Here is a 56,266-nt window from a genome sequence, read left to right as displayed (position 1 = left end):
TCTCGCCGAGATCGGCGTCTCCCATCTGCACCTGTCCCCCGTCCTGGAGGCCGTACCCGGATCGGGGCACGGATACGACGTCGTCGACCACCACACGGTGCGCGCCGAGTTCGGGGGCGAGGAGGGCCTGCGGTCACTGGCCCGTACGGCGCACGCCCATGGTCTCGGGCTGATCCTGGACATCGTCCCCAACCACATGGCCGCGGCTCCACGCCACAACCACCCGCTGTGGGAGGTCCTGCGCGAGGGCCCCGCGTCCCCGTACGCCCGCTGGTTCGACATCGACTGGGCGGCGGGGGGCGGGAAGGTGCTGCTGCCCGTCCTGGCCGGGCGCGCCGGTGAGAAGAGCACCCGCATCGAGACCGGTGCCCGCGACGACGGCACTCCGGTCCTCCGCCACGGCGACCTGGAGTTCCCGCTGCGGGAGGGCACCGCAGGCCTGCCCCTGCCGGAGCTCCTCGCCGCCCAGTACTACCGGCTGGCTTGGTGGCGGCTGGCCAGGACGGAGCTGAACTACCGCCGGTTCTTCACGATCTCCGACCTGATCGCCGTCCGGGTGGAGCATCCCGAGGTGTTCGCCGGTACGCACGGCAAGATCCTCGAGCTGGTGCGTGACGGGGTGGTCGACGGGCTGCGCATCGACCACCCGGACGGGCTGGCGGACCCGGGCGCGTATCTCGGCCGGCTGAGCGAGGCCACGGACGGTAGGTGGACCGTGGTGGAGAAGATCCTCACCGGTCCCGAGGTGCTGCCCGCCGACTGGGCGGTCGCGGGGACTACCGGCTACGACGCGCTGCACCGGATCGACGGCCTGTTCACCGACCCGGTGGGCGCCGCGGACCTGCTGGACCGCTACCGCGACTTCGCGGGTCCTCCGGGGGACCGGGGCGGCTACTGGACGGCGACGGTCCGCCGTGCCGCGTACCGGGTCGTCACCCATGAGCTGGCCGCCGAGACGGAGTGGCTGACCCGTCTGGCGACCGAGGTCTGCGCGGGGGACCCGGCCCTGCACGACCACGCTCCGTGGGCGCTGCACACCGCGGTGCGCGAGCTGCTGGTCCGGGTGCCGGTCTACCGGCCGTACGTCACGGCGGGCGGTCCGCTCACGGAGATCGCCGAGGCGGCACTGCCCGCCGAGGCGGTCCGGGACGCCAAGGCGGTGTTCTCGGTACCGCAGGAGGCCGAGGCCGTCGACGTGGTGCGGGATCTGGCGCTGGGGCGCCTCGGCGACGGGCCGGCGCACTCGGCGTTCTGCGCCCGGTTCGCGCAGACGGCGTCCGCCCTGCACGCGAAGTCGGTCGAGGACACGGCGTTCTACCGGTACGTCCCGCTGATCTCCGCGACGGAGGTGGGCGGCGACCCCGGGCGTCCGGCGGTGAGCCCGGAGGAGTTCCACGCCTTCTGCGCCCGTATCGCCCGGGACTGGCCGGCCACCGGCACGGTGCTGACCACCCATGACACCAAGCGCAGCGGGGACGTGCGGGCGCGGATCGCGCTCCTGTCCGAGTGCCCCGAGCGCTGGTCGTCGCTGGTGGCGCAGCTGACCGGGGTGGTGTCCGTGCCGGCTCCGGACCCTCAGCTCGCCTGGCAGTCCTGGCAGTCGGCGTACGGCTGCGCGGGACTGCCGGCCGGTGAGCTGGCGGACCGGCTGGAACCCGCGCTGCTGAAGTCGGTTCGCGAGGCGGGTCTCTTCACCAGCTGGACCGAACCCGACCCGGTGTACGAGCGGGCTGTCTCCGGCTTCGTGGCAGCCGGTCCGGGCAGCGACACGGGTGAGGCACGGGCGATGCTGTCCGGTTTCGCGAAGACTCTCACCCCGTTCGTCCGGGCCAATGTGCTGGGCGCGGCGCTGGTGCACCTGACGATGCCCGGGATCCCCGATCTGTATCAGGGGACCGAGCGGGAGTTCATCGCTCTGGTCGACCCGGACAACCGCCGGCCGTTCGCCCGGCCGTCCGGGGGCGACGACGAGAAGGCGGCGCTGACGACGGCCGCGCTGCGGCTGCGCCGCGAACGTCCTGAGGTCTTCGGCGAGTCGGGCACCTACGCGCCGCTGGCCGCGGACGGACCGGCGGCGTCGCACTGCCTGGCCTTCTCCCGGTCCGGCGAGGTCGTCACGGCGGTGACCCGGCTGTCGCTGCGGCTGGAGGAGGAGGGCGGCTGGCGGGACACCGGGCTGGCCCTGCCCGACGACGGCCCCTGGACCGATCTCCTCTCTCCGGGGAAGGAGTTCAGCGGTGGCTCGGTCGCGGTGGCGGAGCTGTTCGCGGACCGGCCGGTGGCGCTCCTCGTCCGGTCCGGGGCCGTCCCGGTCGGGTGAGGGGCCGGCTCAGCGCCCCGCCGCGGGACCGTGGGTGCGGGGCGCGAGCGTGGCCAGCAGCGAGTTGACCACGAGGTCGGTGGAGGCGGCCATGTCCACGGCCTCCGGGGACAGGAGCCACTGCACCTGGAGGCCGTCCATCACGGCGATGATGGCGTTGGCCGCGGTCTCGGCCTGTTCCGCTCGCTCCGGGGGCAGGTCGCAGGCCTCGCGCAGGGCGTCGGCGACGAAGGTCCGCAGTCCGGTGTAGCGGTCGCGGAAGTAGTCCTGGGCGGGGTGGCTCTCGGTGACCGATTCGGCCGAGAGCACCGCGTACAGCCGGACGATGCCCTCCCGTTCGGCGTTGCGCAGGGCGGTGTCCACCAGGTGGCGGAGGAAATCGAGGCCCTGCGGGCGGTCGGTTCCCAGCTGCTCGATGTCCGTCTGGTCCCGGAGTTCCAGGACGCTGGTGAGCAGCAGCGCCTTGGAGCGGAAGTAGTGCAGGACGCCCGCCTGGGTGAGGCCCGCCTGCTCCGCGATCTCGGCGAGCGAGGCGTTGTTGTAGCCGCGGGCGCCGAAGGTGTCCATCGCGATGTGCAGAATGCGCTGCTGCTTCTCCTTGGCCTCCGCACTGCGCGGGGTACGGGGACGGGCCTTGTGACCGGATGTGCGTGCTGAAGGGTTGCTCACCCGCGCAGCCTAAGGGCTGCCCCGTACGCGAAGACCGGGCGCGGCGGCTGTGCTGCTGCCCGAGCGGTGATCGCGGTCCATCACGTCACCACCAATGTGACCTGCATCACTTACTAACCACTCAGTGAGTGTGCTTTCATATCGGCGCGCCACGCGAACTGCTATACCGACAGCGCAACTTGGCCGTCGGCAGGAACCAGCACAACGGCCCGACGCGAGACCGGCGAGCCACCGGCCCGTGCGCCCCACCCCTTCAGGTAAGCCACCGCCCCGCCCGCAGGAACACCGCCGCGGCGGATTCGGCGGCACACCCGCACCGGTACCAACCGAAGGAGCCGCACCATGTCATCACCCGGATCCGCCCACCGCGGACGGTCGAGAGTCACAGCCGCCGTCCTGGCCCTGGCCGCCGCCACCCTCGGCCTGTCCGGCGCGGGCGCCGCGCAGGCCGCCGACCCGACGGCACAGGTGTGGATCACCACACCTGACGGCAGCAGGAAGCTGGCCGCCGACGGCACCGTCCCGTTCACCGCCACACCGCAGCCCGTCGACATACGCATCGACAGCGGCAGCAAGGGCCAGAAGTTCACCGGGGCCGGCGCCTCGGTGACCGGGGCCTCGGCCCACCTTGTCCAGAGCCTTCCGCAGGCGAGGCGCGATGAGTTGATGCGGTCGCTCTTCTCCACCACGGACGGCATCGGTCTCAACTATCTGCGCCAGCCGCTCGGGGATTCCGACTTCAACGCCGCCGGTGGCTTCCACAGCTACGAGGACACCCGAGGGTCCTTCTCGATCGCCCGCGACAGGGCCGAGATCCTCCCGGTGCTGAAGCAGGCCACTGCGATCAACCCCGCCATCCGGTTCATGGGCTCCCCCTGGTCCCCGCCCGCCTGGATGAAGACGAACAACTCGTTGATCGGCGGCAGCCTGAAGCCGGAGAACCACCAGGACTACGCCGACTACCTGGTCAAGGCCATCCGGGCGTACGGGCAGGAGGGCATCGCTCTCACGGATCTCACCGTGCAGAACGAACCGGAGTTCGCGGCGAGCTACCCCTCGATGACCATGTCCTCCTCGCAGCAGGCGGAGTTCTTCAAGGTGCTCGACCGCACCCTCACCGCGGCCGGCCTGCCCACCGGCCTGCTGGCCTACGACCACAACTGGGACCATCCCAACTACCCGGTCGAGGTCTTCGGCGGGACTCAGGGCATCGCCCGGGTGATCGGCGCGGCCTTCCACTGCTACGGCGGCGCGCCCTCGGCCCAGCAGCAGGTGGTGAACGCGGGCAAGCGCGTCTTCTTCACCGAGTGCTCGGGCACCGACAGCGCGAATCCGGCCACGACCTTCGCCGACACCCTGCGGTGGCACGCGGAGAACCTGGTCGTGCAGAACATGCGCAACGGCGGCGAGACCGTCATCAACTGGAACCTGGCGCTGGACCAGAACGGCGGCCCCCACCAGGGCGGTTGCGGCACCCGGTGCAACGGGGTCGTCGAGATCGCGAACGGTACGGTCACCCGCAACGCCGAGTACTACGTCCTCGGCCACGTCACCAAGTTCGTCAAGGCCGGAGCCACCCGTATCGGCTCGACCAGCCAGGGGGCCGGCGGAGTGCAGAACGTGGCCTTCCAGAACCCGGACGGCAGCAGGGCGGCCTACGTGGTGAACACGGCCGCCTCCGCGCAGCGGTTCTCCCTGACGGACAACGGAAAGTCACTCGCCTACACCTTGCCCGCCGGCGCGGTCGCCACCTTCGTCTGGGACGGCACCGGCACCCAGCAGCCCTCAGGCCCCATCGACCCGGCCGCCTGGTACCAGGTGAGGAACGCAAACAGCGGCGCCTGCCTGGACGCCGCCGACTGGGGCACGGGCGACGGCACCGCGCTCCAGCAGTGGGCGTGCGGTACGGGAGCCAACCAGAGCTGGCAGTTCCGCCCCACCGACGGCGGCAACTACCAGGTCGTCAACCGGCACAACGGCAAGGTCTGGGATGTCGACGGTGGTGCCGGTGCGACCGGCGACGGCACCAAGGTCCACCTGTGGTCGTACACGGGCGGAAGCAACCAGCAGTGGAGGCCCGAGACGGTCGGAACCGGTGGACAGTACCGCTTCGCCGCCCGTCACAGCGGCAAGTGCCTGACGGTGAACGCCTCTTCCACGGCGAACGGCGCGCAGCTCTCGCAGCGGCCGTGCGACGGCTCCGCGGCCCAGGCGTTCACCCTCACCGGATGACGCCGTCCGCTTCTTCCTGAGGCTTCGTCAGGGAGGGGTTCCCCGGATCGCGCGTTCCCAGGGCCGCTGCGGAAGCGCCTGCTCCGGTGGTCCGGGCTCTGCCCGGGCCACCGGGCAGAGCCCGGACCAGCACCGGATCAGGGCGGGGGTGCGGGGAGCGAAGCGGTGAGCTGGAAGGCCACCCGGCCGAAGCTCACCTGGTCGCCGTCGCTGACGACGACCGCCCCGACGACCCGCTGACCGTTGACACACGTCCCGTTCGTCGAGCCGAGGTCACGCAGCACCCACCGGTTCCCGTGCGCGGTCAGTTCGGCGTGCATCCGGGACACCGTCTCGTGGCTGAGCCGCAGTCCGTTGCCGGGGTCGCGGCCGATCCGCAGCGGGTGCGGGCCGGGGAGCGGCAGCATCAGCTTCGGCAGGCGTTCGGACTGCCATGCCCTGCGGACGCGCGCCGGGAAGGCGGACACCCCGCCGACGGCGCGGATGAGTCCGCGGGACCACCGCCCCCCGCTCTCCAGGTCCGAGGTCAGCGCCTTGAGTTCGTCGGAACGCCGGGCGGCCAGGGCCAGCTCCATGCGGCGCAGAAAGGTGTCGTGCGAGAGCTTTCCCTGCGCGGCGCCGTCTCTGAGCACACCGAGGACGCGGTCGCGCTCGGCGTCCGAGAGCCGCGCGGGCTGCGTGTAGTGCTCGAAGGAGGACGTCACGCCACGATTGTCGGGTGGCGACGGCCGGGGTGTCCAGACAATGCGGCATTTCCGGCTCCCTGACCTGCGCGGCAGCGCCGAAAATGCCCCGCGCGGACCGCCGTCCCGTTGTTAGAGTCACGCCCGGCCGCCAGGGCCCACCCTTCAAGGAGACTGTGTGACCTTCGCACCGCCCGCAACGACCGTCCGCCCGCTCTCCGGACCGGATGAACTCCCCCTGTTCCAGCGCCTGCCGTACGTACTCGACCACGAGCTGGCCGACGACCTCGCCACCGGCAGGCGCCGTCCCGAGTGGATGTGGGTGGCCCTGCGCGGCGACCGTCTCCTCGGCCGTATCGCCTGGTGGACGGGGCAGCCCGGTTCCGCGCCTCAGGCTCTGGACTTCTTCGACCTGGACGACACCCTTCCGGTGGCGGAACGGGAGCGTGTCGGGCAGCAGTTGCTGGAGACCGCGGTCGCTTCCGTGGTTCCGGCCGGCTCGCCGAGGCCGGAGTACGGGCGATACGTCCCGCCGGACTGGCGGGAGGACCCGGCGGCGCGCGACGCGGTGGAGACGCGGATACGCGTGATGGAGGCGAGCGGCGCCCGGATGCTCGTCGAGCGGCTGCGCCTGGAGTGGCGCGAGGGGACGCCCGTACCCGCGGACGCCGGGCGGCTCCGCTTCCGCCCGGTCGCCGGCCGCGAGGATCTCCTCGCCCTGATGACCCCGGTGATGGAGGGCACGCTGGACGCCCACGGACAGGACGACCTGGCCTCCGGCCTCAGTGCGCGCGAGGCGGCCCAGAAGCACTACGACGAGGACTTCGCGGGCCTCTCCACACCGCGGGAGTGGTGGCGGATCGCCGAGCTTCCCGACGGCTCGCCGGTGGGCTTCGTCGTCCCCGCCCGCAACAACTACCACCCGATGATCTCCTACATCGGGGTCCTTCCCGAGCACCGCGGGCACGGCTACATCGACGACATCCTGGCCGAGGGCACCCGGGTCCTGGCGGCTCAGGGCGTCGACCGGATCCGGGCGGCGACCGATCTCGGCAACGTCCCGATGGCCCGGTCGTTCGAACGGCTGGGCTACGTGAACTTCGAGCGGGCGTTCAACATGGTGTGGGACCGGCCCTGAGCCCGGTCGTCACCTCACCCGGCGGCACGTCCTCGCGGTGCGAGCGCCTCCCCGTCCGCGCCGCCCGTGCGCTGGGCGCGGATCACGTCGCGGTACCAGGCGTAGGACTCCTTCGGGGTGCGCCGCAGCGTCTCGTAGTCGATGTGGACCAGCCCGAACCGCTTGCTGGCGCCCTCTGTCCACTCCACGTTGTCGGTGAGTGACCAGGTGAAGTAGCCCCTTACGTCGACGCCCGCGTCGATGGCCGTGCGGAGCGCCTCCAGGTGGCCCTCCAGGAACGCGATCCGGCGGCCGTCGGCGACGGGCTCGTCGACGGCGCAGCCGTTCTCGGTGATGTAGACCGGCGGAAGCCGGTCGCCGAAGCGGTCACGCAACTGGCCGAGGGTCTCGGCCAGTCCCTGCGGGACGACGGGCCAGCCGAAGTCGGTGGTGTCGTAGCCCTCGATCTCCCGGATGCCGAAGGGGAGCCCCGGAGGCATCGGGTAGCCGGAGAAGGATTCGAGGGCATCGGGCCTGGGCGCCCCGACGAGAGTCGGGTTGTAGTAGTTGACGCCGTACCAGTCGAGCGGCGCGGAGATGACCTTGAGGTCGTCCTCGACGGGCCCCGGCATCAGTGCGGCGAAGCCTTCGTCGGGGTAGCGGCCGGTGAGGACGGGGTCGGCGAACAGCCAGTTGGTCAGGGTGTCGTAGATCTCCGCTCCCGCCCGGTCCTCCTCGGTGTCCCCCGCGGTCCACACGGGCGAGTGGGAGAGCGCGAGACCGATGTTGCCGGCGCCGGCGGCGCGCAGCGCCCGTACGGCGAGCCCGTGGGCGAGGAGCTGGTGGTGGGCTGCCGGCAGGGCGTCGAACAGCAGGGCGCGGCCGGGGGCGTGCTGGCCGAGCGCGTAACCGAGCATCGTCACCTCGGCCGGTTCGTTGATGGTGATCCACATGGGGACCCGGTCAGCGAGGCGTTCGGCGACGATCCCCGCGTACTCGGCGAAGCGGTAGGCGGTGTCCCGGTTGAGCCAGCCGCCCGCCTCGTCCAGCGGAAGCGGGGTGTCCCAGTGGTAGAGCGTGGGGGCCGGGGTGATGCCGTGGGCGCAGAGCTCGTCGACCAGCCGGTCGTAGAAGTCCAGCCCCGCCGGGTTGAGCGAACCGCTGCCGCCGGGTACCACCCGGGGCCAGCTGATGGAGAAACGGAAGGCGTCCGCACCGAGTCCGGCGAGCAGCGCGACATCCTCACGGTAGTGCTCGTGGAAGCCGGTGCCGCGCGTGGTGTCCGTACCGTCCTTGATCCTGCCCGGCTGCGCGGCGAAGGCGTCCCAGCCGGAGGGCCCCTTGCCGTCGGCGTCGAAGGCGCCTTCGGTCTGGAAAGCGGAGGCGGAAGCCCCCCAGAGGAAGCCGGGTGGGAAGGGCGGCACGGTCATCTCGGCCTCCAGCAGCCGTAAGAGGGACCTTGTATGACTGCCCGGGTTCCATGCGAATGAGCAGAACCCGGCAGGGCAATGATCAGGACCAGACCCTAATCGCCACATGCGGGCTCGCTCCAGTGTCCTGGGGCCGTGCGTGCGAATTCCACCGATCATGGGGCCTCCGGTGAGGCGTCAGGTTCATGGACGAGGAGTGCTGGATGCAGTTCGAGGTGTGGGCCCCCGAGTCCGGTTCGGTCGTGCTGTGCACGGCGTCCGGGCGCCGGGAGATGGAGCGCGACGCCCTGCGCGCCGGCTGGTGGACCACGGAGGCCGAGGCGGTGGACGGCGACCTCTACGGCTTCTCGCTCGACGACGGCCCGGTGCTCCCCGACCCGCGCTCCCGCCGGCAGCCCGAGGGGCCGGACGGCCGCAGCGCGGTCGTCGACCACGAGGCGTACGTCTGGCGCACCCCGTGGGCGGGGCGGGGGCTGCCGGGCGCCGTCCTGTACGAACTGCACGTCGGCACCTTCACCCCGGAGGGCACCTTCGACGCCGCCGCCGAGCGCTTGGCCCACCTGGCCGACCTGGGGGTCACCCATGTGGAGCTGATGCCCGTCTGCCCCTTCCCCGGAACCCACGGGTGGGGGTACGAGGGGGTGTCGTTGTGGGCGGTGCACGAGCCCTACGGCGGCCCGGCAGGGCTGAAGCGTTTCGTCGACGCGGCACACGGCCTGGGTCTCGCGGTCCTGCTCGACGTGGTCCACAACCACCTCGGCCCCTCGGGCAATTACCTCCCCGCCTTCGGCCCGTACTTCACCGACACCCACCACACGCCCTGGGGCTCGGCCGTCAATCTCGACGCGCCCGGCTCCGACGAGGTGCGCGCCTACCTGCTGGACAGCGCGCTCGCGTGGCTGCGTGACTACCGGCTGGACGGTCTGCGTCTGGACGCCGTCCACGCGCTGGCGGACGGCAGGGCGCTGACCTTCCTGGAGGAGCTCTCCACCGCCGTGGACGCCCTGGCCTCGGAGCTCGGCCGGCCGCTGGGGCTCATCGCCGAGTCCGACCTGTGCGATCCGCGCACCACCACCCCGCGGACCGAGGGCGGCATCGGGCTGCACGCGCAGTGGAACGACGACTTCCACCATGCGCTGCACACCGTGCTCACCGGCGAGTCCCAGGGCTACTACGCCGACTTCGCCAAGGCCCCGCTGCGCGGCCTGGCCAAGACCGTGACCAAGGCGTTCTTCCACGACGGTACTTACTCCAGCTTCCGGGGCCGCACCCACGGGCGTCCCGTGGACCCCGCCCGGACTCCGGCGCACCGCTTCGTCGGCTACGCGCAGACCCACGACCAGATCGGTAACCGCGCTCAGGGCGACCGTCTCGCCGCCGGTCTCTCCCCCGGTCTCCAGGCCTGCGCCGCGGCCCTCGTGCTCACCGCTCCGTTCACCCCGATGCTCTTCATGGGCGAGGAGTGGGGCGCCGCCACCCCCTGGCAGTTCTTCACCGACCACACCGACCCGGATCTCGCGCGGGCCGTACGCGAGGGCAGGCGGCGGGAGTTCGGGGCGCACGGATGGGCCGAGGAGGACATCCCCGATCCTCAGGACCCGGCAACCCGGAACCGCTCCTGCCTCGACTGGGAGGAGTCCGGGCGCGCCCCGCACAGCAGGCTGCTGGCGTGGTACCGCGAGCTGATCGCCCTGCGCCACGCCCTGCCGGACCTGTCCGATCCGGATCTGGGCTCGGTGAAGGCCGCGTACGACGAGGAAGCGCGCTGGATCGCCTTCCGCAGGGGTGATCTGCGGGTCGCGGTCAACCTGTCCGAGAAGCCCGCGGCGATCCCCCTCGGTGCCGGCCGGCACCGAGGGGGCGGCGACCGCGTCCTCGCCGCCTGGGAGCCGGTCGAGGCCCCGGGATCGGACGGGGTGCTCCACCTCCCCGGTGAGTCATGCGTGGTCCTGGCGGACCAGTGAGCTCGACAACGGCTGTTCGTCCTGAGGTTCTGTTCACGGGACTGGACGGACGACCTGGGGCGAAGCGTCGGGTGTCGAGCATGTCTGTGCGGATCGCGGCTCCGACCTCCCGGTGAGGAGCCTGCCGCACCGCCCGTTGACGCCGACGACCGGGAGTCGTACCGTGCGGCGGGCAGATATGTGACCGACGTTCATGAACGAGGACTGGGGTGGGGTCGTGGGGCAGCGCAAGGTCGTGGTGTCGGGTGGCGGTACGGGGATCGGGCGGGCGGTGGCCGAGGTCTTCGCGGCGGACGGCGACCACGTCGTCCTCATCGGGCGGCGCGAGGAGCCCCTGGAGAAGGCCGCCGGAGAGCTCGACGCCGCCCATGGTGCGGGGACGGCATCCTGGGTCGCCGCCGATCTGAGCGATCCTGGCCAGGTCCGCAGAGCCGTGGAGTTCTGCACCGCGGGCGGCACGCAGGTCGACGTGGTCGTCGCCAACGCCGGCGGCAACGTCGCACCTGCCCACGACGGCACCCTCGAAGGCATCGCGGACAGCTTCCGCCGCAACTTCGAGGCCAACGTGCTCACCGCCGTGCTGCTCACCGAAGGGCTGCTGCCGCACATCACCCGGCCCGGCGGCCGCATCATCCAGATGTCGTCCATCGCCGCACTGCGCGGCCCCGGTTCGTACGGCGGCTCCAAGGCCACCGTCAACACCTACACCGTCGACCTGGCGCAGAAGCTCGGCCCGCAGGGCATCACCGTGAACGCGGTCGCCCCGGGCTTCGTCGCCGACACCGAGTTCTTCGGTGACCGGGCCACGCCCGAGTTCGTGGCCGCCCGTACCAAGCAGTCGCTGACCGGCCAGGCGGGCCTGCCCTCGGACATCGCCGCCGCGGTGCGCTATCTGGCATCACCTGAAGCGGCTTACACGACGGCCCAAATCGTGCACGTGAACGGGGGTGCGGCGCTGGGGCGTTGACGGCGTCATCGGGGCCGGCCGCCCGGCGGACAACCGGCCCCGCGATCCGCGAATCAAGATGGATGGTCCTCAATTCCCTTGTCTTCGTGTGCACTTCAACGCTTAAGGTCCGGACCAAGGACCAGCACACAGGGGGGACCCCATGAAGCAGCGATTCCTCGGCCGGTCGGGGCTGCGCGTCAGCGAGCTCTGCCTCGGCACCATGACCTTCGGCCAGGACACCGACGAGGCCGACGCGCACCGCGTCCTGGACACATTCACCGAGGCGGGCGGGACGTTCATCGACACCGCCGACGTCTACCAGCGCGGGGTCTCGGAGGAGATCATCGGCCGCTGGCTCAAGGGGCGTCGGCGCGACGAACTGGTCATCGCCACCAAGGTGTTCGGGACGATGGGCGAGGCTCCGAACGCCGGTGGCCTGAGCCGCAAGCACATCGTGCGGGCCGTCGAGGACAGCCTGCGGCGCCTCGGCACGGACCACATCGACCTGTACCAGACGCATGTGTGGGACGCGACCACCCCTCTGGAGGAGACCCTCGCCACGCTCGACACCCTGGTCAAGGCCGGCAAGGTGCGCTACCTCGGCGCGAGCAACCTCTCCGCCTCCCAGCTCCAGCGTGCCCAGGACCTGGCGCGCCGGGAGGGCTGGGAGCCCTATGTCAGCCTCCAGCCGCTCTACAACCTGCTGGCCCGCGAGGTGGAGTGGGAGCTTGCCCCGGTCAGCCTCGCGGAGGGCGTCGGCATCATCCCGTGGAGCCCGCTCCAGGGCGGCTGGCTGACCGGCAAGTACCGGCGTGGGATGACGGCGCCGGAGCCCGGCACCCGGGAGGCCCGCTACCAGGAGGAGCTGGGCCGCGAGGCATGGCGGGAGCGGGACAACGAGGAGACCTGGCGGGTCGTCGACGCCGTCGTGGCGGTCGCCGACGAGGCCGGCCGCACACCCGCACAGGTCGCCCTGCGCTGGCTGCTGGGCCGCCCCGGTGTCACGGCGCCGATCGTCGGCGCCCGTACACCGGAGCAACTGACGGACAGTCTGGGCGCCGCCGGCTGGGAGCTGACGGCGGAGCAGACCGCCCGGCTGGACACGGCGAGCGAGCGCCCGCTGCCTTACCCGTACGACGTGCTGCACCGGTTCCGCGACCGGGAGCCGCAGGGCTGAGGCGGGAGCCAGGTGGTGCGATCGGCGGCGATCGCGTCACCGTGTCCGTTGCCGCCCGGGTGGGAACGGGTTCGTCCGTTCCCACCCGGCGCCACTCGCGGCGCTCGTTCCCTTCCGTATCGATGAGTGGGCATCACGCTGCCGCATGATCCACGAGGCGTCTCAGTGGTTCACGACCATCACCACGTACACGCCCGCCACAACGGCCACGGCGCCCAGTACCAGCAGGGCGACCAGCGCGCAGCCGATTGCGGCTGTCACCCCCGTGATCGACGCCCAGCCGAACCGCGTCGCCCGCGCGGCCCGTTGACATGCTTCGACGTACTCACCGTCGTCGTCCCAACCGCGATCAGTCATGGTCACCCCGGCGGGAACCTATCACTCGGCCGCACGGGCGCGGCCGGGCCCGGTCCCGGCCTTGAGGAGCGTTTCCATGTGACCATGCCGATATGAGAACTGGTCGGATCATCTTCCTCAATGGCACCTCCAGTTCCGGGAAGTCGAGCATCGCCCGGGAGCTTCTGGACATCCTGGACGACGGCGTCTTCTCCCACCTGGCGGTCGACAGCTTCATCTCGATGCGCAGCAGGCGGGAGCTTGAGGCGGAGGAGCTCGACGCCGCGCTGCGGCGGACCAGGATGGGATTCCACCGCTCGATTGCGGCCATGGCCGAGGTGGGCAACGACATCGTGATCGACCATGTGCTGAGCGAACCGTGGCGACTGCTCGACTGCCTGACGGTACTGCCGCCCGAAGACGTACTGTTTGTCGGCGTCCGCTGCCCGCTGGACGAGCTGTCCCGCCGCGAGCTGGTCCGGGGCGACCGCCCGCCGGGCCTCGCGGCGCACCAATACGACCTGGTCCACGCCCATGGCGACTACGACATGGAGTGCGACACCGGCGCGGCAAGCCCACGCGAATGCGCACGGCGCATCATGGAACTCCTCGCGCACCGTCCCAGCCCCACCGCCTTCACCCGTCTCCGACAACGCTATCTGACGGACGGCCAAGAACCGTCGACGGCGAAACGCAGCCTCTTAGGCTAGAGCCGAACGCGCTCACGCCACGCTGGACTTCTGCAGAAGCCAGGTGCAGTAAGAATCCTGAGCCATGCCGGTCTCACCGCAACTGGCAAACCCGCAACTCAACGCGAGATCCACAGCAACTTCGCTCCGACAGGACAGTGCCACTGCCAGTTCCTTGCATTGTCTGCGACCATCGGCACGACGTTGTCCAACTCGCCGCCCCGGACCTCATCTTGAGACGATCAGTCATTCGACGACGGCCAGTTCGCGGGCGGTGTTGTTCAGCCTCCTGCCCCCGGACTCGGTGACCGTGACGATGTCCTCGATCCGGACGCCGAAGCGGCCGGGGAGATAGATGCCCGGCTCCACGGAGAAGCACATGCCGGGTGCGAGCGGCTGCTCCTCGCCCTCGATCATGTAGGGCGGCTCATGGGTGGTGACGCCGATTCCGTGGCCCGTGCGGTGGATGAAGCGTTCGCCGTAGCCGAATTCGGTGATGACCGCGCGGGCCGCCCGGTCGATGTCCTGGCAGGCCGCACCCGGCCGGACCGCGGCGCAGCCGGCCTCCTGCGCCTCCCGTACGACGTCGTGGACCCGCTGCTCCTCGGCGGTGGGTTCGCCGACGTGGACCGTGCGGGAGGTGTCGGAGCCGTAGCCGTGCATGAGGCCGCCGAAGTCCAGGACGACCATGTCGCCCCGCTCGATGGTGCGGTCGCCCGCCTCGTGGTGGGGGTTGGCTCCGTTCGGGCCCGACCCGACCACGGTGAAGTCGACCTGCGAGTGGCCGTGCGCGGTGAGGAGGGCGGCGAGGTCGGCTGCGACGTCGCTCTCCCTCCGGCCGGAGAAGCGGACCTTCAGGATCTCCTCGTACGTCGCGTCGGCCGCGGCACCGGCCGCGGCGAGCCTCTCCAGTTCGGCCGCATCCTTGACGGCGCGCAGCATCGGCAGGGCCTCGGTGAGCGAGGCGTAGGAGGTGCCGGGGAGGATCTTGTGGAGTGCCAGCAGGTGGAGCGCCCAGGCGTTGTCGCTGATCCCGAACCGGCCCTTGCCGTCGAGCAGCCCGGCGGTCAGGGCGTACGGGTCCGCCGCGTCGGTCCACTCGCACAGGGTGAGTGCGGGGGCGCCGGTCGCCCGTTCCGCGTCGGCGGCCTCCAGGGCGGGGACGACGAGGACGGGGGCGTGACCGGCCCGGAGGACGAGCAGGGTGAGCCGCTCCGTCTCCGCGGTCGGCCGGTAGCCGGTCAGATGGACCATGTCGGGCCCCGGCGCGACGAGCACGCCGGCCAGTCCTGCGGCATCGGCGGACCCGGCCGCGCGGGCCATCCGGGCGCGGTAGTCCTCGGCGGTGAACGGCACGGGCTGTGGGGCGCTCATGGGTACCTCCTGTTGCGGCTGCTCGGCACTGAGCATCCTGCCCGTCCGCGGGAACGGGGGCGAGCAGGATTCAGGGCGCGCGCGCCGGGGCCCGAGGTCGTCTCACGTACGACGCAATCTCGCGCCGGCGCGGGCCAGGGACGAGGTCCAGCGTCGGGGCGCAGACGGGCGGCCGGGTCGGCTTCTTCCGGCACACGGAGGGCTTCGCGGGTGACCACGCCCGGATACAGGCCGCCGGGGTGCACGTCTTGGAGAGCCGGGGCACGAGACGTACGGCTCGGTCGCGGTGTTCGAGGGCCTCTACGGAGACCGTTAGGACCTGCTCCAGCCCACGTGAGGCGGCATCCGGTCCCCTGCGGGCGTCCCCCCGGTTCCGCGCCCGTCGTGCGCGAGGGGGGCGGGGCCTGCCGGGAGCGGCGCGCCGGACAGGTGGGCGGTGGGCGCTGCCGCCCGGCCGGGGGCAGAACGGTCCGCGCCATGAAGGACCAGGGTCCACGCCAGGCAGGCGAAGGCAGCCGTGTGCAGCAGCGCGCGCACGATGTTCCAGGTGACCCAGGCCGACTCGAACCGTTCGCGCACGGCGGCCGGGTCCGGGAGGGAGTCCGGGTCGCCGGCCCGCTCCAACTGGTCGTTGAGCGGCACGTTGAAGGCGACGGTCACCCCGAACGCGATCAGGTAGAGCACGAGCGCGGCGACGAGCCAGGGCAACGCCGGCCGTCCGTGACCGCGCCACGCGAGGAACACCGCCAGGGCGATCAGCGGGATCGACCCCATGAACGGAAGCATGAACACCGGGTTCAGGATGGATCTGTTGATGCCTTGCATCGTCTCCACGAGCGTGTGGTCGGACGTACCCCGCAGCCCCGGCATCACGGCGTAGGCGAAGGCTGCGAAGAGCCCCGCCATCAGCCCGGACGCGATGACGGAGGCGAGCAGCGTGCCGGACTGGAGAGTTTTCACGAGGTGGCCTCCGGGGTCCAGACGCCGGTGGCCGCGGCCTCGGCGGCGTGGTCGGTGAAGTCGCGGGCCGGCCGGCCGAGGACCTGCCGGACGCCGTCGCCGAGATGTGCGTTACGGCCGTCGAGGACGTTCGTGAACAGGTAGGTCAGCAGCTCGGTGACATCGGCGGGGACGCCGTGCGCAGCCAGTTCGGCGGCGTAGGCGTCCGCGGGGACCGTGACGTAGCCGATCTCGCGGCCGGTCGCCGCGCCGATCGCCGCCGTGGCCTGCGCGAAGGTGAGCAGTCGGGGGCCGGTCAGATCGTAGGTGCGCCCCGTGTGCCCGCCCTCTGCGAGGACGGTGGCAGCGACCTCCGCGATGTCGTCGGCGTCGATGAACGGCTCCTCTACGTCCCCGACCGGCAGCGCGAGGCTTCCGTCGATGATCGGGGCGAGGAATTCTCCCTCGCTGAAGTTCTGAGCAAAGAACGAGGCACGCAGGACCGTCCACTCCGCGCCCGAGGCCGCCAATGCCTTCTCGCAGGCTTCGGCCTCCGGCTCGCCGCGCCCGGAGAGCAGCACCAGACGGTGTGCTCCGGTCCGTACCGCGAGCTCGGCGAAAGCACCGATCGCCTCGGGGGCGCCGGGGACGGCGAGGTCAGGCTGGTAGGAGACGTAGACGGCGTCCACGCCGTCCAGGGCGGGCCTCCACGTCGTGGCGTCGTTCCAGTCGAAGGGGATGCCGCCGGACCGTGAGCCGATGCGGACCTCGTGGCCGCGGCCGGTCAGCTGTCGTACGACGCGGCGTCCGGTCTTGCCGGTTCCGCCCAGGACCAGGGTGAGTGAAGGAGAGGACATGGTGTCGCCTCGGCTTTCATGGTTGGTGCTCCAGGGACCGCTTCCCTGCGGTGTTCACAGCCTCGGCCAGCTGAAGTTCGCCATCAACTGCCATTCCTGCAAGGATCGTTGACCTGTCGGTTATCGATAGGGGGAGTGGTGGAGCGACGTGAGATCGAGATCTTCCTGACGGTCGGTGAGGAACTGCACTTCGGGCGCAGCGCCGAGCGGCTGCACGTCTCGGTGGCCATGATCAGCAAGACGGTCCAGAAGCTGGAACGGTCGGTCGGCGCGGCCCTCTTCGAGCGGACCAGCCGGCGGGTGGCCTTCACCGCGATCGGGCGGCGCCTCTTCGAGGAGGTGAAGCCGGCGTACCAGGAGCTTCTGGACGCCTTCGCGCGGGCGGTGGCCTCGGGCCGGGGTGTGGACGGCGTGTTGCGGGTCGGGTTCCTGGGGACGGCCACCGCACAGTTCGTGATGCGCGCGGCAGCGCTGCTGCAGACCCGGCATCCAGGGTGCGAGGTACGACTGCACGAGAGCCGCTTCGGGGACGGGACGGCGGTGCTGCGCGACGACGTGATCGACGTCCTGCTCATCGACACCTTCGCGGTCCCGGTGTCGACGCTCGCACCCGGCCACAGCGCGGGCCCGGTGCTGTTCCGGGAGGCGCCGCTGCTCGCCGTCTCGGCTCGGCATCCGCTGGCGCGGCGGGAAGCGGTGGACGTGTCGGAGCTCGCACACTACGAGGTGCTGCGGCCGCAGGCGCCTGTGGGACCAGCGGCACGGACCTCCGCCCCGGGGCAGGCGGCCGGGGGGCCGCCCCTCGGGCAGGCGACACGAAGGGCCGCTCCCGGGGGCGCAGAGCTGTTGTTCGCTCCGGCGCCGGCACATTCGTCGCTCGCTCCCGGCGGAGCACCGGGAAGCCGGGGCGCCGCGCGGAGCACGGAGTTCGGCAGCATCCAGGAGCTGTGGGCGCTGGTCGGCGGAGGCCACGGGGTCTACCCCGTCCCTTCCCACGCGCGGGTGTACGACGCCCGCCCCGACGTCGCGTTCGTCCCGCTCAAGGGCGCCCCGGCGTACGCATGGCACCTGGTCTGGCTCTCGGCGGCGGAGAACAACCGCATCCGGGCCTTCTCCGAAGCGGCCTGCGACTACGTCGCGGCACACCCGGATCCCCTCACCGGGTCCGCGTAGGCGTTGTCAGCCTCCCGGATGGCTCCGATCGCTGAGCCCGTGCGGCGTCAGCGCTGCCGGGCCGGCCCGGCGGCCTCCGCCAGTGCCTGGAGTACGGGCTTGATCAGCGGGTGCCCCTCGGCCCCCTGTCGTACAGCGGCGAAGACCCGGCGGGCCGGGGCGCCTTCCACCGGGCGTACGACGGCCCGGTCGAGGGCTGCCCCGCGCAGTGCCGAGCGGGGCACCAGGGCCACCCCCGCTCCGGCACCGGCCAGGGCGACCACCGCGTGGAAGTCGTCGGACGAGTGCTCCAGCCGGGGCGCGAAACCGGCGTACTCGCAGGCCAGGACGACCACGTCATGGCAGGGGTTGCCCGGGTAGGGGCCGATCCAGGTGTCCTTGGCGAGGTCCGCGACGGAGACGTGCTCCTGGCCGGCGAGGTGATGGCCGGCCGGGAGCACCGCGTCGAAGGGCTCCGAGTAGAGCGGCACCCGGGTCAGCCGGCGGTCGTCCTCCCCCGGTGCGCCCCGGTACTCGACGGCGACCGCCACATCGACCTGCCGGTCCAGCACCATGGGCACGCTGGCGTCCCCCTCCGCGTCCTGGACCCGCACCCGGATCCCCGGAGCGGTGAGGGACAGCGCGGCGATGGCGGGGGCGATGACCAGGCCGATGCCGGTGGCGAACGCGGCGACCGTGACGGTCCCGGCGACACCCGCGCCGTAGTCGGCGAGCTCCGCCTCCGCGCGTTCCAGCTGGGCGAGGACGGCGTTGGCGTGGGTCAGCAGGATCTCTCCCGCCGGGGTCAGCCGGGCGCCCTTCGCCCCGCGCTCGACCAGCCGGTGACCGGTCTCCTGCTCCAGGGCGGCGAGTTGCTGGGAGACCGCGGAGGGGGTGAGGTAGAGCGCGGCGGCGGCCGCGGTCACGGTGCGGTGGTCGGCCACCGCACGGAGGATACGCAGCCGCCGTGCATCGATCATGCGCCCATTGTCCCTGGCCGGGGGCGTTCGCTACGCCTCCAGGGCCGCCCGCGCGTCGACGAAGGCGTCGACAGCGCGGTTGACGTCCTCGGTGGAGTGGGCGGCGGAGAGCTGGACCCGGATGCGTGCTGCTCCCTGGGGGACGACCGGGTACGAGAAGCCGATCACGTACACCCCGCGTTCGAGGAGCAGTTCCGACATGCGGGCAGCCTTCGCGGCGTCACCGATCATCACGGGGGCGATGGCGTGGTCGCCGGGCAGGATGTCGAAGCCCTCCTCGGTCATCCGGGTGCGGAACAGCGCGGTGTTGGCGTCGAGCCGCTCGCGCAGTTCGCCCGCGGACTCCAGCAGGTCGATGACCTTGAGGGACGCCGCGGCGATGACCGGGGCGAGGGTGTTGGAGAAGAGGTACGGGCGTGAGCGCTGGCGCAGCAGGGCGACGATCTCGGCGCGTGCGGCGACGTAGCCGCCGGAGGCTCCGCCGAGGGCCTTGCCGAGGGTGCCCGTGATGATGTCGACGCGGTCCATGACGCCGTGCAGCTCGGGGGTGCCGCGGCCGCCGGGGCCGACGAATCCGACCGCGTGCGAGTCGTCGACCATGACCATGGCGCCGTAGCGGTCGGCGAGGTCGCAGATTTCCGCGAGCGGGGCGACGTAACCGTCCATGGAGAACACGCCGTCGGTGACGACGAGGCGGCGCCGGGCTCCGGACGCCTCCTTGAGCTGCTGCTCGAGGTCGGCCATGTCGCGGTTGGCGTAGCGGTAGCGCTTGGCCTTGGAGAGGCGGATGCCGTCGATGATGGAGGCGTGGTTGAGAGCGTCGGAGATGACCGCGTCCTCCGGGCCGAGGAGGGTCTCGAAGACACCTCCGTTGGCGTCGAAGCAGGAGGAGTAGAGGATCGTGTCCTCCTGTCCGAGGAAGGAGGAGAGGCGCTGCTCCAGCTCCTTGTGGACCTCCTGGGTGCCGCAGATGAAGCGGACGGACGCCAGGCCGTACCCCCAGCGGTCGAGCGCGTCGTGGGCGGCGGCGATGACCTCGGGGTGGTCGGCGAGGCCCAGGTAGTTGTTGGCGCAGAAGTTGAGGACCTCGCCGGCGCGGCCGCCGGAGGTGACGGCGACGGTGGCGGACTGCGGGGTGCCTATGACCCGCTCGGGCTTCTGGAGCCCGGCGTCGCGGATCTCGTCGAGGGTGGCGCGCAGGTCGTCGCGTACGGAGTCGAACATGAGGGGTGTCTCCCAGCTGGATACGGGGGTGCGGACGAGAAGCTTCAGGCGGCCCAGTCGAGCAGGATCTTCCCACCGCGGCCGCTCGCGGCGTCGTCGAACGCGGCGTCGAAGTCGCGGTAGTCGTACCGGCCGGTGATCACCGGGGCGAGGTCGAGCCCGCCCTCCAGCAGTACGGACATGGCGTACCAGGTCTCGTACATCTCACGGCCGTAGATGCCCTTGATCGTGAGCATCGAGGTGACGATGCGGGACCAGTCGACGGGGAACTCGGCCGAGGGCAGCCCGAGCATCGCGATGCGGCCGCCGTGGGTCATGTTCTCGATCATGTCGCGCATGGCCTCGGGGCGTCCTGACATCTCCAGACCGATGTCGAAGCCCTCACGCAGGCCGAGGAGGCGCTGGCCGTCGGCGATGGTCGCCTCGCCGACGTTCAGCGCGAGGTTCACGCCCACCTTCCTGGCCAGTTCGAGGCGGGCCTCGCTGACGTCGGTGATGACCACGTTGCGGGCGCCGGCGTGGCGGGCGACGGCGGCGGCCATGATGCCGATCGGGCCGGCACCGGTGATCAGCACGTCCTCTCCGACGAGCGGGAAGGAAAGGGCGGTGTGGACGGCGTTGCCGAAGGGGTCGAAGATCGCGGCGATGTCGAGGTCGACCTTCTCGCGGTGCACCCAGACGTTCGAGGCGGGCAGCGCCAGGTACTCGGCGAACGCCCCGTCCCGTCCGACGCCGAGCCCGAGGGTGGACCGGCACAGGTGCCTGCGGCCGGCGAGACAGTTGCGGCACTTGCCGCAGACCAGGTGCCCCTCGCCACTGACCAGGTCGCCGATCTTGATGTCGACGACGTCGGCGCCGATCCCGGCGACCTCTCCGACGAATTCGTGGCCGAGGACGAGCGGGGTGCGCACGGCCTGCTGCGCCCAGCCGTCGTAGTCGCGGATGTGGAGGTCGGTCCCGCAGATTCCGGTACGAAGGACCTTGATCAGCACGTCCGCGGGGCCGGTCTCCGGCTCGGGCACGTCCATCAGTGCCAGTCCCGGCTCTGCCTTGTGCTTCACGAGTGCCTTCACGGCTGCGGCTCCCTGTACCCGATTGCTGGTGGACGTCCCGGTCCCCGGGCATGCCGATGAGACCGGCGGCGCGGGGGTGGCGGAAGGGGACGGCGGTCGGGGCGGGCTGGTCGCCCGCCTCCACGGTCTGCGCCGTCACCTAGAAATGTGCCGCATCACACCGCTGCGGTCCATCGAGGATTTCTTAAGCGCCGCCGTAGATCCGCTTCAGGCCTCACGGAACCCGGGACCGCACGGGTGGGCTCGCGTCGGTCCGGAGTGGCACGCGGGGTGCGCGTCGATCCCCGGTCCGGGCGCCGCGCAGAGGGGCCCGCGTCCGTCCCGCGGCCCGGGACGGCACACGAGGTCCGATCGAACCCAGGACGGCACGCGGGGTCCGCAACGGTGCGGCGGTCCGGGCGCCGCGCGAGGTTCGCCTCTGTCCGGGCGTCCGGCCCCCGGAGTGCGGCCCAACGAGGCGTCAGGGCTTGATAACGTCGCCCGCACGACTGCGGAAAGTTCCCCGCCGGGGTCGTCGCTCCGCCGGGCCGGGCCGCACCGACAGGGCGGCGAGCGGCGGCCGGTGCGCGTGACGGGGAGCCCGTGGCAGGGACGATGAGGGCCTACGCATGAGCCTCCCGCAGTTGCACTACACCTCCGTCACGTCCGGGGCCGGGGACGGGGAGCCCGTCGGCCGGTTCACCTCCGCCGACTCCGCGATACCCGGGCCGGTGCGCGCCGAGGCCGCGCCGCTCCTCGCGTACGACGCCCCGGAGGGCACGCCTGACGGGCTGCCGGATTCACAACTCCGTTCGCTGCCGGTCACGTTCAGCTTCTCGGCGCTCTCCGACGGCAGCCATCTGCTCAGCCGTACGGTGCCCGCGGGGGCGCGCGGATTCCACGCACACGGGATACATCTGCCGCCCGGTACGGTGCTGCCCGGACGGATGCTCCCGGTGTCCGCGTGGGGCGCGGCGGGGTGGCTCTCCGCCACCCCGGACCGGCTGCCGACCGACCCGCTCACCGCCCTGTCCTCGGTGCGGGGTCCCGCCCCGGCGCTCAGCCGCGAGGCGCTCGGCGACTTCGCGGTCTCCCGGGGCCCCAGGCTCGCCGCGGTCCTCGGCGATCTGCGCGTGGTGAGCGAGGACCCGTCCGCCCCGGTCGTGGTGCTCGTGGAACGGCAGAGCGCGGACGTGGCCCGATGGGTGGCGCTGGCCGCCACCGTGCTCCCCCGCGAGCACGCCGAACGTCTCACCTTCACCACCTACACCCGTCACCCGGGACGCACCGCCCACCAGGTCGTCGGAGTCCTGCCCGAGGACGCGCCAGACATCTGCGACCCCCGCTTCCGGGTGCACAGCGCCTCGGGCCCGCGCCCCTCCGGTGCGGGTGACGACGCCTGGGCGGCGACGGCCGCACAGATCTGGCGCAGCCGTGCCCCCGAGCTCTTCGCGGAGGCGGCGGAGCTTCCGGGCGAGCCCTTCGCGGCGGGTCCGCTCGCCGTCACCGCGCTGGGCGCGGGCATCGCCCTCGGGTCGGGCGGACGGGCGGCAGCGGCGGCCTGGGCGGCGGAGCGCCCATACGCACTGGACGAGAAGGGCGTACGGCGGCTGACGGACGCGCTGACCGCTCCGGCGGACGACCGTACGCCCGCCGAGTGCGCCGCGGCGCTCCGGCTGCTGACGGCGCTCGACGGCCGCTGCCCCGCAGCCGTCACCGCACCGCTCGCGGCGCTGCTGGTGACGGAGGCGGTACGCGGCGGCGATGTGACCCTGGAGCCGCCCGCCCGGTCGGCGTTCGAGGAGCCGGCCGGGGAACGGGCGCTGGCCGGGCTGGTCGAGGAGCTCGGTGACGAGCTGCTGGCCGAGCTCGGCGCCGGGGTGCCCCGGGGTGTCGAGCGGACCGTGCAGCTGCTGCGGATCGTGCGGCTGCTCGGCCTGGACTGCGCCGAGCTCCTTCCCTCCGCGGTGAACCGGCTGGCGCTGGCGCTGCTCACCGATACGGGGACGGCCGGATTCCCTTCCCTGCTGGAACTGCTGGACGAGCAGTTCGACGTGCGTACGGCCCTGCTGGGGGAGCTGGACCGGCTGGCGCCCGACCGGCCCGCGGCGGCGGAGGAGCTGCTGCTCAAGGTCGCGCTGCCGTTCACGGGGACCCAGGCACTGCCGCACCTGCGGATGTGCGCCGAGGCGCCCGGCGCGAAGGCTCGCGCGGAGGACCGGACAGGGGCGCTGCACACGGTCCTCCGGGCGGCCGGGATGTCCCCCTTCGCGGAGCCCCTGGTGCTGCGGACCGCGGTGGGACTGGTGTGGGGCGAGGACACACCGGCCGCCGGTGAGGCCCGGTCGATGCTGGCGGCGACCACGTCCGACGCTCATCGGGCGGCGGGTACCTGGAGCCACCTGGTGGCGGCCGCGCTCGCCGCGCCCCACGATGACGAGGACGCCCCCGCCCTCGCCCACGACCTGCTGCGGAGCTTCCCGCAGGAGATCGGCGCGGAGACCCGGGCGGGCCTGATGCTGCTGGACTTCGCGCGGGACGTGCGCGAGGGCACGGCGGAGGCAGGCTGGGCCGACCGTGCCCGCGAGCTGCGCGGCGGTGCCGGACCGTCGGGGGCCGCCGCCCTGGAGCACGCCTTCGGCGCCCTGGCCGAGCGGCTGCTCGCTCCCGGGCGCCCCGAGGACGAGCTGTACGCGTTCGTGCACAGCGGGGACGAGGACCTGATCGCCGCGTACGGCCGGGCCGCGCGGCGCGAGGCGGTCGGCGCCCTGCTGCGGGCCGATCCCGCGTACGTGGCGGACTGCTTCACCGTGTGGAGCGCGCACCCGCACGCGGGTGGCGACTGGAACCGGACCAGGACGGCCCTGCTGGACGAGGTGCTGCGCCCGGTGGTGCGGCACCTGTCGGCGGAGGAGCTGGCCGCGGTGGAGGAGGCGGTGGAGCGCGGGGACAGCAGCCGCACGGTCGACGCGTTCCGTACGTGGAACCGGCCGTCCCGCCCTCTGGGGCGGCTCGGCCGGCGCATCGTGGGGCGGGTGCGCAGGGGGTGACGGGTTCGCTGCGGGCTCCGTGCGGCGGGTACCGTGGGAGGTTCTGATCTCGTGTGCCTCCTGGCGGGCTGCGTGACATCCCAGGAGGAGACGGCATGACGACGAACCGCGGACGCAAGGACGTGATCCGGGACCGGATGGCCGCGACCGGCGAGTCGTACAACGTCGCCGCGCGGAACCTGAAGGCGATGAAGGACATGGGGGCGACCCGTGAGGCCCGCCTGGTGCAGCGGTGGGCCCCTGCGGAGTCCCTGGACGTCCCGTGCCCCTGCGGCGGTACGTGCGAGCCCGGCGAGACGTGCGACCGCTGCCACGCCCGGCACCGTCATGTGAAGCGTTACCCGGGCAGTCTGACGGAGGTCGAGGTCTGGGCCGACCGTTACGAGTGCACGGGCTGTCCGGCCTCGTACACGCTGACCGTGCGCCTGGCGGGCCGGCCGTGGGGTGTGGCGGAGACCGTGGTGCGGGGCGCCGGAGCCGAGGAGGTCGTCCAGGCCCGGGTGTTCCCCGGGGTGGCGCACCCGCTGCTGCGCGCGGAGGCTGCCTCGGATTCCGGGGCGGACGAGGACTGAGGTGCCCGGGTCCGTCCGGTCCGGACGGGTGACGAGTGAGGCGGCAGGAGTGGCGGAGAGAAGCAGCACCGTACCGGTGGCCGGCGACGGAGGGCCGGCGGCCCCGGCGTCGCTGAGCGCACGGGCCCGTGAGGCCGTTCTGCAGCGCATCGTCGACCGGCGTTACGCGCAGGGCGCGCGCCTGGTCGAGCGGGAGGTCGCCGAGGAGCTCAGCATGTCCCGGGTTCCCGTGCGCGAGGCTCTGCGTGCGCTGGTCACCGAGGGGCTGCTCGAACTGCTCCCCCACAGCGGCGTACGGGTGCGGCGGATCCAGCAGGCCGATGTCGAGCACCTCTACGAGGTCTGGGAGCCGCTGGCCGTCCAGGCCTCGCGTCTGGCGGCGCGCGCCGTGGCCTCGGGCGATCTCGGGGGGCTGGCCGGGCTGGAGGCCGCCCTGTCCCAGGCCGAGTCGGCGGCCGCTTCGGATGAGGGGACGCGCGAGGTCGCCGCCCACACGGCGTTCCACGAGAGCGTCGTCGCGATGACGGGCAACCCGCTGCTGACGCGCACCCTGGAGCAGCTGAGCTGGCAGTTGCGGCTGCTGTTCGGCCTGCGCGAGGAGCCCGCCCACATGCGGGCCCAGCACGCGGAGATGTACCGGCACATCTCCGCCGGGGACGTGGAGGCGGCCGCCGCCAGCACCCTGCTGCATGTGAGGGACAGCAGGGCCGTGGCCCTGCGCTCCATGTTCGGCGACAGCTGACCGGCCGACCGCCCACCCTTGTATACCAAGACGTCGGAGAGCCTCCCGGATCTCCTCAGCACCGCTCTCGTATACACACATACTCGCAGTTCGGCGACATGATCCTTGCTCGGGCGTGAACACCTGGTATACAAAACTCGGGTAGTCGTCGACCACTCCCCCAAGGAGCCCGTATGTGCGTCGAAGCCCTCCCCCCACCCTCCAGCCGGCTGACCCGCCGTGGTGTCCTCGCCGGCGCGGCCGCACTCGCGGGGACCGTGGCCGCGGCCGGGCCCGCGACGGCCGGCCCGAGGAGCGCCGACGCTCGGCCCGCCGCGTCCGGCGGCGGTTCCCCGCGCGGTGGCAGCCTCGTCATCGAGGGAGGCACGCTCCTGGACCCGGCCACCGGCGATGTCACGGAGAACTCCGTGATCGTCATCGTGGACGGGACGGTACGCGCGGCGGGAGCACGCGGCGATGTCGCCGTACCCCGGGGCGCCGAGACCCTCGACGCGCACGGCCGCTGGGTGATGCCGGGGCTGATCGACGCCCACATCCACCTGAGCACCACCGCCGAGGCGCTGGACGCGGTACGCCAGGGGGCGACCAGCGCGCGGAGCGGCTCGACCTCCTTCTACCAGGACATCGCCGTGCGCGAACTCGCCCGGCACAGCCCCGGCCTGGCGCCGAGGCTCGTCGCCGCGGGCATCTTCGTGACGCCGGACCTCGGCGAGACGGTGCTGGCGGACCCCGACCTCACCCCGCTCGCCCGCCTGAAGGACGGAGTCCGCTCGGCCGAGGCGCTGCGCCGGGTGGTCGAGGTGAACATCGCCAGGGGCGCCGACGTCGTCAAGACACGGGTCAACGAACGCGCCGGGCTGCCCGAGCAGGACCCGCTGGCACAGGTCTACTCGCGTGAGCAGCTCTCCGAGATCGTGCGGGCGGCCCGGAAGGGCGGCAAGGGCGTCCTCTGCCACAGCTACAGCGAGCGCGGCTGCGACGACGCCGTGGCGGCGGGCATCCGCTCCCTGGAGCACGGCGTGTTCGTCGGCGAGCGGACCCTGCACGAGATGCGCAGGAGGGGCACCTACTTCACACCCACCCTCACCGCGATCGCGGGCCTCGCCGAATCCTCCGACCCGGTCCTCGCGGAGCGGGGGCGCGCCTACCTGCCCGTGCTGAAGCGCGCGGTGCTCGCCGCGCACGAGACGGGCGTCCCGCTCGCCGCCGGAACCGATTCGTCCGGGGGCACGGTGCGTCCGATCGGCCGGGAGGTGGAGCTGATGAGGGCCGCCGGTCTGCCGGCGCTGGACGCGATCCGCACCGCCACGACGGGTGCGGCGAGGCTTCTCGGGCTGGAGCGCACGGTCGGCCGCCTGGCCCGCGGGTTCAGCGGTGACGCGATCGTCCTCGACGGCGATCCGCTCGCCGATGTCTCGGTGCTGCGGCGCCCCGTCCGGGTCGTCCGCGCCGGCCTCGCCGCCTGACGGCACACCACCCTTCCCCCTCGTCCCGACCGTCCCCGAACGCGAAGCAGGAGTGACCATGCAACCGTCATCCCCCGGCACCTTCTCCCGTCGCCGGATGCTCGCCGGTGCCGCCGCGCTGGCCGGCACCACCGCCACGGCGAGTGCCGTCGCCGGCACACCGGCCGCGGCGGCCCCGGCCGTTGCCGCGGCACCGGGCGCCGGCCGCCCGGGCAACGGGACCGCGGTCTTCCGGAACGTGGTCCTCCCCGGCGCCTCGGGCCCCACGGACCTGGTGGTGGTGGACGGACGCGTCTCGCACCGCCCGGCACCCCGCGGCGCGCAGGTCGTCGACGGCGGCGGACGCCTCGCACTGCCCTCCCTCGTGGACGCGCACATCCACCCCGACAAGACCACCTGGGGCGGGTCCTGGGTCTCCCGCAAGCCCGCGAGCGGCATAGCCGACTACGTCGCGCAGGACGTCGAGCTGTTCAACGGCCAGCGGCGTTCCGTCGGGGAGCGGGCGTACGGCCTGATGGCCAACGCCGTCGCCCGGGGCACCCGGGGCATGCGGGCGCACGCCGACGTGGCACCGGCGTACGACCTGGCGGGAGTGGAAGGGCTCGCCGAGGCCCGCAGGCGGCTGCGCCACGCCCTGGACGTACAGATCGTGGCGTTCCCGCAGCACGGGGTGGTGAGGACCCCGGGCACCGCCGAACTGCTGGAGGAGGCGGCGCGCGACGGCTCCGTGGACATGATCGGCGGGATCGACCCCGGCGGCTTCGACCAGGCCCCGCAGGAGCAGCTCGACCTCGTCTTCGGTATCGCGGATCGCCACGGCGTCGGCGTGGACATCCACCTCCACGACCGGGGCGCGAAGGGGCTCGACGCGCTGCGCGGCATCATCGACCGGACCCGCGCCCTGTCCCTGGGCGGCAAGGTCACCGTCAGCCACGTCTTCTGCCTGACCGGTCTGACCGACGCCGAACTCGGCCCGCTCGCCGCCGACCTGGGCGATCTGGACATCGCGCTCACGACGGTGGCACCGTCCGACACCCTGGTACTGCCCATCGCCCGGCTGCGTGAGCACGGGGTGCGGGTCGGGCTCGGCTCCGACGGCGTTCGTGACTCGTGGAGCCCGTTCGGCAACGCCGACATGCTGCACCGCGCCCATCTGCTCGGGTGGGTCACCGACGTACGGCTCGACGACGAACTCTCGGAGTGCTACCGCGTCGCCGCCCACGGAGGCGCGGACGTGATGGGCCTCCCCCACGCGGACCTCACACCCGGCGCACCGGCCGACTTCGTCCTCGTGCGCGGCGAATGCGTGCCCCAGGTCGTGGTGGACACGCCTCGGCGGGACCTCGTCGTGCACGGTGGTGTGGTCGTCGCACGCGACGGGGAGTACATCGAGCGCGGCGGACGGCCGACGGGCGACTGAGGCCTTACGAACCCGGGCCCGCGTGTCCCGGTGCCACACCACCCCGCTTCCTGTACGACTTCGCACGGCCCTCCGGCAGTTGACGCCGGAGGGCCGTGCCGCGTCCACGCGGGGGACGGTCTCCGCGCCGGGAGGGTGCGGGCCGTCGGAGAAATCCTGACCGATCGGTCAGGGCTGACCGATCGGTCAGCTACGGTGGGCCCATGCCACGTCCGCCGTCCACGATGCGGCGTCAGATCCTCGACGCCGCACTGCGCCTCTTCGCCGAGCACGGCTTCAGGGGCACCTCACTGCACGACATCGCGGTGGAGGCTCACTGCTCCAAGGCCTCGCTGCTCTACCACTTCACCGGCAAGGACTCGATCCTCGCCGAACTGCTGACCCCACCCGCCGAGAGCCTCTCCGTCATGCAGGAGGAGCTGGCGGCGCTGACGGGGGATCAGGCCGTCGAGTCGGCCGTGAAGGTCTACGTCGCTCTGGCGATGCGCTTCCACCTGGAGGTGAAGATCATCTTCGCCGAGCTGCCCGACATGCTGGAGCACCCCGTACTCGCCGTCATCCCGCACGCGGTCGACGGACTCGCGGACGCGCTCGCCGGCCGTTCGGACGAACCCGGTGCGCGGGTGAGGGCCCAGATGGTGATCGGCGGCGTGGCCGTCGCGGTCGCCTCCGGCGTCGACGCCGAACCCGACGCGATGCGCGCCGAACTGATCCGAGGGGCGTTGGGAACCCTCGGCCACCCCACCAGCTGACAGAAGTCGTCCCGTACGAAGAGAAAGACGCCTCCTCGCATGGCCATCCTGCTGTACCGGCTCGGCCGGCTCTCCTTCCGTCGCCGGGGGCGGGTCCTCGCCCTCTGGCTCCTGCTGCTCGCCCTGCTCGGAGGGGGCGCGGCGGCTTTCAGTGGCCCCACCACCAGCAAGTTCTCCATCCCCGGGACCGAGTCGCAGAAGGCGCTGGACTCCCTGGCCCGTGAGTTCCCGCAGGCGGGCGGGGCGACGGGGACCATAGTCGTGGCCGCGCCCGAGGGCGGAAGGCTCACACCCGCGGCCGTGGCTCCGGTGACCGAGGAGGCGAAGGATGTTCCCGGCGTCCTCGCGGCCGTCGACCCGTTCGTGTCCAAGGCCGTGTCCCGGGACGGCCGCTACGCCCTGATCCAGGTGCAGTTCACCTCGGGTGTCGACGGGATCACCGACGCGCAGCGTGAGGCGTTCACCGAGGCCGGCGCTTCGGTGAAGGGACTGCGCGTCGAACACGGCGGCGAGATCATGCGCGGCGTGCCCGAGGTCGGTTCGACCGAGGTCATCGGCGTCGGGGTGGCCGCGATCGTGCTCGTCCTCACCTTCGGCTCCCTGGTCGCCGCCGGAATGACCCTGCTGAACGCGCTGGTCGGTGTCGGGGCTGGCATGGCCGGGCTGTTCGCCCTCAGCTCCACCGTCGAACTGACCAGCACCGCTCCGATCCTCGCGCTGATGCTGGGCCTGGCCGTCGGGATCGATTACGCCCTGTTCATCACCTCCCGTTACCGCCACTACCTGCTGGAAGGGCTGGACGGCGAGGAGGCGGCGGGCCGGGCCGCCGGGACCGCCGGTTCGGCCGTCGTGTTCGCCGGCGCGACCGTGGTCATCGCGCTGGCGGGGCTGGCCGTGGCGGGGGTCCCCTTCCTCACCGTCATGGGCCTCGCGGCCGCGGCGACCGTGGCCCTCACGGTGCTGGTATCCCTCACCCTGCTCCCGGCGGTCCTCGGCTTCGCCGGGAACCGCGTACTGCCCCGAAAGCTGCGGACGCGTGACGGGTCGGAGGCCACCGCCACCGATGACCCGGCCGGCAAGGGCCTCGGTTTCGGCTGGGGCCGGATCGTGGCGCGCCTGCGGATTCCCGTCCTCGTGCTGGGGGTGGCCGGTCTCGGCGCCCTCGCCCTGCCGGTCCAGGACATGCGACTGGCGCTGCCCGACGCGAGCACCGAGGCGGTGGGCTCACCCAACCGCGAGGCGTACGACCTGACGACCGAGGGATTCGGCGAGGGCTTCAACGGCCGGCTGATCGCCGTGGTGTCCGCCGGCACCCCCGAGGCCACGGACAAGGCGGCGAAGGAGACCGCCGCGCTGATCACCGGCACCGACGGGGTGCTGGCCGTGGCGGCCCCCCAGGTGAACGAGAAGGGCACGACGGCGCTGCTGGCCGTGATCCCGAAGACGGGCCCCACGTCCGCCGCGACGGAGGACACGGTCAACGAGATCCGTGACCGGGTGGAGCGGGTCGACGGGGCGTCCGTAGCGTTGACAGGCGCCACGGCGGTCGGCATCGACGTCTCGGAGAAGCTCGCCGCGGCACTGCCGGTCTACCTGCTGCTGGTGGTCGGCCTCTCGGTACTGCTGCTGATGCTGGTCTTCCGCTCGGTCCTGGTGCCGCTCAAGGCGGCTCTGGGCTTCCTGCTGACCATCGGCGCCACCTTCGGCATCACCGTGGCCATCTTCCAGGAGGGACATCTGGCCGGGCTGGTCGGCCTGGACACCCCGGGGCCCCTGGTCAGCTTCCTGCCCATCCTGCTGATCGGCATCCTCTTCGGGCTGGCCATGGACTACGAGGTCTTCCTCGTCTCCCGGATGCGGGAGGACTTCGTCCACGGCGCGGACGCCCGTGAGTCCGTCATCAGCGGGGTCGGCCACAACGGCCGCGTGGTCACCGCCGCCGCAGTGATCATGACCGCCGTGTTCGGCGGCTTCGTCTTCATGCACGACCCGATCATCAAGTCCATCGGCTTCGCCCTCGCGGTCGGCGTGCTTGTCGACGCCTTCGTCGTCCGCATGACGCTGGTACCGGCTCTGATGCACCTCCTGGGACGGGCCGCCTGGTGGCTGCCCCGCCCGGTGGACCGTGTCCTGCCGGACCTCGACATCGAGGGCGAGCGCCTGCGGCGGGAGATCCCGGTGCAGCGCCAGGAGCCCGCGGAGCTCGTGAAGAGCTGACCGTACCCGCCACGGACGACGGCCGCCCGCCAGGAGCAGGTGCTCCTGGCGGGCGGCCGTCGTCACAGCGCCGCTCCGGGGCTCAGCTCTCGTCCGGCGCCAGGGTCAGCGAGATCGAGTTGATGCAGTAACGCTGGTCGGTGGGCGTCGGATAGCCCTCGCCCTCGAACACGTGGCCGAGGTGCGAACCGCAGCGGGCACAGCGCACCTCGGTGCGGACCATGCCGTGGCTGTTGTCCTGGATGAGCTCGACCGCGTCGGTGTCCTTCGGGTCGTAGAAGGACGGCCAGCCGCAGTGGGACGAGAATTTGGTGTCGGAGCGGAACAGCTCCGCACCGCAGGCGCGGCAGGAGTAGACGCCGGCCGTGGTGGTGTCCGTGTATTCGCCCACGAACGCGGGCTCGGTGCCGGCCTGGCGCAGCACCGCGTACTCGGCGGGGGTCAGCTCCGCCCGCCACTGCTCGTCAGGCTTCTCGACGTCGTACGGCACGGTGGCTCCCTCAGCTCGACAGGTGGTCCAGGATCAGCGGGCCGAGGTCGGTGACGTCGCCCGCTCCCATGGTGAGAACCAGATCGCCCGGCTTCGCCATTCCCGCGACGGCGGCGGGCACCGCCGCCTTGTCGTGGACGGCCGTGACCTCGGCGCCGGCGGCCTTCGCGGCGTCGATGATCAGCTCGCTGGTGACACCGGGCACCGGGTCCTCGCGGGCCGGGTAGATGTCCAGGACCAGTGAGGCGTCGGCCAGGGCGAGGGCCTGGCCCATCTCCGTGCCGAGCTCCTGGGTGCGGGAGAAGAGGTGGGGCTGGAAGACCACCAGGAGGCGTGAACCCGTCGCCGCGCCCCGCATGGCCTCCAGGTCGGCGGTCATCTCGGTGGGGTGGTGCGCGTACGAGTCGATGACCTGGACGCCGGCCGCCTCGCCCTTGAGCTGGAGGCGGCGCTTCACACCGGTGTACTTGCCGATGGCGGAGGCCAGGTTGTGCGCGGGAATGCCGAGGGCGATGCCCGCGGCCAGCGCCGCCACCGCGTTGTGCGCGTAGTGCCGGCCGGGCACCGAGACGGTGAACGTGAGGTACTTGCCGCCGAGGACGACCGTGACCTCGCTGGTCAGACCCCGCGGGGTGACCTTGTGGACGCGGACGTCGGCGCCCTCGGACTCGCCGTAGGTGACGACGGTGAGGGAGGAGCGCTCGCGGACGCGTCGCGTCAGCTCCGCCGCGCCGGGCTGGTCGGCGGCGACGACCAGGGTGCCGCCGGGGACCACCTTGCCGACGAAGGTCTCGAAGGACTCGTAGATCTCGTCCATCGACGCGTAGTTCGCGTGGTGGTCCAGCTCCACGTTGAGGACGATCGCGACCTCGGGGGCGTACTTCTGGAAGCTGCGGTCGCTCTCGTCCGCCTCGGCGACGAAGATGTCGCCGCCGCCGTGCGTGGCGTTGGTGCCGGGCCCCTCCAGGTCGCCGCCGATGGCGTACGAGGGGTCGAGGGCCAGCTCGGAGAGGGCGACAGCGAGCATCGACGTGGTGGTGGTCTTGCCGTGCGTACCGGCGACCGCGATGGCGCGCAGGCCGTCCATCAGCGAGGCGAGCGCGTCGGAGCGGTGCACCACCGGGATGCCGAGCTCGGCGGCGCGGACCAGCTCCGGGTTGTCGGCGCGGATGGCGCTGGAGACGACGACGGAGGTGGCGTCGTCGGCCAGGTGTCCGGCGGCGTGACCGATGTGGACGGTGACGCCCAGCGCGCGCAGCGCGTCGGCGGTGGCGGACTCCTTGGCGTCGCTGCCGGCCACCTTCGCGCCGCGCTGCGCGAGGATCTTCGCGATGCCCGACATTCCGGCGCCGCCGATGCCGATGAAGTGCGGCCGTTCCAGGGCGGCAGGAATACCGGGTGCCATACGTGTCTCTCCCGAGGTGTGACGTGGTTCTGGGTCCGCCCCCAGCCTATTCGCTGTGCGCGAAGAGCTTGAGCACCGGTACGCCGACCTTGTGGCGGGCTCTGGACGCCCAGTCGCGGTGGAAGAACTCCTCGACGTAGTGCGGGGCCGTCAGGACGATGACCTCGTCGGCCCCGGAGTCGTCGACCACGGTCTTCAGTTTGTCCAGGGGGTGGTCCTCGACCACCTGTCCGACGGCCTCGGATCCCGCCTCGCGCAGCTCCCGCAGCGAGTACTCCAGCGCCATTTCCGCCGGTTCCCTCGCCTCCTTGCCCTCGGGCCTGTCACCCTCCCGGACGGCTTCCCGGAGCTCGCCGATCGCCACGTCGTCGATCGCGCGCAGCAGTACGTCCGCCTGGTCGCTGCGGGGCTGCATCAGTACGACGAACGAGGTCTTCTCATCGCCGTGGAGGGTGGTGACAAACTCCACGTCCTCCGGGGTGAGGGGCTTCTCGATCATCAAAACGCTGGTGAACACGACAGACGCCCTTCCGCTTCATCTGGCCGGCCGCGGGGGACGGCCGCCACTGCTGAAACCATCCTTCCCCGCAATTGCACGGGGTAGCACGAGTAAGTCTGCCCACCCGAAGCCAAGCGGAACGGTAAATTCCGCTCAGTGTCGGATCTTCCCGTACCGGGTGAAGAGGAACCCCTCCTCCTCGAGCAGGGAGACCAGGGAGAAACGTTCCGGCACGGGGACGGACGGGCCTCCGGCGATGCGCTGCGCGTCCCCCGCCGTGAGCATCGGGGACAGCGTCAGGCAGAGCTCGTCGAGCACTCCGGCGGCGACGAACTGGCCGAGCAGACGAGGGCCGCCCTCGGTGAGGAGCCTTCGAAGGCCGCGCTCAGCCAGCACCGCGACGGCGCGGACCGGGTCGACGGCGGCACCTTCCCCGGCGAAGAGCACCTCCACCCCGGCGTCCCGGGCCGCCCGGACCCGGTCCGAGGGCGCCGCCTCGCCGGTGATCAGCAGGGTCGGGACCAGCGGAGAGGCGAAGAGCGGAAGTGAGAAGTCGAGGTCGAGGCTCGCGCTGACCACCGCGATCACCGGGGCGGGTCCCTGGCCGGCCGCCTCGCGCCGGGCGGCGAAGGCCTCGCGGGCGCGCGCAGGCCGGTACCCCTCGAGGCGGACCGTCTCGGCACCGACCACGACCGCGTCGGCCAGGCCCCGGAGGGTGCCGAAGATCCGCATGTCGGCGGGGGTCGAGATGCCCTGCGAGCGGCCTTCGTGGTGGGCGGCACCGTCCAGGGTGGACACCATGTTGGCGCGGAGCCAGGGGCCGCCGTCCCCCACCGGGCGGACGTCCGGATAGGCGTAGGCGTCGGCCAGTTCGTCGAGCGTCCACTCGCGGTCGGCGCCGCCGGGGGACGCGGTGGTGGGTGTCGGGTCCGTCACAGGGAGCAGGCGTCGCATGGTCCGCAGTCTGGCACGCCGCCGAGGGGCGTCCGGGAGAGGCCTTAAGGTGGACAGTTGTGTCGTCCTCCACCACCGCGCAGGGGCAGAGCCCCATAGCCGAAGAGTCCCCGCAGTCCCTGTGCGCCCTCGAGCCGCGCGTCCCCGCCGACCGGCTGGTCGCGGAGATGGTGCCGCCGCCGCGCTTCGACTCGGTACGTTTCGATACGTACGTACCCGACCCGAACCAGCCGAGCCAGCGCGAGGCCGTCGAAGTGCTCAGCTCCTTCGCGGCGGGGCTCGGTGGCGCGCACGCCACGGGTACCGGGCGGCGCAAGTGGTTCGGGAAGAAGCAGCCGGCGGCTCCTTCCGCGCCGCGCGGCGTCTATCTCGACGGCGGGTACGGCGTCGGCAAGACGCACCTGCTCGCCTCCCTCTGGCACGCCACACCGGCCGACAGCTCCCTCAAGGCCTTCGGTACGTTCGTCGAACTGACCAACCTCGTCGGCGCCCTGGGATTCCAGCAGACCGTGAAGACCCTGAGCGGGCACCGGCTGCTCTGCATCGACGAGTTCGAGCTCGACGACCCCGGTGACACGGTGCTGGTGTCCTCGCTCCTCAGCCGGCTCGTGGAGGCGGGGGTGGCGCTGGCGGCGACGTCGAACACCCTCCCGGGCAAGCTCGGTGAGGGACGGTTCGCCGCTGCGGACTTCCTCCGTGAGATCCAGGGCCTCTCCTCGCACTTCCGGCCCCTGCGGATCGACGGTGAGGACTACCGCCACCGCGGGCTCCCCGAGGCCCCGCCCCCGTACTCCGACGAGCAGGTCACCAAGGCCGCGTACGCGACCCCCGGGGCGTCCCTCGACGACTTCCCGGCGCTGCTGGACCACCTCGCCCGGGTGCACCCGAGCCGCTACGGCGCACTCACCGAGGGGATCGCGGCGGTGTGCCTGACCGGCGTCGCCCCGGTGCCCGACCAGTCGACCGCGCTCCGGCTCGTGGTGCTCGCGGACCGGCTGTACGACCGTGAGATCCCGGTGCTCGCCTCCGGGCTCCCCTTCGACCGGTTGTTCAGCGACGAGATGCTGAACGGCGGGTACCGCAAGAAGTACTTCCGGGCGATCTCGAGGCTGACGGCACTGGCGCGTGACGCGAAGGGTCTTGCGGCGCAGTAGGTTCAGGTGTGCGGGACACGGGTGGGCCTCCGGGCGCCGCCCCGGCTCCCGCACTTACCGCGCATACCGTTCGAAGGGATCCACACATGGCTACCACGCGTCAGGCGCACACGGTCTGGGAAGGCAACCTGATCGAGGGCAACGGCGTCGTCACGCTCGACTCCTCCGGGATCGGGGAGTACCCCGTCTCCTGGCCGTCGCGCGCGGAGAAGGCGAACGGCAAGACCAGCCCCGAGGAGCTCATCGCCGCCGCGCACTCCAGCTGCTTCTCGATGGCCCTGTCCAACGGTCTGGCCACGGCCGGGACCCCGCCGACCCGGCTGAACACGCAGGCCGAGGTGACCTTCCAGCCGGGGACGGGCATCACCGGCATCCACCTCACGGTGGAGGGCGAGGTTCCCGGCCTCGACGAGGCCGGCTTCGTGAAGGCGGCCGAGGACGCCAAGGCGAACTGCCCGGTCAGCCAGGCGCTCACCGGCACCACCATCACGCTCACCGCGTCCCTGGCCTGAGCACCCCTCACCTGTCCCCCGGAAGGCAGCGCCTTCCGGGGGACAGGTGTGTGCGCCCGCCGGGCCGTCTTCACCAGGGCGTACGGAGACCGGATGCACCGATCGAATTTCATGCGCATGACAGAGTTCAGGACGGCGCTCCCCGGGGCAGGCCTGATCGAACAAGTAGCGCCACCTGTCCGCCAACAGGGAGTTGCCTCATGTCATCCGCACAGCGCCACCTCGCCACCCGCCGCCAGGTCCTGGCCACGAGCGCGGCGGCCGCCGCCTCGGTGACCTTCACCGGGGCGTTCACCGAACTCTTCGCCGGAACCGCCTCGGCCCGGGGCCACAGCGGTTACGGGCCGCTCGTCCCGGACCCGGACGGCCTGCTCGACCTGCCGAAAGGATTCCGCTACCGGGTGCTGTCCCGTGAGGGCGACGAGCTCCGCTCCGGCGAGGGACAGGTCCCGAGCAACCACGACGGCATGGCCGCCTTCGCCGGCCGGCGCGGCCGGGTCCACCTCGTACGCAACCACGAGAACCGCGCCACCGGCAGGATCGGGGTCCCCGCGGTCGAGGGCCTCACCTACGACCCGATGGGCAAGGGCGGCTGTACGGCCCTCGAACTGGACGGCCGCGGCAACGTCCTGGGCGAGCGGGTCGCCATCGCGGGTACGGCCGTCAACTGCGCGGGCGGCCCGACCCCTTGGAACACCTGGCTGACCTGCGAGGAGACCGAGGACAAGGCAGGCACCAACGGCTACACCAAGGACCACGGCTTCATCTTCGAGGTGGACGGCGCCGATCCCCGCCGCACCGGGGCCGTCCCGCTCACCGCGATGGGCCGGTTCCAGCACGAGGCGATCGCAGTCGATCCGCGGAGCGGCGTCGTGTACGAGACGGAGGACGCCTTCGAGAAGCCGTTCGGACTCTTCTACCGCTTCCTGCCCGAGAAGCCGCTCGGCGGGGTGGGCTCCCTGCGGGCGGGCGGCACGCTCGAGGCCATGCGGGTCCCCGGGGTGCCCGACCTGTCGGCGGTCCAGGAGACCGGCGCGAGTTTCGACCGGGTGGAATGGGTGCCAGTGCCGGATCCGCAGGCGGCCGGGACGCCGATCCGGCTGCAGGACTTCGGCCCCAAGGGCATCACTCACGCCCAGAAGCTGGAGGGCTGCTACTGGGGCGGCTCGTCGGTGTACTTCGTCTCCAGCTTCGCGCACAGCGCGGAGGGGTCGGCCGCCGACCACTTCGGCCAGGTGTGGCGGTACGAGCCGGGCCGGCGCCGGCTCACCCTGGTGATCGTCTTCGGCCCCGGCACCGACGTCCAGCTGCCCGGCGAGTCCCCCGACAACATCTGCCTGGCCGCCGGCGGCGGGCTCATGGTCTGCGAGGACGGCGGCGGCGCCCAGCACGTGCTCGGAGTGACCCGGCGGGGTGAGGTCTACGCGATGGCTCGGGGGCGGCAGAACATCGGCACCCCCGAGGAGCCGGAGTGGGGCGAGTTCGCCGGCGTCACCTTCTCGCCCGACGGAGGGACGATGTTCGTGAACTGCTACACGCCGGGGACGACCTTCGCGGTGACGGGCCCCTGGCGATGAGCGGAGCTCGGGCAGGCGGGTGATCCGCCGACCCGGAGACCGGCCGCCCCGGAGTGCCGCGAGCGTCATCCGACGAACCGGCGGCTAGCGTCCTTCGATGATCAAATCTGTTCGTACGATGATCGTGCTGACTGTGTTGAGTGGGGCACTGGCAGGCTGCGGCAGCTCCGGGACGCCCCACTCCGGGACAGCCGCGCTCCCCGCACCCTCGGGGTCCGCGACGGATACGGCAGCCCCCTCACAGGCCCCCGGGACCGAGCCACCCGCTCCGGCCCGGGGGCCGAAGGGGCTGACCCCGGTCTTCGAACGAAGAGCGGACTCCGCTCCGGGCGCGGGCCCACAGGGCTCCCGCGACGCCGGGGGCAGCGCCGGCAAGGTCGTGGCACTCACCTTCGACGCCGACATGACCGCCGACCAGGGCCCTCGGGCCGCCGAGGGCGAGCGCTTCGACAATCCGGCGCTTATCGCCACGCTCCGGCGGATAAAGGTCCCCTCCACGGTCTTCATGACCGGGCGATGGGCACAGGAGTACCCGGCCCAGGCCCGCTCGATCGGCAACGACCCCCTCTTCGAGATCGCCAACCACTCCTTCAGCCACTACGCCTTCTCCACCCCGTGCTACGGGCTCCCGACGGTGGCCGAGGCCGACATGCGCAGCGATGTGGAGCGGGCGTTCACCGCGATCCGGGGCACCGGGGCGCGCAACGTCGTGCCGTACTTCCGCTTCCCCGGCGGCTGCTACGACGACGTGGCGCTCAAGGCACTCGCCCCGACCGGGGTGACCGCGGTCCAGTGGGACGTGGTCAGCGGGGACGCCTTCGCCACGGACGCGGACGCGGTGGCCGAGCAGGTGCTGGACGGGGTCAGGCCGGGTTCGCTGGTGGTCATGCACTGCACCCGCAGCGCGGCACCCGTCACGGAGGAGGCGCTGCGCCGGATCGTCCCCGAGCTGCGCGAGCGCGGCTACCGCTTCGTCAAGGTGTCCGAGCTGATGCGCGGCTGAGAACCTCGCGACGGTTCCGGGCGGTCAGCCGGAACAGGCGCTGCGGCCGGCCTCCTGCCAGGCGCAGACCGGGCAGAGGGTGCTGCCCTTGGTCGACTCCGGGTACTCGGTCGGCTCGCGGCACAGCACGCACTCGGCGTACGGAGGACCGGCGTCCGCGGGTACGGGAGCGGGTGCGGGCGCCTCGCAGTACGTGTCGTCCACGCGTTCGTCCATGGGTACGAGGCTACTCACCCACGCAGCGCCGACGTCCGCGAGGTGAGCGCGGCCGCCCCGGCGGCGACGGCGAGGGCGGCCGCCGCGGGAAGGGAAGTCGAGGGCACCGTCCCGGTGGCGGAACCGGACACCAGTGCGCTCACCGCGGCGTTCGCGGGTGAGACCCCTGCCACGAGCACGGACAGCGAGCCGAGCGCGGCCGCGGCGAGCGACCAGCCGCGGCGGTGCACGAGCGGCCGGGTACAAAGGGCTCCGACGGCCGCTCCCAGCAGCGCACAGCACGTGATCGCGCCCAGTCCGGCCAGCGCGGCGGGCAGCAGTGGCACTGCGACGGTGCCTCCGGTGTCGGCGGGGTCGCTGATCAGGAGCACGAATGCGGCACCGGCGCAGCCAAGCCCCAGGGCGCAGGCGAGTCCCGCCACCAGGGCGGCCAGATGAGCGCGCCGGGGGCCGACGGCCGCCGCGCTCACCGCCCGGGCCGCCGGCGGCTCCTGGGTGGCGCAGATCCTCACGATCCACGCGGCCACCGGGAGGAGGACGGCGGATGCGTATCCGAGTGAATCGAGCACCGGCTGTCCGGCCCGTACACCGATCCCGAGGGCGGCGGCGTACAGCAGGACCGGTGCGAGCCAGCGCTGTGATCGTGCCAGCAGAGCGGTCTGGTACCGCGTCAGGGCAGCGGTCCTGCGGAGTGCCCGGCCGTACGGTGCGAGGGGCGGGTCGTCGGCCGGCGCCGGAGCGGCGTCGCGTCCGTGGTCCGAGCCTCGCGCACGGTCCCGCGCGCAGTAAGTGCCGTCCGGTTCCCGGGCGGTCGTGCCGTCCGGTCCGTGGACGGTCGTGCTGTCGGCGCGCGCACCGGGCACGGATGCCGGAACCCGTGCGGGGAGCCGGGTGAGCCCGGTGATGTGCCACGGCGGATCGGCCGCGAGCAGCGCCCGCAGCAGCGGGTCAGAGTGCGCGGTGGTGGTGGTGAGCCGGATGGCCGCAGGCGTCCCGGCTCCGGCCCTCTCCAGGGTCGTCCCGTCCGGCAGCTCGGGCGGTACGGACGTGGGGTCCTGGCAGGTGGCCTCGATCCGGACGCGTGGCCCCTCGGACGTGGCCGTCACGGGGACGAGGCCGGCTCCTTCCAGGCGGTGGGCCGTCGGCGAAGCACCCGCGAGGCGGTGCGGATCGTGGTCGACGAAGACGACGGTGGCGCCGTCGCCGAGCCGCTCGGCCACGGCCCGGTCCAGCTCGGCGCGTGCGCCTGCGTCGAGCCCCGTCCACGCCTCGTCCAGGACGAGAAGCCCCGGGGCGGCCATGAGCGCCTGGGCGACGGCGACCTTCTGCGCGGTGCCCTTGGAGAGTTCCGCCACGGGGGTGCGGGCGTACCCCTCGGCGCCGAACCGCTCCAGCCACCCCGCGGCCCGGGTGGCGGCCTCCGCGGCGGTCAGCCCATGGGCGCGGCCCATGTGGACCAGGTATCCGGCGGCGGTGAACGGCAGGGCCGCCGGGAAGCGCTCGGGGACGTACGCCGTGCGCGGGCGCCCCGTGACCCGGCCCTCCGTCGGCGCGCCGACGCCGGCGAGCAGCCGCAGCAGGGTCGACTTGCCCGCCCCGTTGGGGCCCTCGATCCGGACGAGGGTGCCCGCGGGCAGTTCGAGGTCGACCCCGCGCAGTACCCAGGGCCTCCGCGCTCCGTGACGGCGGCCGACTCCACTCAGGATCAACTGGACTGCTTCTTCTCGGGCTTGAGCTCGCTGGGACGGACGATCACGAATCCCTCGCCCTGGAGCATGAGCTGAACGGCCTCGCCGGAACCGCCCCGGACCATCGAGCCGAAGCTCTGCGAGCGGTGCAGCGAGGTGGAGAGCTGGGCGCTCCATCCGACGACCGCGTCGGTGTCGACGTACACCGGCTGCTGCGCGGTCACGGGGATGACTATCGGATTGCCTTCGCAGATCAGGCCCAGCTTGCCGTAACCGCTGAAGACGCTGTTGAAGAGACCTCCGCCGGTCATCCCGGCACCCTTCACCGTCTTGATCTCGTAGCTGAGCGTCGCGTCGAAGCAGAGGACGTTGCGTCCGTTGACCGTCAGCACATCCCCTTGGTCCATCTCCACGATGAAGCAGTTGGCGGCCTCGTGGGCGAACCACGCCTCGCCCTGACCGGTGACCGCCATCAGCGGGAGTCCTTCGCCGGTCACGGCACGCTTGAGCATGCCGCCGATGCCCTGGCCCTTGCGCTCGAAGCGGAGATTGCCCCGGAAGGCGATCATCGCCCCCTGGCGGGCGTGCATCTCACCGTTGACGGCGTACTTGATGGATTTGGCGTTCTGCAGGGTCATGCCGGGGACCGTGGCCTGCTGCGCGGTGTTCTCACTGGAAAAGAGGTCGCTCTTCATGCGGTGCATCCTCACCCGGACCCATGAATTCCGACAAGAACGAGGTGTCCGAGGGGCCTGGCAGACTGGTGTGGTGAGCAGCGACAGCATCCATGAGCCCATTTCCACGGCGCCCGAGGCGTCCGCCGACAGCCCGTTCCGTACGGAGCCGACGTCCCGCGACGAGGCCCCGCAGTACGTCCTGCCGCTGGTGGTGCACCTCGAGAAGACGGACCCCCCGTCCCGCAACGACGCCCTGGTGACGGCCGCCCGCGCGGTGCTGACGATGCTCTCGGACCCACGCGCGCTCGGCGACGAGGAGTCCGGGACCGAGGGCGAGTGGGCGGCGGCCGTGCGCGCCTGGCAGGACGCCCGCATCCGGAAGGTGGTGCGGCGGGCCCGGGGCGCGGAGTGGCGCAAGGCTTCCACGCTGCCCGGGATCACGGTGACGGGCTCCCACGCCGAGGTGCGGGTCTTCCCTCCGGTACCGCTGGACGGCTGGCCCAAGGAGTTGGCCAAGCTCCAGGTGTCCGGCACCGATCTCGACGATCCCGAGCCGGTGGCGGCGCCCGATCCGGCCGGACCTGTGCTCTGGATGAATCCCGGTGTGACCATGTCGGCGGGCAAGGCGATGGCGCAGGCGGGACACGGCGCGCAGCTGGCGTGGTGGGAGCTCTCGGAGACGGAGCGCAAGGCCTGGCGTGAGGCTGGCTTCCCCCTCTCCGTGGCGACCCCTGACGCCGCCCGCTGGGCCGAGCTCAGCGCGAGCGGGCTGCCTGTGGTGAGGGACGCCGGGTTCACCGAGGTCGCGCCGGGCTCCTGCACGGTGGTCGCCGACCACCCGGCCCTGCGCCGCTGACCTGCCGGTCCGGGGTTGCCGGGCCACCCCCGGACCGGGTCCGCCCCGGAACGCTCCGCGATCTCTGCCGAGGTGGCTGAACGAACTGGCGCCGCAATACGTATCTCCCCGTACCGTCACACCGACGTTACCGCCAAGTAGGTTGTACGCCGAGGCAGTTGGCGGTCGATCGGACACTGTCACGCTCCGGCCCCGGGAGAGATCTTGCTGCGACGCATCAACGGAACGGCCCTCATCATCGCCGCGCTGGTCGCCACGATGGGCGCCCTCGCCTTTCCCGTGTGGTCGTACGCCGACCGCTCGGGCACCGGAGAGGCCGATCTGAACGCTTCCAGCGTGGCCACGCAGTGGGGGCCGCTCTCCGCGACCGACCGGGACTTCCTGGTCAAGGTGCGGCTGGCCGGGCTGTGGGAGCTGCCCGCGGGTCAGCAGGCCATCGAGCGCGCCCCCAGCGAGGCGGTGAAGCTGGCCGGTGACCATCTGGTGGTCGGCCACACCGACCTGGACCGCCGGGCACGCGACGTCGCCGCCAAACTGGGTGTGGAACTCCCGAACCAGCCGAACGAGCAGCAGCAGGGCTGGCTCAGGGAGCTCACCGCCGCCCAGGGCCAGGTGTACGAGCAGAAGTTCGCCAACCTGCTGCGCGCCGCGCACGGCAAGGTGTTCGCACTGATCGCCCAGGTCCGGCACACCACGCGCAACTCACTGATCCGGCAGCTGGCCTCCGACGCCAACCAGACGGTGCTCGACCACATCACCATGCTGGAGCGCACCGGTTTCGTGGACTTCGACGGCCTGGCCCGCGAGGCCGCCAACGCGTCGACGGCGAGCCCCTCGGGACCGCCGATGTCTTCCGGAGGCGGTGTCCCACAGGTTCCGGTACCGGTGACACCGACCGGCGACCAGTCCTTCACCTCCCGCCCGGTGCCACCGACCATGGCTCCGCTGCCCTGAGGCTCCCCCCGCGTCCGGGCGGCGGTTGCCACCGTCCGGACGAAAGGGCCCGCGCCCGCCCCGGCCCCGGTCAGGTGCGGTGACTCCGGCGGCGGACGTACAGGCGGCCGCCCTCGGGGCCGGTCCACTCCATCCGGACGACACCGGGCACGGCGGCCTGCCCGACACGCGACGGGTCCGCCCAGTAGCCGAAGTTCGGGTTGCGGAAGAAGGTCGCCCACAGGTCCCCGCCCGCGTCCGCGAAGACGTTGTTGTGACCTGCCCCGACCCCCGCGGTCCAGCGTTCGGAGTACGGGCCCTCGAAGTGGTCCGAGACGGCGACGACCGCGTCGTACTGGTACTGCGTGCGGCCCGCGCCGCCCGGGTCGTACGCGTGGCGCACGGTGCCGTCGGACCCGGCGGAGGTCCGGTCCCAGGCCGCGTGGACGAGGAAGTACCTCCCCAGGTGCTTGAAGACGTAGGCGCCTTCCAGGTAAGGCTCCGGCGAGTACGGCGTCTGCCGGAAGGCCGGCAGGCCTGTCGTGGTGACGATGTCCTCCATGTCGTCGCGGAAGCGGGCGTACAGGTTGTTGTGGAGCACCAGCCAGGCCGCGTCACCCTCGGAGTAGAGGCTGCCGTCGATGTGGTGGTAGGCGCCGGGCTCGATGAAGGCCGGTCCGCCGATGAAGGGATCGCCGAACGGCTTCTCGTGGTTGCCCACGACGAGACGGTAGGGTCCCTCGACTCCGCCGTCGCTGACCAGCATGAAGGAACCGACCTTGCGGGAGTGGTCCCCCATGCACGCGACGATGTACCAGCGCCCCCGGAAGCGGTGCAGTTCCGGGGCCCACACCTGGCCACGCTTGCCGAACTCCTCGTCGTACCAGTACTCCTGCCAGGGTGCGACGACCGTACGGCCGGGCCGGTTCTCGTCGGTGAACTCGGGCGACCAGACCTTGCCCTTCTCGGCGCCGGGCCGGGTCACGGTCGTGTCGGCCAGCTTCCACGGTCCGCGGAGTGAGCGCGCCACCCAGACGAAGATGCCGTCGTTCCAGGGTGCCGCCGCCTCCAGACCGGGGGCCCGTGTGGTGCCCGTGGCGACGTAGAGCGGACGGCCGTCGACGACGAAGCAGTTGACGTAGGTGTCCCTCATCCACACCACGCCCCGCTGCCGGTCCCTCGGGCGGAGTTCCAGTGGCAGGACGAAGGAGTTGTCCTCGCGGGGCCACAGGTCGGTCCGGGTGTCGGCGAGGCCGTAGGGGCGTGGGTCGGGCCAGTTCGGGGGGTACCGCCGCCCCCGGGGCGCCGCGGCCGAGGCCGTGGGGGCCGCCGCGGAGAGCGCGGCCGCCCCCACGCCGGTGAGCAGCGTCCGCCTGCCGAGGTGCCGTGCGTCTCCGGTGTTCGTCATGCGTCCTGTTCTCCCGCCTCCGGTGCCGTCGCCCGGTGCGCCCGCAGGTCCCACGCGGCCCGTGGGCCCCGGGGATCGACCCGGCACACGCTCCGACCAGGATGTGAAGGCCGCCGATCTCCGTCAACGGGCCGAGGAATTAATCCGGGCCGCTCCCTCGCCAACAGCCCGGGACCCCCGCGTGCCGCGCAGGTCGAGGGCGTGAGGGCCACCGTGGGCCGGAGGATCACGGTCGGGTGGAGGGGTATTTCCGCGGGCCGTGGAACCTCAAATCCAGCTCTGAACGTGGCCCTCTTCGGATTCACCGGCGTTCCGCGGGGTCATCACCCCTGCACGGAACGGGGAGGAACACCATGAAGCTGGGAATCGGTATCGGATGGCGGCCGGAGATCGCCGAGGTGGTCGAGGCTCTGCCGGGGGTCGACTGGGTCGAGGCCGTGGCGGAGAACCTCTGCTCGGACCATCTGCCCGAGTCCCTGGTGCGCCTGCGGGAGCGGGGGGTCACGGTGGTCCCGCACGGTGTGGCGCTGGGGCTGGGCGGGGCGGACCGCCCGGATCCGGACCGCCTGGCCGCCCTGGCCGCGCGGGTCGAGCTGCTGGGGGCGCCGCTGGTGACGGAGCACATCGCCTTCGTCCGGGCCGGAGGGCCGCTCACCGCCTCGCCGGCCCTGGAGGCCGGCCACCTGCTTCCGGTTCCCCGCACCTGGGACGCGCTGGACGTGCTGTGCGAGAACGTACGGATCGCCCAGGACTCGCTGCCGGTCCCGCTCGCGCTGGAGAACATCGCGGCCCTGGTCTCCTGGCCGGGAGAGGAGCTGACCGAGGGCCAGTTCCTCGCGGAACTGGTCGAGCGGACCGGCGTACGGCTGCTGATCGACGTGGCCAACCTGCACACCAACCACGTCAACCGCGGCGAGGACCCCGCCACGGCCCTGGACGAACTCCCGGTGGAGGCCATCGCCTACGTCCATGTGGCGGGCGGCATCGAGAAGGACGGGGTCTGGCACGACACGCACGCCCATCCCGTGACGCGCCCCGTGCTGGACGTCCTGAGTCTGCTCCGCTCCCGCGTCGACCCTCCGGGGATCCTGCTGGAGCGCGACGACGACTTCCCCCCGGCCGAGGAGCTCGCACGCGAGCTCACCGCGATCCGCGCCACGCCGGCCGCCGCTCCCTCCGCCCTCTCCGCCCCGGAGGTGGTCGGAGCACGGCCCTCCGGGCGCCCGGCGTACGCGGGCGCCGGCCCCGGAGCCCGCGGCCGGACGGCGGTGGCGCAGACGGCGCTGCTCTCGGCCCTGGTGGCGGGTACCCCCGTACCCGACGGGTTCGACCGGCGGCGCCTGGGGGTGCAGAGCAGGGCCCTGGCCGCGAAGCGCGCCGACGTCGTCGCCAAGGTCGCGCCGGAACTGCCCGAGATCCTCGGTACCGGCTACCGAAAGGAGTTCCTCGCGTACGCGAGGAACCGGCCGATGTCCGGTGGCTACCGCCGTGACGCCCTCGCCTTCGCCGAACTGCTGCTCGCCGAAGGCCGCCCGGCCGACGACGACGCCCGGCGGCGGCTGACGCTCTGGTGGCAGGAGCGTGCCTCCTCCCGCCCTCCGCACCGGGCCGGCCGCCTGGTCCGCTCCGCACGTGCCGCACTCCTGGGAAGGTGAACCATGCTGAACGCACTCGCTCTTGTGCTGACCCTGGTCATGGCGGTCCTGTGCACCCTCCTGATCGTCGCGATCCGGCGAGCCGGCCGCCCCGACGGTGGTTCCGCCGAGTACGCGCTCGATCTCTCCGAGGTGGCCTTCCTCATCGGCGGGCCCGGCCGTGTGGTGGACACCGTGCTGACCCGCATGCACGCCGACGGGCGGCTGGCCGTCGGCGGACCGGGCATCGTGGCGGTCCGCCGGGCCGAGGCCCATGACGTGGTGGAGCGAGCCGTGCTCCACGAGATCTCCGCGGCGCCGGACGGAGCACTGCACACCCTTCGCCAGGCGGTCATGCGGCATCCCGCCGTGCAGGAGATCGGCGACGGCCTCGCGGGACGGGGACTGCTGACCGCACCGGATGAGGGCGCGACCCGACTCCGCGGCCGGGCGCGCGCCCTGGGCATCGGATGCGTCGTGGGCATCCCCGTGGCCGTCGCCCTGACCGTCCTGCAGTACGCCACGCTCGACGAGAGCGCCGACTTCCCGTTTCCCTTCGTCCTGCAGGTGGCTCCCGCGCTGATCGCGGGCATCGTCGTCGGTCTGGCCTGTGCGGCGGCCTCCAGGAGGCGGATCACCGCGGCGGGACGCCGGGTGGTGGCCGGCTACCGGGCCGCCACCACGCAACTGGTGGACCCTGGGCACCTCGTCTGTGTCCACGGCCTGCGTGCGGTCCCCGACCCGGAGCTGCGGGGCCAGTTGACGACCGCCGCCCGGATGCCGTTCTCCCGGAACGCCTCACCGTCCACCGCGTCCTCGTCCTCCGCGGCGTTCGTGCCGGTGATGTGGTGTGCGGGTGCCACGCCCGGCGGCGGAAGCTGTGGAGGCGGAGGTGGCTCGAGCTGCGGAGGCGGTGGTGGTTCGAGTTGCGGTGGCGGCTCCGGTTGCGGCGGCGGAGGCGGTTCCAGCTGCGGTGGGAGCTCGGGTTCCAGTTGCGGCGGAGGGTCCAGCTGTGGCGGCGGTGGCGGAGGCGGCTGCGGAGGCAGCTCGTAGGGGGCGCGCCCGCCGTGGGTTCACACACGGAATCAGCCACCGGTGACCTTCTGTGGTCACGATCGGTCCGTATCGTGAACATGGCATGGCGCTCCCTGGCCTCTTTCGCATAGAAATCGGCCATGCTCTGGGTTCTGCTCCTTCTGGTCGCGTGGGGTGCCGCGGGTCTCTCCTGCATCCGCCTGTGTCTCGTCACCGCGAGTGCCGCCCAGCGACCGGCCGTCGCCGCACGGACGTCGGTCACACCGGAACTGAACCTGTACGAGACGGCGTTCCTGGCGGGCGGGCCCCAGCGGGTGGCGGATCTGGCCCTGGTCTCGATGCACCTGAGGCGTCGGCTGCTGCTCGCCCGTACGGGATGGGCGACGGTCGTCGACCCGGAGGGCCGCGACGACGTTGAGCGGACGGTGATCCGTGCGATCGGCCCCGAGGGGCAGTCCCGGATAGCGCCGATACGGGCCGCGGCCTCGGCTGCGGAGGCCGTGCGCTCCCTCGCGGACCGGCTCGTCGCGGCGGGCCTCGCCGTACCCCACAGGACCCGCACCGAACTGGAGTCGGCGGTGCGTGCCGTACGCGGCGCCGCCTTGCTGGTGGTGGCCCTGGCTGCCGCCGCCGTGCTGATGCCGGGTCAGGAGACCGGGTACGCGGGCCCCGTGGCCGCCTGGTTCGGTCTCCCGCTCGTGCTGACGCTCGGGTGCCTGGCCATCGCCAGGGTGGAGAACCAGCCGTACAGCCCGTGGGCATCACCGTCCGGGCAGCGCTGGCTCGACTCCTTGCCGGCCCCGGTCCGCGGCGCCGACCGCGATCTGCTGGCGGCGGTGGCCGTCCGAGGCGTGAGCGCGGTGCGGGACCCCGACCTGCGTGCGGCCCTGCTGAGCGGGGCCCGGCCGGGGTTCTGAACAAGGCCGGCGCGCAGCACCCTTCACATGCACGAGGGCCGCCCTTGAAGGGCGGCCCTCGTGGTGCTCTGTGCGGTTGTTCGGTCCGGGCCACATCGGCCGGCCCCGGCGGGTGGTGGCGGTCCGCGGAGAGGAATGGCTGACTCCCCCGCGGGCCACGACGGTTCGCCGGCCCGGCCGATGTGCGCCCGGCACCGGACCCGGTGTCGCTGGAACGACGGGCGGCGTCACACGCGCCGTTGCCCGCCAACTGATCTTCCGGGTCGGGATGACCGGAAACGCTGGCTATGCGAGTCCGGACACCAATTCTGCGACGGTCTTCCTGCGCCCCGTGTAGAACGGGACCTCCTCACGGACGTGCATCCGCGCCTCGGAGGCGCGCAGGTGACGCATGAGGTCGACGATGCGGTACAGCTCGTCCGCCTCGAAGGCCAGGATCCACTCGTAGTCCCCGAGGGAGAACGAGGCGACCGTGTTGGCCCGCACGTCCGGGTAGCCGCGGGCCATCTTCCCGTGGTCCGCGAGCATGCGGCGGCGGTCCTCGTCGGGCAGCAGGTACCAGTCGTAGCTGCGCACGAAGGGGTACACGCTGACGTAGTCGCGCGGCGTCTCGTCGGCGAGGAAGGCGGGCACGTGCGACTTGTTGAACTCGGCGGGGCGGTGCAGCGCCATGTTCGACCAGACCGGCTCCAGTGCGCGGCCCAGCTTGGTGCGCCTGAAGAGGTTGTACGCCTCCTGGAGCTCGTCGGAGGTCTCCGCGTGCCACCAGATCATCAGGTCCGCGTCGGCCCGGAGACCGGACACGTCGTAGGTGCCCCGGACCGTGATGTCCTTCCCCTGGAGCTGGTCGAACAGCTCCTGGACCTCGTCGGCATAGCCGGCGCGGTCGACCGGGAGGACCTCCTTCAGCCTGAAGACGGACCACAGGGTGTAGCGGATGACCTCGTTGAGGTCCTTGGCCTTCTTGCCCGCGTTCGGCAGCTTCTCTGGCGCACTCATAGGGCTATTGTCCCGCCTCGCTCCCCGTGCCCGTTACCCGGGTCGGAGTGTTGTCGATCTCCCCCGTACCGGCGCCGGTGAGGTCGTGGACGATCTCGTCGGCGGCGCGGTGCGCGCTCGCGACGCAGGCCGGGATCCCGACACCGTCGTAGACCGCCCCGCAGACCCGCAGTCCGGGCAGCTTGGCGACCTCGTCACGGATCCGGGCGACCCTGGCGAGGTGGCCCACGGGGTACTGGGGCAGGCCGCCGATCCACCGGGTGACGGCGGTGTCGGCCGGGCGTGCGGTCAGGCCGGTGGCGGTGGCGAGATCGCCCAGGGACGCGGCGACGAGTTCGGAGTCCTCACGGTGCAGGTGCTCCTCCTCGCCGTAGCGTCCGACGGAGGTGCGCAGCACGAAGAGGTCCCGGTCTGCGTCGGCGACCCACCGCCACTTGTTGCTGGAGAAGGTCGCGGCCTTGATCGTGCGTCCGTCGACGGGCGGAACGAGGAATCCGGAACGGTCCCGCAGCGCCTCGATCCGCTCGACGTCGGCGCGCCGGAAGGCCATCGTGACCAGGGCCATCGAGGCGTACTCGACGGCGGCGAGCTCGACCGACGCCACCGGGCACTCGGCGGCGAGCAGGGTGGAGGCGGACCAGGCGGGGGTGGAGAGAACCACGGCGTCCGCGGCGACGACCCGGCCGTCGGTACGCACGTCCCAGCCGGTGGCGGTGCGCGTGAGGCCGAGCACCGGGGTCTCGGTGAGGATCTCGGCACCGCCCCGCCGCACGGCGTCGGCGACGGCGTCCGGCAGGGTCCCGATGCCGCCCTCGATGCCCTGGAAGACCGGTCCGGTCTGCTGCCGGGCGGCCGCCCGCTCCTGGATGCGGAGCACCCCGTCGAGGAGCGGCCCGCCCTCCTTGACGGCCTCGAAGAGCTGCGGCACCGCCGCCCGCATCGAGATCCGGTAGGCGTCACCGGCGTACACCCCGCCCAGCAGCGGCTCCACGAGCCGGTCGACGACCTCGCGGCCGAGCCGGTCGGCCACGTACGAGCCGACCGCGACGTCGTCGCCGACCTCGGTCGGGGTGAGGTCGCGTTCCTCGGCGATCCTGGCCAGGCCCTCGGGCGAGAGCAGGCCACTGAGCGCGGACGGGTCTCCGGGGACACCCATGACGTGCCCCTTGGGCATGGGCCGCAGGGCGTCGCGGGTCCAGACCGAGGCCGTGGCCGTGGCGGGCGGCTGGAGGCGGTCGCCGAGGCCCACCGCGGTGGCCAGCGCGACCGCTTCGGGCCGGCGCGCGAGCATCGACTCGGCCCCGAGGTCGACCTGGGCGCCGGCGACCTCGCCCGTCATGAGTTTCCCGCCGACCCGCGCGGTCGCCTCAAGGACGGTGACCCGCAGGCCGGAGCCCAACAGCCGGTGGGCCGCGGCGAGTCCAGCGATGCCGCCGCCGATGACGACGACGTGGCCCGTACGTGTGGTGTCGCGCTGAAGAGGACGCTGCATGGGTCCACTCTCTCAAACCCGTCCCGAGTCCCGAACGTGACCGCTTCGCAACCGCCGTCCGGCAACCCGGACCGGGGTGCCGCTCGTCGAAGGGGCATCATCGTCAACGGTCCTGGGGGGACACGACATGCGATTCGACCGACACACGGACCGTCGTCCGCCGGGCCGCGGGCCGAGCGTGCTCGCGGCGGCCGGACTGCTCCTGGTGCTCCTCGCCACGGGCGGCTGCGCCGCCTCCTCCGACAGCGGCGCGGGGGACGGCTCCAAGGCGGCCGCTCCGGCCGCACAGGGAGCGGGCGGGAGGTCCGCGGAGAAGGCCGCCGACGGTTCCACCCCGAAGCCGGGCTCGACCGTGGCCGTCCACGTGATCCGTACGGCCACCCTCTCCGTCGAGGTGCGAAGCGTGCCGAAGGCCGTGGCGGCTGCGCGCACCGTGGCCGAGAACGCGGGCGGGCTCGTCGCGGAGGAGGACACGGAACGCGTCGACGACACCCGCGACATGTCCCGACTGGTACTGCGGGTGCCCACGGACCGGTACGAGGAGGTGCTCCGCGAGCTCGCCGGGAACGGGAAGCTGCTGTCCCGTACGTCGAACGCCAAGGACGTCACCGGGCAGGTCGTCGACGTGGAGAGCCGGATCGCGACGCAGCGGGCGAGCGTCGCCCGGGTCCGCGACCTCATGGACAGGGCCGGGAAGCTCAGCGACGTGGTGACGCTGGAGGGCGAACTCAGCCGCCGTCAGGCCGATCTGGAGTCGCTACTGGCCCAGCAGGCGTCACTGAAGGACCGCACGGCACTGGCGACGGTCACCCTGGAGCTCGGAGAACCGGGCGAGGGCGACGGGGACCGGCCGGAGGACGACCCCGGCTTCCTCGACGCACTGGGCGGCGGCTGGGACGCGTTCGTGACGACGCTGCGCTGGATCACCGTGGTCATCGGCGCCACGGCACCGTTCCTGGCGGCCGCGGCCCTGCTGGTGGTGGTGTGGCGGCTGTCGCGCGGCCGGCTGCCCCGGCGGCGCCGTGTTGCGCCGGACGATGCGCCGGAGGCCACCCAGGCCCCACCGGTCCCGTAGGGCCCGTAGCGTGGGCCCCTGACCGGCATGACAGCGGCGAAGGGGACCCGGCAATGACGGTGGAACGACTGGTGGTCGTCGGGGGCGACGCGGCGGGCATGTCCGCCGCGTCGCAGGCCCGCAGGCTCAAGGGCACGGACGAGATGAGCATCGTCGCGTTCGAGCGCGGCGACTTCACTTCGTACTCGGCGTGCGGCATCCCGTACTGGGTGAGCGGCGACGTCGAGGGGCCCGACGCCCTCGTCGCCCGTACCCCCGATGAGCACCGGGCCCGCTCCATCGATCTGCGGATGCGCACCGAGGTGACGGAGCTCGACGTCGCCGGACGCCGGGTACGGGCGCTCGACCGCGAGAGCGGTGAGACGTACTGGACGGAGTACGACAAGCTCGTGATCGCCACGGGTGCCAGGCCGGTGCGGCCGCCGATCCCCGGGATCGACGCGCCAGGTGTGCACGGAGTGCAGACGCTGGGCGACGGCAGGGCCCTGCTGGACTCGCTGGACCAGGCCCGGGGGCGGCGGGCGGTGGTCGTCGGCGCCGGGTACATCGGCGTCGAGATGGCCGAGGCCATGCTGAAGCGCGGTTTCGGGGTGACGGTGCTCAACCGTGGCGAGCAGCCGATGGCGACCCTCGACCCGGACATGGGGCGGCTGGTCCACGAGGCGATGGACGGGCTGGGGATCACCACGGTCAACGGGGCCGCGGTCACCCGGATCGGGACCGGGCCGGACGGCAGGGTCGCGGAGGTCCGCACGGACCGGGAGACCTACCCGGCGGATGTGGTGGTGCTGGGCATCGGCGTGGAGCCGGAGACCGCCCTGGCCCGTGAGGCCGGTCTGCCGATCGGCCCGCACGGCGGGCTGTTGACCGATCAGTCCATGCGGGTGGTGGGACGGGACGACATCTGGGCGGGCGGGGACTGCGTGGAGGTCATGGACCTGGTCGCCCGCCGCACCCGGCACATCGCGCTCGGCACCCACGCCAACAAGCACGGCCAGATCATCGGGTCGAACGTGGGAGGCGGCTACGGCACGTTCCCCGGCGTTGTCGGGACCGCCGTGAGCAAGGTCTGCGACCTGGAGATCGCCAGGACCGGGCTGCGCGAGAAGGACGCCCGTGCGGCCGGACTGCGTTTCGTCACGGCGACGATCGAGTCCACGGGCCGCGCGGGCTACTACCCGGGGGCGGAGTCGATGACGGTGAAGATGCTGGCGGAGTACCGCACCGGCCGGCTGCTGGGCGTGCAGATCGTCGGCCGTGACGGGGCCGCGAAGCGCGTGGACGTCGCGGCCGTGGCGCTCACCGCGGGGATGACGGTCGAGGCCATGACGGCGCTCGACCTCGGGTACGCGCCGCCGTTCTCACCGGTCTGGGACCCGGTCCTGGTGGCCGCCCGCAAGGCCGTGTCGGCGGTGCGGGCGGGCTGAGGGACCGGGCCCCTGGGGCCGTCCCCGGCGGGGACGGCCCTCAGCGCTCGGTCTGCTGGTGGACGTACTCGACCAGGCGGGTCAGCGCGTCCGGGGGCGTGGTGGGCATGACGCCGTGGCCGAGGTTGAAGATGTGGCCCTCCAGACCCGCGGCTGCGTCGAGCACCTCGCGGGTCTTGGCCTCCACCGCCTCGGTCGGCGCGAAGAGCACCGCGGGGTCGAGATTGCCCTGGAGCGCCTTGCCGGGGCCGACCCGGCGGGCGCCCTCGTCCATGGGCACGCGCCAGTCCACGCCGACGACGTCCGCACCCGCCTCTCCCATGAGACCGAGCAGTTCGCCCGTGCCCACCCCGAAGTGGATACGGGGTACGTCGTACGCGGCCACGGAGTCGAAGACCTTCGCCGAGGCCGGCATCACGGAGCGGCGGTAGTCGGCGGGCGCCAGGGCGCCGACCCAGGAGTCGAAGAGCTGGACGGCGGAGGCCCCGGCCTCGATCTGGACCTTCAGGAAGGCTCCGGTGATCTCCGCGAGCCTGTCCAGCAGTTCCGCCCAGAGCTCCGGCTCGCCGTACATCATGGCCTTGGTGCGCTCGTGGTTGCGGGACGGCCCGCCCTCGACAAGGTAGCTGGCAAGGGTGAAGGGGGCACCGGCGAAGCCGATCAGCGGGGTGGAGCCGAGCTCGGCGGTGAGCATACCGATGGCCTCGGTGACGTACGGGACGTCCTCGGGCGTGAGGTCGCGCAGCCGGGCGAGGTCGGCGCGGGTACGGATCGGCTCGGCGATCACCGGGCCGACGCCGGGCTTGATGTCGAGGTCGATCCCGATGGCCTTGAGGGGGACGACGATGTCGCTGAAGTAGATCGCGGCGTCGACCTTGTGCCGGCGTACGGGCTGCATCGTGATCTCGGTGACCAGCTCCGGCATCATGCAGGAGTCCAGCATCGCGATGCCCTCGCGGACCTTCAGGTACTCGGGCAGCGATCGCCCCGCCTGACGCATGAACCAGACCGGGGTGTGCGGCACCGGCTCGCGGCGGCAGGCCTTGAGGAACGCCGATCCATGGGTGGCGGGGGTCGTCCGCAGGCCCGCGGACGGGCCCTCCCCTGATCGGGCGGAGCTGAGCTCTGAGGGAAGGTCGTTGGCACTCACGCACAGAATCTTCGCACGGAGCGGCGACGAGCCGGACGCCGCATGGGTGTCCCTCCCTGCACGGGGCTCCGGTTCCGCCTACTCTTCCCCGCATGGCTCCGGCTCAGGGACAATTTTCCGATCATTCCGATGGCACTGACAGCGAGGAGAGTGCGGAGGGCGAAACAGTCCCACAGGCGTTCCTGTCGGCGGTCGAGGCGCTGCGTACGGCCCGGCTGCGGCCCGAACTGGAGGTCGAGCCCACCCGGCCGCCGAAACGGCTCGCCCCGCACGCGTACGCGGTGGAGGCGGCGGTCGTGGACGGCGACGAGGATCTCGCCGACGGCCGTCTGGTCCTGCTGCACGATCCGTCCGGGCACGAGGCATGGCAGGGCACGTTCCGCCTGGTGACGCTCGTACGGGCCGAACTGGAGCCGGAGATGGCGGCCGACCCGCTGCTGCCGGAGGTGTGCTGGTCCTGGCTGACGGGGGCACTGGACGCGCGGGGGCTCGCGTACGGCGAGGCGGGCGGGACGGTGACGCGGGCCGGATCGCACTACTTCGGCGCGCTGGCGGCGCGCCGTCCGGCGACGCAGATCGAGATCCGGGCCTCCTGGACACCGCGCGAGGGGCGCGGCGGGGTGCCGGACGTGGGCGCGCACCTGGTCGCGTGGGGCGATCTGCTCTGCCAGCTCGCCGGCCTGCCCCCGTCGGGTACGGCCGACGCAGCGGTGGTGACCCTGCCGCAGCGGCGCGGACCACAGCCTTCCTGACGCGCCATCACCCCGAGAGAGCCGGTCGCCAGCGCGCCGGCTCTCTTTTCGTACAATCGATCGCGCGTCCTATTTGCCCGAATTGTTACTCACTAAATCGTGATCTTCCCCTAAAGGAGGACGCTCCTGCTGCCGAAGAGGTCAATGACCCTTCAAGCACGGTTCGCCCCGGCTCCATCCCCGAGCCGGCCCGTCCCGCCACTCCCCAGGAGGCCTGGTGTCCGTTCTCCTCGAGCAGCCCGCAAGCCTGGTCGCCTACCGCCCGAACAAGCCGACGGCCATGGTCGTCGTGGCCGACCCGCGCGTCCGTTCCACCGTGACCCGCCATCTGTGGGCCCTCGGAGTTCGTGACGTCATCGAGGCGTCGTCCATCGCGGAGGCACGCCCCCGCGTCGGCAACCCGCGCGACATCTGCGTTGCCGACGTCCACCTGCCCGACGGTTCCGGGCTGACCCTGCTGTCCGAGACCCGAGCCGCCGGCTGGCCGAACGGCCTCGCCCTCTCCGCCGCCGACGACATCGGCGCGGTGCGCAACGCCCTCGCGGGCGGTGTGAAGGGCTACGTCGTGACCGGCACCCGGACCAACATCGGCCACCCCACCCGCCCCGGCGTCGCCCCGATCGGCGCCAACGCGGCCCGCATGCACCGCAGGCCTCCCGGGTCCCCGAGCCACCCGGGCGGCTACCGCGAACTGTCCGGCCGTGAGGTGGAGGTGCTCCGCCTGGTCGCCGAAGGCCAGTCCAACAAGGCCATCGGCGTCTCGATGGGCCTCTCCGCACTCACCGTGAAGAGCCACCTCGCCCGCATCGCCCGCAAGCTCGGCACCGGGGACCGCGCCGGAATGGTCGCCGTCGCCCTGCGTACGGGCATCATCCACTGACCCCCTCCCCTCCGGTACCTGCGCGGATGCGCATCCGGCCGGTTTACGTGCATGGCCGTGCGGGGGGGGGGCGGGGGGGCCCCCGGCGCCGCCGCCAAAAACAAAAACAATGCAAGTGTAACCCCCCCCAACACCCCCCCCCCCACCAAAACAAACGAACCCCCCCCGGC

The 56,266-nt window shown here is 72.2% G+C and carries 49 protein-coding genes and 1 pseudogene (1 of these 50 only partly in view); 29 read left to right on the top strand and 21 right to left on the bottom strand.

The window, feature by feature from the left end; translation table 11 throughout:
- Window positions 1-2,320 carry the 3' portion of a malto-oligosyltrehalose synthase gene (gene treY, locus ACGFNN_RS16330; RefSeq protein WP_393556386.1) on the top strand. 77 nt of this gene lie to the left of the window's left edge, so 2,320 of the gene's 2,397 nt are visible here — the last part of the coding sequence; its start codon lies off the left edge, out of view; the stop codon is at window positions 2,318-2,320.
- Window positions 2,321-2,329: 9 nt separating this feature from the next.
- On the opposite strand, the gene ACGFNN_RS16325 is transcribed toward treY, so the two are convergent.
- Complete coding sequence (locus ACGFNN_RS16325) at window positions 2,330-2,989, bottom strand: TetR/AcrR family transcriptional regulator (RefSeq protein WP_393556385.1); 660 nt, start codon at window positions 2,987-2,989, stop codon at window positions 2,330-2,332.
- Between the two features lie 342 nt (window positions 2,990-3,331).
- Here ACGFNN_RS16325 and ACGFNN_RS16320 point away from each other — a divergent pair, with 342 nt between their 5' ends.
- Window positions 3,332-5,221, top strand: coding sequence for an RICIN domain-containing protein (locus tag ACGFNN_RS16320; RefSeq protein ID WP_393556384.1), 1,890 nt, complete (start codon window positions 3,332-3,334; stop codon window positions 5,219-5,221).
- Between the two features lie 137 nt (window positions 5,222-5,358).
- Here the strand turns inward: ACGFNN_RS16320 and ACGFNN_RS16315 are convergent, their stop codons facing one another.
- Window positions 5,359-5,925: an FHA domain-containing protein gene (locus ACGFNN_RS16315; protein WP_393556382.1), complete on the bottom strand. Its 567-nt coding sequence runs from the start codon at window positions 5,923-5,925 to the stop codon at window positions 5,359-5,361.
- A 157-nt stretch (window positions 5,926-6,082) separates the two neighbouring features.
- Between ACGFNN_RS16315 and ACGFNN_RS16310 the strand changes: the two genes are divergently transcribed.
- On the top strand, window positions 6,083-7,042 hold the full coding sequence (locus ACGFNN_RS16310) for a GNAT family N-acetyltransferase (RefSeq protein WP_393556380.1): 960 nt from the start codon (window positions 6,083-6,085) through the stop codon (window positions 7,040-7,042).
- A 14-nt stretch (window positions 7,043-7,056) separates the two neighbouring features.
- Here ACGFNN_RS16310 and ACGFNN_RS16305 read toward each other — a convergent pair whose 3' ends face one another.
- Window positions 7,057-8,451 (bottom strand): GH1 family beta-glucosidase, encoded by a 1,395-nt coding sequence (locus ACGFNN_RS16305; RefSeq protein ID WP_393556378.1) that lies wholly within the window; start codon window positions 8,449-8,451, stop codon window positions 7,057-7,059.
- 203 nt (window positions 8,452-8,654) lie between these two features.
- On the opposite strand from ACGFNN_RS16305, the gene treZ reads away from it, so the two are divergent.
- The 3 genes from treZ (at window position 8,655) to ACGFNN_RS16290 (ending at window position 12,541) form a co-directional block, all read left to right on the top strand.
- Window positions 8,655-10,415 carry a malto-oligosyltrehalose trehalohydrolase gene (gene treZ / locus ACGFNN_RS16300; protein WP_393556376.1) on the top strand — a complete coding sequence of 587 codons (1,761 nt, stop codon included), beginning with the start codon at window positions 8,655-8,657 and terminating at the stop codon, window positions 10,413-10,415.
- Between the two features lie 193 nt (window positions 10,416-10,608).
- Complete coding sequence (locus ACGFNN_RS16295) at window positions 10,609-11,382, top strand: SDR family NAD(P)-dependent oxidoreductase (protein ID WP_393556374.1); 774 nt, start codon at window positions 10,609-10,611, stop codon at window positions 11,380-11,382.
- A 142-nt stretch (window positions 11,383-11,524) separates the two neighbouring features.
- Window positions 11,525-12,541 (top strand): aldo/keto reductase, encoded by a 1,017-nt coding sequence (locus tag ACGFNN_RS16290; protein ID WP_393556372.1) that lies wholly within the window; start codon window positions 11,525-11,527, stop codon window positions 12,539-12,541.
- 162 nt (window positions 12,542-12,703) lie between these two features.
- Here the strand turns inward: ACGFNN_RS16290 and ACGFNN_RS16285 are convergent, their stop codons facing one another.
- Window positions 12,704-12,898 (bottom strand): hypothetical protein, encoded by a 195-nt coding sequence (locus ACGFNN_RS16285; protein ID WP_393556371.1) that lies wholly within the window; start codon window positions 12,896-12,898, stop codon window positions 12,704-12,706.
- A gap of 92 nt (window positions 12,899-12,990) precedes the next feature.
- Here ACGFNN_RS16285 and ACGFNN_RS16280 point away from each other — a divergent pair, with 92 nt between their 5' ends.
- Window positions 12,991-13,587, top strand: a complete 597-nt coding sequence (locus ACGFNN_RS16280) for a chloramphenicol phosphotransferase CPT family protein (protein WP_393556369.1) — start codon at window positions 12,991-12,993, stop codon at window positions 13,585-13,587.
- Window positions 13,588-13,812: 225 nt separating this feature from the next.
- Here ACGFNN_RS16280 and ACGFNN_RS16275 read toward each other — a convergent pair whose 3' ends face one another.
- Window positions 13,813-14,940: a M24 family metallopeptidase gene (locus ACGFNN_RS16275; protein ID WP_393556367.1), complete on the bottom strand. Its 1,128-nt coding sequence runs from the start codon at window positions 14,938-14,940 to the stop codon at window positions 13,813-13,815.
- A 146-nt stretch (window positions 14,941-15,086) separates the two neighbouring features.
- Between ACGFNN_RS16275 and ACGFNN_RS16270 the strand changes: the two are divergent.
- Window positions 15,087-15,256 (top strand): annotated as a pseudogene (locus ACGFNN_RS16270) (VOC family protein); the annotation flags it as partial.
- Here ACGFNN_RS16270 and ACGFNN_RS16265 read toward each other — a convergent pair.
- On the bottom strand, window positions 15,253-15,900 hold the full coding sequence (locus ACGFNN_RS16265) for a DUF1772 domain-containing protein (protein WP_393556365.1): 648 nt from the start codon (window positions 15,898-15,900) through the stop codon (window positions 15,253-15,255). The pseudogene ACGFNN_RS16270 and the gene ACGFNN_RS16265 sit on opposite strands and share 4 nt — an antisense overlap.
- On the bottom strand, window positions 15,897-16,736 hold the full coding sequence (locus ACGFNN_RS16260) for an SDR family oxidoreductase (protein WP_393556363.1): 840 nt from the start codon (window positions 16,734-16,736) through the stop codon (window positions 15,897-15,899). The genes ACGFNN_RS16265 and ACGFNN_RS16260 overlap by 4 nt, the downstream gene beginning before the upstream one ends.
- Window positions 16,737-16,874: 138 nt before the next feature.
- On the opposite strand from ACGFNN_RS16260, the gene ACGFNN_RS16255 reads away from it, so the two are divergent.
- Window positions 16,875-17,909 (top strand): LysR family transcriptional regulator, encoded by a 1,035-nt coding sequence (locus ACGFNN_RS16255; RefSeq protein ID WP_393556361.1) that lies wholly within the window; start codon window positions 16,875-16,877, stop codon window positions 17,907-17,909.
- 47 nt (window positions 17,910-17,956) lie between these two features.
- Here the strand turns inward: ACGFNN_RS16255 and ACGFNN_RS16250 are convergent, their stop codons facing one another.
- From ACGFNN_RS16250 to tdh, 3 genes are read right to left on the bottom strand one after another with little or no spacing between them, the layout of a single operon-like run.
- Window positions 17,957-18,868: a LysR family transcriptional regulator gene (locus tag ACGFNN_RS16250; protein WP_393556360.1), complete on the bottom strand. Its 912-nt coding sequence runs from the start codon at window positions 18,866-18,868 to the stop codon at window positions 17,957-17,959.
- Window positions 18,869-18,898: 30 nt separating this feature from the next.
- Window positions 18,899-20,092 carry a glycine C-acetyltransferase gene (locus tag ACGFNN_RS16245; protein WP_393556358.1) on the bottom strand — a complete coding sequence of 398 codons (1,194 nt, stop codon included), beginning with the start codon at window positions 20,090-20,092 and terminating at the stop codon, window positions 18,899-18,901.
- Window positions 20,093-20,136: 44 nt separating this feature from the next.
- A complete protein-coding gene (gene tdh / locus ACGFNN_RS16240; RefSeq protein WP_393556356.1) occupies window positions 20,137-21,165 on the bottom strand; it encodes an L-threonine 3-dehydrogenase in 1,029 nt (342 codons plus the stop codon).
- A gap of 608 nt (window positions 21,166-21,773) precedes the next feature.
- Between tdh and ACGFNN_RS16235 the strand changes: the two genes are divergently transcribed.
- The 7 genes from ACGFNN_RS16235 to ACGFNN_RS16205 all read left to right on the top strand — a co-directional run bounded on the left by ACGFNN_RS16235 (window position 21,774) and on the right by ACGFNN_RS16205 (window position 31,363).
- Window positions 21,774-24,194, top strand: a complete 2,421-nt coding sequence (locus ACGFNN_RS16235) for a GTPase-associated protein 1-related protein (RefSeq protein WP_393556354.1) — start codon at window positions 21,774-21,776, stop codon at window positions 24,192-24,194.
- A gap of 95 nt (window positions 24,195-24,289) precedes the next feature.
- Complete coding sequence (locus ACGFNN_RS16230) at window positions 24,290-24,766, top strand: hypothetical protein (RefSeq protein ID WP_393556352.1); 477 nt, start codon at window positions 24,290-24,292, stop codon at window positions 24,764-24,766.
- A 49-nt stretch (window positions 24,767-24,815) separates the two neighbouring features.
- Window positions 24,816-25,508 carry a GntR family transcriptional regulator gene (locus ACGFNN_RS16225; RefSeq protein WP_393556351.1) on the top strand — a complete coding sequence of 231 codons (693 nt, stop codon included), beginning with the start codon at window positions 24,816-24,818 and terminating at the stop codon, window positions 25,506-25,508.
- Between the two features lie 173 nt (window positions 25,509-25,681).
- On the top strand, window positions 25,682-26,974 hold the full coding sequence (locus ACGFNN_RS16220; protein ID WP_393556349.1) for an amidohydrolase family protein: 1,293 nt from the start codon (window positions 25,682-25,684) through the stop codon (window positions 26,972-26,974).
- Between the two features lie 58 nt (window positions 26,975-27,032).
- A complete protein-coding gene (locus tag ACGFNN_RS16215; RefSeq protein WP_393556348.1) occupies window positions 27,033-28,394 on the top strand; it encodes an amidohydrolase in 1,362 nt (453 codons plus the stop codon).
- A 203-nt stretch (window positions 28,395-28,597) separates the two neighbouring features.
- Entirely contained in the window at window positions 28,598-29,146 is a 549-nt protein-coding gene (locus ACGFNN_RS16210; protein WP_393556346.1) for a TetR/AcrR family transcriptional regulator, read from the top strand.
- Between the two features lie 39 nt (window positions 29,147-29,185).
- On the top strand, window positions 29,186-31,363 hold the full coding sequence (locus ACGFNN_RS16205) for an MMPL family transporter (protein ID WP_393556344.1): 2,178 nt from the start codon (window positions 29,186-29,188) through the stop codon (window positions 31,361-31,363).
- Between the two features lie 82 nt (window positions 31,364-31,445).
- On the opposite strand, the gene msrB is transcribed toward ACGFNN_RS16205, so the two are convergent.
- From msrB to ACGFNN_RS16185, 4 genes are all read right to left on the bottom strand, one after another.
- Entirely contained in the window at window positions 31,446-31,853 is a 408-nt protein-coding gene (msrB, locus tag ACGFNN_RS16200; RefSeq protein WP_393556342.1) for a peptide-methionine (R)-S-oxide reductase MsrB, read from the bottom strand.
- Between the two features lie 10 nt (window positions 31,854-31,863).
- Window positions 31,864-33,258, bottom strand: a complete 1,395-nt coding sequence (gene murC / locus ACGFNN_RS16195; protein WP_362674622.1) for a UDP-N-acetylmuramate--L-alanine ligase — start codon at window positions 33,256-33,258, stop codon at window positions 31,864-31,866.
- 46 nt (window positions 33,259-33,304) lie between these two features.
- Window positions 33,305-33,757: an indole-3-glycerol phosphate synthase gene (locus ACGFNN_RS16190; RefSeq protein WP_362556123.1), complete on the bottom strand. Its 453-nt coding sequence runs from the start codon at window positions 33,755-33,757 to the stop codon at window positions 33,305-33,307.
- 153 nt (window positions 33,758-33,910) lie between these two features.
- Window positions 33,911-34,711: a pyrimidine reductase family protein gene (locus ACGFNN_RS16185; protein WP_393556340.1), complete on the bottom strand. Its 801-nt coding sequence runs from the start codon at window positions 34,709-34,711 to the stop codon at window positions 33,911-33,913.
- Window positions 34,712-34,770: 59 nt separating this feature from the next.
- Here ACGFNN_RS16185 and zapE point away from each other — a divergent pair, with 59 nt between their 5' ends.
- The 4 genes from zapE (at window position 34,771) to ACGFNN_RS16165 (ending at window position 38,957) form a co-directional block, all read left to right on the top strand.
- Entirely contained in the window at window positions 34,771-35,865 is a 1,095-nt protein-coding gene (gene zapE / locus ACGFNN_RS16180) for a cell division protein ZapE (protein ID WP_393556338.1), read from the top strand.
- An 86-nt stretch (window positions 35,866-35,951) separates the two neighbouring features.
- Window positions 35,952-36,377 (top strand): OsmC family protein, encoded by a 426-nt coding sequence (locus ACGFNN_RS16175; RefSeq protein ID WP_393556336.1) that lies wholly within the window; start codon window positions 35,952-35,954, stop codon window positions 36,375-36,377.
- Between the two features lie 200 nt (window positions 36,378-36,577).
- A complete protein-coding gene (locus ACGFNN_RS16170) occupies window positions 36,578-37,954 on the top strand; it encodes an alkaline phosphatase PhoX (protein ID WP_393556334.1) in 1,377 nt (458 codons plus the stop codon).
- A gap of 97 nt (window positions 37,955-38,051) precedes the next feature.
- The gene (locus ACGFNN_RS16165; RefSeq protein ID WP_393556332.1) at window positions 38,052-38,957 is read left to right on the top strand and encodes a polysaccharide deacetylase family protein; all 906 of its coding nucleotides are present in this window, start codon (window positions 38,052-38,054) and stop codon (window positions 38,955-38,957) included.
- Between the two features lie 24 nt (window positions 38,958-38,981).
- Here ACGFNN_RS16165 and ACGFNN_RS16160 read toward each other — a convergent pair whose 3' ends face one another.
- From ACGFNN_RS16160 to ACGFNN_RS16150, 3 genes are read right to left on the bottom strand one after another with little or no spacing between them, the layout of a single operon-like run.
- Window positions 38,982-39,173: a hypothetical protein gene (locus ACGFNN_RS16160; protein WP_393556330.1), complete on the bottom strand. Its 192-nt coding sequence runs from the start codon at window positions 39,171-39,173 to the stop codon at window positions 38,982-38,984.
- Between the two features lie 14 nt (window positions 39,174-39,187).
- The gene (locus ACGFNN_RS16155; protein ID WP_393556328.1) at window positions 39,188-40,882 is read right to left on the bottom strand and encodes an ATP-binding cassette domain-containing protein; all 1,695 of its coding nucleotides are present in this window, start codon (window positions 40,880-40,882) and stop codon (window positions 39,188-39,190) included.
- Window positions 40,879-41,556, bottom strand: coding sequence for an AIM24 family protein (locus tag ACGFNN_RS16150; protein ID WP_362556106.1), 678 nt, complete (start codon window positions 41,554-41,556; stop codon window positions 40,879-40,881). Before ACGFNN_RS16150 ends, ACGFNN_RS16155 begins: the two co-directional genes overlap by 4 nt.
- Here ACGFNN_RS16150 and ACGFNN_RS16145 point away from each other — a divergent pair.
- Both ACGFNN_RS16145 and ACGFNN_RS16140 read left to right on the top strand, forming a co-directional pair.
- The gene (locus ACGFNN_RS16145; protein ID WP_393556326.1) at window positions 41,555-42,394 is read left to right on the top strand and encodes a peptidyl-tRNA hydrolase; all 840 of its coding nucleotides are present in this window, start codon (window positions 41,555-41,557) and stop codon (window positions 42,392-42,394) included. The genes ACGFNN_RS16150 and ACGFNN_RS16145 overlap by 2 nt on opposite strands.
- Before the next feature lie 207 nt (window positions 42,395-42,601).
- The gene (locus tag ACGFNN_RS16140; protein WP_362556125.1) at window positions 42,602-43,348 is read left to right on the top strand and encodes a DUF4142 domain-containing protein; all 747 of its coding nucleotides are present in this window, start codon (window positions 42,602-42,604) and stop codon (window positions 43,346-43,348) included.
- Between the two features lie 70 nt (window positions 43,349-43,418).
- On the opposite strand, the gene ACGFNN_RS16135 is transcribed toward ACGFNN_RS16140, so the two are convergent.
- Window positions 43,419-44,735, bottom strand: a complete 1,317-nt coding sequence (locus ACGFNN_RS16135; protein ID WP_393556324.1) for a family 43 glycosylhydrolase — start codon at window positions 44,733-44,735, stop codon at window positions 43,419-43,421.
- Between the two features lie 353 nt (window positions 44,736-45,088).
- Here ACGFNN_RS16135 and ACGFNN_RS16130 point away from each other — a divergent pair, with 353 nt between their 5' ends.
- From ACGFNN_RS16130 to ACGFNN_RS16120, 3 genes are all read left to right on the top strand, one after another.
- Window positions 45,089-46,390, top strand: coding sequence for a DUF692 domain-containing protein (locus tag ACGFNN_RS16130; RefSeq protein WP_393556322.1), 1,302 nt, complete (start codon window positions 45,089-45,091; stop codon window positions 46,388-46,390).
- Window positions 46,391-46,393: 3 nt separating this feature from the next.
- Window positions 46,394-47,422: a TIGR04222 domain-containing membrane protein gene (locus tag ACGFNN_RS16125; protein WP_393556320.1), complete on the top strand. Its 1,029-nt coding sequence runs from the start codon at window positions 46,394-46,396 to the stop codon at window positions 47,420-47,422.
- Window positions 47,423-47,544: 122 nt separating this feature from the next.
- Entirely contained in the window at window positions 47,545-48,321 is a 777-nt protein-coding gene (locus ACGFNN_RS16120) for a TIGR04222 domain-containing membrane protein (RefSeq protein WP_393556318.1), read from the top strand.
- 285 nt (window positions 48,322-48,606) lie between these two features.
- Here ACGFNN_RS16120 and hemQ read toward each other — a convergent pair whose 3' ends face one another.
- Together hemQ and hemG are read right to left on the bottom strand one after the other, a co-directional pair.
- Entirely contained in the window at window positions 48,607-49,320 is a 714-nt protein-coding gene (gene hemQ, locus ACGFNN_RS16115) for a hydrogen peroxide-dependent heme synthase (RefSeq protein WP_362556116.1), read from the bottom strand.
- A gap of 4 nt (window positions 49,321-49,324) precedes the next feature.
- Window positions 49,325-50,812, bottom strand: coding sequence for a protoporphyrinogen oxidase (gene hemG, locus ACGFNN_RS16110; protein ID WP_393556316.1), 1,488 nt, complete (start codon window positions 50,810-50,812; stop codon window positions 49,325-49,327).
- A gap of 127 nt (window positions 50,813-50,939) precedes the next feature.
- On the opposite strand from hemG, the gene ACGFNN_RS16105 reads away from it, so the two are divergent.
- Both ACGFNN_RS16105 and ACGFNN_RS16100 read left to right on the top strand, forming a co-directional pair.
- Window positions 50,940-51,887 (top strand): DUF4349 domain-containing protein, encoded by a 948-nt coding sequence (locus ACGFNN_RS16105; protein WP_393556314.1) that lies wholly within the window; start codon window positions 50,940-50,942, stop codon window positions 51,885-51,887.
- A gap of 53 nt (window positions 51,888-51,940) precedes the next feature.
- Window positions 51,941-53,314 carry an FAD-dependent oxidoreductase gene (locus ACGFNN_RS16100; RefSeq protein ID WP_393556312.1) on the top strand — a complete coding sequence of 458 codons (1,374 nt, stop codon included), beginning with the start codon at window positions 51,941-51,943 and terminating at the stop codon, window positions 53,312-53,314.
- A 40-nt stretch (window positions 53,315-53,354) separates the two neighbouring features.
- Here the strand turns inward: ACGFNN_RS16100 and hemE are convergent, their stop codons facing one another.
- Window positions 53,355-54,398, bottom strand: a complete 1,044-nt coding sequence (gene hemE, locus ACGFNN_RS16095; protein ID WP_362556434.1) for a uroporphyrinogen decarboxylase — start codon at window positions 54,396-54,398, stop codon at window positions 53,355-53,357.
- 158 nt (window positions 54,399-54,556) lie between these two features.
- On the opposite strand from hemE, the gene ACGFNN_RS16090 reads away from it, so the two are divergent.
- Together ACGFNN_RS16090 and ACGFNN_RS16085 are read left to right on the top strand one after the other, a co-directional pair.
- Window positions 54,557-55,216, top strand: a complete 660-nt coding sequence (locus ACGFNN_RS16090; protein ID WP_362556431.1) for a DUF3000 domain-containing protein — start codon at window positions 54,557-54,559, stop codon at window positions 55,214-55,216.
- Between the two features lie 217 nt (window positions 55,217-55,433).
- Entirely contained in the window at window positions 55,434-56,096 is a 663-nt protein-coding gene (locus ACGFNN_RS16085) for a response regulator transcription factor (RefSeq protein WP_033300087.1), read from the top strand.
- Window positions 56,097-56,266 lie beyond the last annotated feature (170 nt).

Origin of the sequence: Streptomyces sp. NPDC048590 (genome assembly GCF_043199535.1) — a bacterium.
Taxonomy (GTDB): Bacteria; Actinomycetota; Actinomycetes; order Streptomycetales; family Streptomycetaceae; genus Streptomyces.
Note: the sequence above shows the minus strand (reverse complement) of the source record. Positions and strands in the feature narration are given on the sequence as shown.

Excerpts from the sequence above, each read along its gene's own strand:
- ACGFNN_RS16320 (WP_393556384.1), top strand. The coding sequence starts at position 3,332 with ATGTCATCACCCGGATCCGCCCACCGCGGACGGTCGAGAGTCACAGCC.
- ACGFNN_RS16305 (WP_393556378.1), bottom strand. The coding sequence starts at position 8,451 with ATGACCGTGCCGCCCTTCCCACCCGGCTTCCTCTGGGGGGCTTCCGCC.
- treZ (WP_393556376.1), top strand. The coding sequence starts at position 8,655 with ATGCAGTTCGAGGTGTGGGCCCCCGAGTCCGGTTCGGTCGTGCTGTGC.
- ACGFNN_RS16295 (WP_393556374.1), top strand. The coding sequence starts at position 10,609 with ATGAACGAGGACTGGGGTGGGGTCGTGGGGCAGCGCAAGGTCGTGGTG.
- ACGFNN_RS16290 (WP_393556372.1), top strand. The coding sequence starts at position 11,525 with ATGAAGCAGCGATTCCTCGGCCGGTCGGGGCTGCGCGTCAGCGAGCTC.
- ACGFNN_RS16285 (WP_393556371.1), bottom strand. The coding sequence starts at position 12,898 with ATGACTGATCGCGGTTGGGACGACGACGGTGAGTACGTCGAAGCATGT.
- ACGFNN_RS16280 (WP_393556369.1), top strand. The coding sequence starts at position 12,991 with ATGAGAACTGGTCGGATCATCTTCCTCAATGGCACCTCCAGTTCCGGG.
- ACGFNN_RS16275 (WP_393556367.1), bottom strand. The coding sequence starts at position 14,940 with ATGAGCGCCCCACAGCCCGTGCCGTTCACCGCCGAGGACTACCGCGCC.
- ACGFNN_RS16260 (WP_393556363.1), bottom strand. The coding sequence starts at position 16,736 with ATGTCCTCTCCTTCACTCACCCTGGTCCTGGGCGGAACCGGCAAGACC.
- ACGFNN_RS16250 (WP_393556360.1), bottom strand. The coding sequence starts at position 18,868 with ATGATCGATGCACGGCGGCTGCGTATCCTCCGTGCGGTGGCCGACCAC.
- ACGFNN_RS16245 (WP_393556358.1), bottom strand. The coding sequence starts at position 20,092 with ATGTTCGACTCCGTACGCGACGACCTGCGCGCCACCCTCGACGAGATC.
- ACGFNN_RS16235 (WP_393556354.1), top strand. The coding sequence starts at position 21,774 with ATGAGCCTCCCGCAGTTGCACTACACCTCCGTCACGTCCGGGGCCGGG.
- ACGFNN_RS16230 (WP_393556352.1), top strand. The coding sequence starts at position 24,290 with ATGACGACGAACCGCGGACGCAAGGACGTGATCCGGGACCGGATGGCC.
- ACGFNN_RS16220 (WP_393556349.1), top strand. The coding sequence starts at position 25,682 with ATGTGCGTCGAAGCCCTCCCCCCACCCTCCAGCCGGCTGACCCGCCGT.
- ACGFNN_RS16215 (WP_393556348.1), top strand. The coding sequence starts at position 27,033 with ATGCAACCGTCATCCCCCGGCACCTTCTCCCGTCGCCGGATGCTCGCC.
- ACGFNN_RS16210 (WP_393556346.1), top strand. The coding sequence starts at position 28,598 with ATGCCACGTCCGCCGTCCACGATGCGGCGTCAGATCCTCGACGCCGCA.
- ACGFNN_RS16205 (WP_393556344.1), top strand. The coding sequence starts at position 29,186 with ATGGCCATCCTGCTGTACCGGCTCGGCCGGCTCTCCTTCCGTCGCCGG.
- murC (WP_362674622.1), bottom strand. The coding sequence starts at position 33,258 with ATGGCACCCGGTATTCCTGCCGCCCTGGAACGGCCGCACTTCATCGGC.
- ACGFNN_RS16190 (WP_362556123.1), bottom strand. The coding sequence starts at position 33,757 with ATGATCGAGAAGCCCCTCACCCCGGAGGACGTGGAGTTTGTCACCACC.
- ACGFNN_RS16185 (WP_393556340.1), bottom strand. The coding sequence starts at position 34,711 with ATGCGACGCCTGCTCCCTGTGACGGACCCGACACCCACCACCGCGTCC.
- ACGFNN_RS16175 (WP_393556336.1), top strand. The coding sequence starts at position 35,952 with ATGGCTACCACGCGTCAGGCGCACACGGTCTGGGAAGGCAACCTGATC.
- ACGFNN_RS16170 (WP_393556334.1), top strand. The coding sequence starts at position 36,578 with ATGTCATCCGCACAGCGCCACCTCGCCACCCGCCGCCAGGTCCTGGCC.
- ACGFNN_RS16165 (WP_393556332.1), top strand. The coding sequence starts at position 38,052 with ATGATCAAATCTGTTCGTACGATGATCGTGCTGACTGTGTTGAGTGGG.
- ACGFNN_RS16160 (WP_393556330.1), bottom strand. The coding sequence starts at position 39,173 with ATGGACGAACGCGTGGACGACACGTACTGCGAGGCGCCCGCACCCGCT.
- ACGFNN_RS16145 (WP_393556326.1), top strand. The coding sequence starts at position 41,555 with ATGCGGTGCATCCTCACCCGGACCCATGAATTCCGACAAGAACGAGGT.
- ACGFNN_RS16150 (WP_362556106.1), bottom strand. The coding sequence starts at position 41,556 with ATGAAGAGCGACCTCTTTTCCAGTGAGAACACCGCGCAGCAGGCCACG.
- ACGFNN_RS16135 (WP_393556324.1), bottom strand. The coding sequence starts at position 44,735 with ATGACGAACACCGGAGACGCACGGCACCTCGGCAGGCGGACGCTGCTC.
- ACGFNN_RS16130 (WP_393556322.1), top strand. The coding sequence starts at position 45,089 with ATGAAGCTGGGAATCGGTATCGGATGGCGGCCGGAGATCGCCGAGGTG.
- ACGFNN_RS16125 (WP_393556320.1), top strand. The coding sequence starts at position 46,394 with ATGCTGAACGCACTCGCTCTTGTGCTGACCCTGGTCATGGCGGTCCTG.
- ACGFNN_RS16120 (WP_393556318.1), top strand. The coding sequence starts at position 47,545 with ATGCTCTGGGTTCTGCTCCTTCTGGTCGCGTGGGGTGCCGCGGGTCTC.
- hemQ (WP_362556116.1), bottom strand. The coding sequence starts at position 49,320 with ATGAGTGCGCCAGAGAAGCTGCCGAACGCGGGCAAGAAGGCCAAGGAC.
- hemG (WP_393556316.1), bottom strand. The coding sequence starts at position 50,812 with ATGCAGCGTCCTCTTCAGCGCGACACCACACGTACGGGCCACGTCGTC.
- ACGFNN_RS16105 (WP_393556314.1), top strand. The coding sequence starts at position 50,940 with ATGCGATTCGACCGACACACGGACCGTCGTCCGCCGGGCCGCGGGCCG.
- ACGFNN_RS16100 (WP_393556312.1), top strand. The coding sequence starts at position 51,941 with ATGACGGTGGAACGACTGGTGGTCGTCGGGGGCGACGCGGCGGGCATG.
- ACGFNN_RS16090 (WP_362556431.1), top strand. The coding sequence starts at position 54,557 with ATGGCTCCGGCTCAGGGACAATTTTCCGATCATTCCGATGGCACTGAC.